This window comes from Arenivirga flava, assembly GCF_030161575.1.
Taxonomy (GTDB): domain Bacteria; phylum Actinomycetota; class Actinomycetes; order Actinomycetales; family Microbacteriaceae; genus Arenivirga; species Arenivirga flava.
In genome coordinates, this window is sequence record NZ_BSUL01000001.1 from 395,136 (window position 1) to 452,806 (window position 57,671).

At 72.9% G+C, this 57,671-nt stretch carries 47 protein-coding genes, 1 tRNA gene and 2 pseudogenes (1 of these 50 only partly in view); 28 read left to right on the top strand and 22 right to left on the bottom strand.

Annotated elements, in window-relative coordinates:
- From QQK26_RS01965 to QQK26_RS01980, 4 genes are all read right to left on the bottom strand, one after another.
- Positions 1-468, bottom strand: the 5' end (the start) of a protein-coding gene (locus QQK26_RS01965) for an NUDIX domain-containing protein (RefSeq protein ID WP_284229496.1). It extends 708 nt beyond the left edge of the window; the window shows 468 of its 1,176 coding nt (coding positions 1-468); it begins with the start codon at positions 466-468; the stop codon falls past the left edge of the window.
- Between the two features lie 9 nt (positions 469-477).
- On the bottom strand, positions 478-1,059 hold the full coding sequence (locus QQK26_RS01970; RefSeq protein ID WP_284229498.1) for a TetR/AcrR family transcriptional regulator: 582 nt from the start codon (positions 1,057-1,059) through the stop codon (positions 478-480).
- 112 nt (positions 1,060-1,171) lie between these two features.
- Entirely contained in the window at positions 1,172-1,756 is a 585-nt protein-coding gene (locus QQK26_RS01975; protein ID WP_284229499.1) for a TetR/AcrR family transcriptional regulator, read from the bottom strand.
- A 105-nt stretch (positions 1,757-1,861) separates the two neighbouring features.
- Complete coding sequence (locus QQK26_RS01980) at positions 1,862-2,605, bottom strand: SDR family oxidoreductase (protein ID WP_284229501.1); 744 nt, start codon at positions 2,603-2,605, stop codon at positions 1,862-1,864.
- 117 nt (positions 2,606-2,722) lie between these two features.
- Between QQK26_RS01980 and QQK26_RS01985 the strand changes: the two genes are divergently transcribed.
- A tRNA-Pro gene (locus QQK26_RS01985) sits at positions 2,723-2,796 on the top strand.
- A 232-nt stretch (positions 2,797-3,028) separates the two neighbouring features.
- On the opposite strand, the gene QQK26_RS01990 is transcribed toward QQK26_RS01985, so the two are convergent.
- The 5 genes from QQK26_RS01990 to QQK26_RS02010 form a co-directional block, all read right to left on the bottom strand.
- Positions 3,029-3,991, bottom strand: coding sequence for an IS481 family transposase (locus QQK26_RS01990; RefSeq protein WP_284229504.1), 963 nt, complete (start codon positions 3,989-3,991; stop codon positions 3,029-3,031).
- A gap of 286 nt (positions 3,992-4,277) precedes the next feature.
- Positions 4,278-4,664 carry a hypothetical protein gene (locus QQK26_RS01995; protein WP_284229506.1) on the bottom strand — a complete coding sequence of 129 codons (387 nt, stop codon included), beginning with the start codon at positions 4,662-4,664 and terminating at the stop codon, positions 4,278-4,280.
- Positions 4,665-5,135: 471 nt separating this feature from the next.
- The gene (locus QQK26_RS02000) at positions 5,136-5,384 is read right to left on the bottom strand and encodes a hypothetical protein (RefSeq protein WP_284229508.1); all 249 of its coding nucleotides are present in this window, start codon (positions 5,382-5,384) and stop codon (positions 5,136-5,138) included.
- Between the two features lie 198 nt (positions 5,385-5,582).
- Positions 5,583-5,732, bottom strand: coding sequence for a RidA family protein (locus QQK26_RS02005; RefSeq protein ID WP_284229510.1), 150 nt, complete (start codon positions 5,730-5,732; stop codon positions 5,583-5,585).
- 29 nt (positions 5,733-5,761) lie between these two features.
- Positions 5,762-5,989 carry a RidA family protein gene (locus QQK26_RS02010; protein WP_284229511.1) on the bottom strand — a complete coding sequence of 76 codons (228 nt, stop codon included), beginning with the start codon at positions 5,987-5,989 and terminating at the stop codon, positions 5,762-5,764.
- A gap of 112 nt (positions 5,990-6,101) precedes the next feature.
- Here QQK26_RS02010 and QQK26_RS02015 point away from each other — a divergent pair, with 112 nt between their 5' ends.
- Positions 6,102-6,740 (top strand): phosphotransferase, encoded by a 639-nt coding sequence (locus QQK26_RS02015; protein WP_284229513.1) that lies wholly within the window; start codon positions 6,102-6,104, stop codon positions 6,738-6,740.
- Positions 6,741-6,959: 219 nt separating this feature from the next.
- The gene (locus QQK26_RS02020; protein WP_284229515.1) at positions 6,960-7,190 is read left to right on the top strand and encodes a hypothetical protein; all 231 of its coding nucleotides are present in this window, start codon (positions 6,960-6,962) and stop codon (positions 7,188-7,190) included.
- On the opposite strand, the gene QQK26_RS02025 is transcribed toward QQK26_RS02020, so the two are convergent.
- Positions 7,184-8,500, bottom strand: coding sequence for a carboxylesterase family protein (locus tag QQK26_RS02025; RefSeq protein WP_284229517.1), 1,317 nt, complete (start codon positions 8,498-8,500; stop codon positions 7,184-7,186). The genes QQK26_RS02020 and QQK26_RS02025 overlap by 7 nt on opposite strands.
- 212 nt (positions 8,501-8,712) lie before the next feature.
- Between QQK26_RS02025 and QQK26_RS02030 the strand changes: the two genes are divergently transcribed.
- The 5 genes from QQK26_RS02030 (at position 8,713) to QQK26_RS02050 (ending at position 10,499) form a co-directional block, all read left to right on the top strand.
- Positions 8,713-9,093, top strand: a complete 381-nt coding sequence (locus QQK26_RS02030) for a hypothetical protein (protein WP_284229519.1) — start codon at positions 8,713-8,715, stop codon at positions 9,091-9,093.
- Positions 9,090-9,431 (top strand): hypothetical protein, encoded by a 342-nt coding sequence (locus tag QQK26_RS02035; RefSeq protein ID WP_284229521.1) that lies wholly within the window; start codon positions 9,090-9,092, stop codon positions 9,429-9,431. Before QQK26_RS02030 ends, QQK26_RS02035 begins: the two co-directional genes overlap by 4 nt.
- 167 nt (positions 9,432-9,598) lie before the next feature.
- Positions 9,599-9,901: a hypothetical protein gene (locus QQK26_RS02040; RefSeq protein ID WP_284229523.1), complete on the top strand. Its 303-nt coding sequence runs from the start codon at positions 9,599-9,601 to the stop codon at positions 9,899-9,901.
- Positions 9,898-10,266 (top strand): hypothetical protein, encoded by a 369-nt coding sequence (locus tag QQK26_RS02045; protein ID WP_284229526.1) that lies wholly within the window; start codon positions 9,898-9,900, stop codon positions 10,264-10,266. The genes QQK26_RS02040 and QQK26_RS02045 overlap by 4 nt, the downstream gene beginning before the upstream one ends.
- Positions 10,263-10,499: a hypothetical protein gene (locus QQK26_RS02050; RefSeq protein WP_284229528.1), complete on the top strand. Its 237-nt coding sequence runs from the start codon at positions 10,263-10,265 to the stop codon at positions 10,497-10,499. Before QQK26_RS02045 ends, QQK26_RS02050 begins: the two co-directional genes overlap by 4 nt.
- A 7-nt stretch (positions 10,500-10,506) precedes the next feature.
- Here the strand turns inward: QQK26_RS02050 and QQK26_RS02055 are convergent, their stop codons facing one another.
- The gene (locus QQK26_RS02055; RefSeq protein ID WP_284229534.1) at positions 10,507-10,977 is read right to left on the bottom strand and encodes a MarR family transcriptional regulator; all 471 of its coding nucleotides are present in this window, start codon (positions 10,975-10,977) and stop codon (positions 10,507-10,509) included.
- A gap of 191 nt (positions 10,978-11,168) precedes the next feature.
- On the opposite strand from QQK26_RS02055, the gene QQK26_RS02060 reads away from it, so the two are divergent.
- The 6 genes from QQK26_RS02060 to QQK26_RS02085 all read left to right on the top strand — a co-directional run bounded on the left by QQK26_RS02060 (position 11,169) and on the right by QQK26_RS02085 (position 16,425).
- Positions 11,169-12,563, top strand: a complete 1,395-nt coding sequence (locus tag QQK26_RS02060; RefSeq protein WP_284229536.1) for an alpha/beta hydrolase — start codon at positions 11,169-11,171, stop codon at positions 12,561-12,563.
- Positions 12,563-13,066, top strand: coding sequence for a hypothetical protein (locus QQK26_RS02065; RefSeq protein ID WP_284229538.1), 504 nt, complete (start codon positions 12,563-12,565; stop codon positions 13,064-13,066). Before QQK26_RS02060 ends, QQK26_RS02065 begins: the two co-directional genes overlap by 1 nt.
- A complete protein-coding gene (locus tag QQK26_RS02070; protein ID WP_284229540.1) occupies positions 13,027-14,106 on the top strand; it encodes a GMC oxidoreductase in 1,080 nt (359 codons plus the stop codon). Before QQK26_RS02065 ends, QQK26_RS02070 begins: the two co-directional genes overlap by 40 nt.
- A 66-nt stretch (positions 14,107-14,172) precedes the next feature.
- The gene (locus QQK26_RS02075) at positions 14,173-15,243 is read left to right on the top strand and encodes a DUF4190 domain-containing protein (protein ID WP_284229542.1); all 1,071 of its coding nucleotides are present in this window, start codon (positions 14,173-14,175) and stop codon (positions 15,241-15,243) included.
- A gap of 28 nt (positions 15,244-15,271) precedes the next feature.
- Complete coding sequence (locus QQK26_RS02080) at positions 15,272-15,568, top strand: DUF6412 domain-containing protein (RefSeq protein WP_284229543.1); 297 nt, start codon at positions 15,272-15,274, stop codon at positions 15,566-15,568.
- A gap of 101 nt (positions 15,569-15,669) precedes the next feature.
- Positions 15,670-16,425, top strand: coding sequence for a YidC/Oxa1 family membrane protein insertase (locus QQK26_RS02085; protein WP_284229545.1), 756 nt, complete (start codon positions 15,670-15,672; stop codon positions 16,423-16,425).
- Positions 16,426-16,465: 40 nt separating this feature from the next.
- Here the strand turns inward: QQK26_RS02085 and QQK26_RS02090 are convergent, their stop codons facing one another.
- On the bottom strand, positions 16,466-17,101 hold the full coding sequence (locus tag QQK26_RS02090) for a GNAT family N-acetyltransferase (protein ID WP_284229548.1): 636 nt from the start codon (positions 17,099-17,101) through the stop codon (positions 16,466-16,468).
- Between the two features lie 352 nt (positions 17,102-17,453).
- Between QQK26_RS02090 and QQK26_RS02095 the strand changes: the two genes are divergently transcribed.
- From QQK26_RS02095 to QQK26_RS02105, 3 genes are all read left to right on the top strand, one after another.
- The gene (locus tag QQK26_RS02095; RefSeq protein ID WP_284234406.1) at positions 17,454-17,747 is read left to right on the top strand and encodes a MarR family winged helix-turn-helix transcriptional regulator; all 294 of its coding nucleotides are present in this window, start codon (positions 17,454-17,456) and stop codon (positions 17,745-17,747) included.
- Between the two features lie 53 nt (positions 17,748-17,800).
- Entirely contained in the window at positions 17,801-18,541 is a 741-nt protein-coding gene (locus QQK26_RS02100; protein ID WP_284229550.1) for a ZIP family metal transporter, read from the top strand.
- Between the two features lie 107 nt (positions 18,542-18,648).
- Positions 18,649-19,593, top strand: coding sequence for an SDR family oxidoreductase (locus QQK26_RS02105; protein ID WP_284229551.1), 945 nt, complete (start codon positions 18,649-18,651; stop codon positions 19,591-19,593).
- A 15-nt stretch (positions 19,594-19,608) separates the two neighbouring features.
- Here QQK26_RS02105 and QQK26_RS02110 read toward each other — a convergent pair whose 3' ends face one another.
- Positions 19,609-20,082, bottom strand: a complete 474-nt coding sequence (locus tag QQK26_RS02110) for a hypothetical protein (protein WP_284229553.1) — start codon at positions 20,080-20,082, stop codon at positions 19,609-19,611.
- Between the two features lie 191 nt (positions 20,083-20,273).
- Between QQK26_RS02110 and QQK26_RS02115 the strand changes: the two genes are divergently transcribed.
- The 8 genes from QQK26_RS02115 (at position 20,274) to QQK26_RS02155 (ending at position 35,860) form a co-directional block, all read left to right on the top strand.
- On the top strand, positions 20,274-20,486 hold the full coding sequence (locus QQK26_RS02115; RefSeq protein ID WP_284229556.1) for a hypothetical protein: 213 nt from the start codon (positions 20,274-20,276) through the stop codon (positions 20,484-20,486).
- Positions 20,487-20,630: 144 nt separating this feature from the next.
- Positions 20,631-30,896, top strand: coding sequence for an amino acid adenylation domain-containing protein (locus QQK26_RS02125; protein ID WP_348520041.1), 10,266 nt, complete (start codon positions 20,631-20,633; stop codon positions 30,894-30,896).
- Between the two features lie 68 nt (positions 30,897-30,964).
- On the top strand, positions 30,965-31,174 hold the full coding sequence (locus QQK26_RS02130) for an MbtH family protein (protein ID WP_284229558.1): 210 nt from the start codon (positions 30,965-30,967) through the stop codon (positions 31,172-31,174).
- The gene (locus QQK26_RS02135) at positions 31,171-32,133 is read left to right on the top strand and encodes an ATP-binding cassette domain-containing protein (protein WP_284229585.1); all 963 of its coding nucleotides are present in this window, start codon (positions 31,171-31,173) and stop codon (positions 32,131-32,133) included. The genes QQK26_RS02130 and QQK26_RS02135 overlap by 4 nt, the downstream gene beginning before the upstream one ends.
- Positions 32,130-32,927 (top strand): ABC transporter permease, encoded by a 798-nt coding sequence (locus tag QQK26_RS02140; protein WP_284229588.1) that lies wholly within the window; start codon positions 32,130-32,132, stop codon positions 32,925-32,927. The genes QQK26_RS02135 and QQK26_RS02140 overlap by 4 nt, the downstream gene beginning before the upstream one ends.
- Entirely contained in the window at positions 32,924-33,640 is a 717-nt protein-coding gene (locus QQK26_RS02145; RefSeq protein WP_284229590.1) for a 4'-phosphopantetheinyl transferase family protein, read from the top strand. Before QQK26_RS02140 ends, QQK26_RS02145 begins: the two co-directional genes overlap by 4 nt.
- A 169-nt stretch (positions 33,641-33,809) precedes the next feature.
- Positions 33,810-35,459, top strand: coding sequence for an alpha-amylase family protein (locus QQK26_RS02150; protein WP_284229592.1), 1,650 nt, complete (start codon positions 33,810-33,812; stop codon positions 35,457-35,459).
- Positions 35,460-35,584: 125 nt separating this feature from the next.
- Positions 35,585-35,860, top strand: a complete 276-nt coding sequence (locus tag QQK26_RS02155) for an RNA polymerase sigma factor (protein WP_284229593.1) — start codon at positions 35,585-35,587, stop codon at positions 35,858-35,860.
- Between the two features lie 194 nt (positions 35,861-36,054).
- Here the strand turns inward: QQK26_RS02155 and lacZ are convergent, their stop codons facing one another.
- The 9 genes and pseudogenes from lacZ to QQK26_RS02200 all read right to left on the bottom strand — a co-directional run bounded on the left by lacZ (position 36,055) and on the right by QQK26_RS02200 (position 52,321).
- Complete coding sequence (gene lacZ / locus QQK26_RS02160) at positions 36,055-39,108, bottom strand: beta-galactosidase, LacZ type (RefSeq protein ID WP_284229594.1); 3,054 nt, start codon at positions 39,106-39,108, stop codon at positions 36,055-36,057.
- Positions 39,105-39,833: a carbohydrate ABC transporter permease gene (locus QQK26_RS02165; RefSeq protein ID WP_284229596.1), complete on the bottom strand. Its 729-nt coding sequence runs from the start codon at positions 39,831-39,833 to the stop codon at positions 39,105-39,107. The genes lacZ and QQK26_RS02165 overlap by 4 nt, the downstream gene beginning before the upstream one ends.
- A 72-nt stretch (positions 39,834-39,905) precedes the next feature.
- Complete coding sequence (locus QQK26_RS02170; protein WP_284229598.1) at positions 39,906-40,739, bottom strand: carbohydrate ABC transporter permease; 834 nt, start codon at positions 40,737-40,739, stop codon at positions 39,906-39,908.
- A gap of 211 nt (positions 40,740-40,950) precedes the next feature.
- The gene (locus QQK26_RS02175; RefSeq protein WP_284229601.1) at positions 40,951-42,258 is read right to left on the bottom strand and encodes an ABC transporter substrate-binding protein; all 1,308 of its coding nucleotides are present in this window, start codon (positions 42,256-42,258) and stop codon (positions 40,951-40,953) included.
- An 876-nt stretch (positions 42,259-43,134) separates the two neighbouring features.
- Positions 43,135-44,181: a LacI family DNA-binding transcriptional regulator gene (locus tag QQK26_RS02180; protein WP_284229603.1), complete on the bottom strand. Its 1,047-nt coding sequence runs from the start codon at positions 44,179-44,181 to the stop codon at positions 43,135-43,137.
- 703 nt (positions 44,182-44,884) lie between these two features.
- Entirely contained in the window at positions 44,885-48,235 is a 3,351-nt protein-coding gene (locus tag QQK26_RS02185; protein WP_284229605.1) for an ATP-binding protein, read from the bottom strand.
- Positions 48,232-48,926, bottom strand: a pseudogene (locus tag QQK26_RS02190) (DUF4194 domain-containing protein). The gene QQK26_RS02185 and the pseudogene QQK26_RS02190 overlap by 4 nt, the downstream one beginning before the upstream one ends.
- A complete protein-coding gene (locus QQK26_RS02195; protein ID WP_284229608.1) occupies positions 48,919-50,388 on the bottom strand; it encodes a DUF3375 domain-containing protein in 1,470 nt (489 codons plus the stop codon). Before QQK26_RS02195 ends, QQK26_RS02190 begins: the two are co-directional and overlap by 8 nt.
- A 95-nt stretch (positions 50,389-50,483) precedes the next feature.
- Positions 50,484-52,321: pseudogene (locus QQK26_RS02200) on the bottom strand (DEAD/DEAH box helicase).
- A gap of 165 nt (positions 52,322-52,486) precedes the next feature.
- Here QQK26_RS02200 and QQK26_RS02205 point away from each other — a divergent pair.
- From QQK26_RS02205 to QQK26_RS02215, 3 genes are all read left to right on the top strand, one after another.
- Positions 52,487-53,032, top strand: coding sequence for a PadR family transcriptional regulator (locus QQK26_RS02205; RefSeq protein WP_284229610.1), 546 nt, complete (start codon positions 52,487-52,489; stop codon positions 53,030-53,032).
- Positions 53,033-53,036: 4 nt separating this feature from the next.
- Positions 53,037-54,710, top strand: coding sequence for an ABC1 kinase family protein (locus QQK26_RS02210; protein WP_284229612.1), 1,674 nt, complete (start codon positions 53,037-53,039; stop codon positions 54,708-54,710).
- Between the two features lie 181 nt (positions 54,711-54,891).
- A complete protein-coding gene (locus QQK26_RS02215; RefSeq protein WP_284234410.1) occupies positions 54,892-57,498 on the top strand; it encodes a phosphoenolpyruvate carboxylase in 2,607 nt (868 codons plus the stop codon).
- The last annotated feature ends 173 nt before the right edge of the window (positions 57,499-57,671 follow it).

Genomic DNA, 57,671 nt, shown 5'->3' on the forward strand with positions numbered 1-57,671 from the left:
CGGCGCATCCGCATCCGCTTCTCCCGCCTCTCCGACGGGCGACGAGTGCGCCTCGGGCAGCACGTCGCGGGGGCGCTCCTCGGCGAGCAGCGGCAGCAGGTGCTCTGCGCTGAGCGGGGCGACGTGCAGGTCGCCCCAGTCGTGCGGGTCGACCCAGCGCAGCTCGGCGATCTCGGCGGCGACGGCGAAGGGGCCGCGCACGTCGGCGCGGAAGACCTCGGCCTCGAGGGCGTGGCCGGGCTCGTTGGCGGCGTCGGAGCGGACGAGGCCCACGTACTCGAGCTGCTCGGCGGGGATGACCGCGCCGAGCTCCTCGGCGAGCTCGCGGCTGAGGCAGTCCGCGGCGCTCTCGCCCGGTTCCGGCTTGCCGCCGGGCTGCATGAACGCCGAGGTGCCGTGCTTGCGCACCATCAGGGCGAGGCCGGCGTCGTCGGTGATGAGGGCTGCGGAGACGCGGATGACGGGCATCCGCTCAGCCTAGGCGGGCAGCTCCGCGCGCAGCGGCCACCACTCGGGCGCGAGCTCGGCGAAGGCGCGCAGGTAGGCGGCGCGGTCGCGCGGCGCCGGGGCGCGCAGCCAGACGTCCATGAGGCCGACGGAGCCGTCGGCGATGAACCGTGCCGCAGCGCTGCGCAGGAACTGGCCGTCCGGCATCGGCAGTGCACCGCGCTCGACGAGCAGCTCGATGCTGGCGCGGAAGTGGCGGCTGAGCGTGGAGTGCAGTGCGCTCTCGCCCTCGGCGCCGAGCGCGCGCACATAGACCTGGTCGTAGTGCTCGACGTGGTCGAGCACGGCGGTGGTCGCGCTGGCGATGGCCACGCCGATGGTGTCGCGGGTGGCGCCCTCGAGGTGGCGGGTGCGGATGGCGTCGAGCTGCTCGGTGACGATGAGGCGCAGCAGGTCGGGCGGCGACTCGGCGTGCTGGTAGAAGGTGGAGCGGTTCAGCTCGGCCAGCTGGGCGATCTCGCTGGCGCTGATCGCGGAGATCGGGCGTTCCGCCGCGAGCCGCAGCACGGCCCTGCCGAGGGCGTCGCGGCTGCGCCGCTGCCGTGCGTCCATGGTCCCTCCCGGGGCTCGTCGATGAGTCACCCTCATTGTGCGCCATCCGGTGGATATGCGCATCCGCCTCCCGGACGAACCGCTGGCCGGTGGTCGAGCGGATGCGGGCGGCTCAGGGCACCGGGAACCAGGCGGGCAGGTGCGTCTGCACGCGCTGGGCGTAGCCGAGCGCATCCGCTTCGTCGCTGAAGGCGTACGCCTCGATGGCGCCGACCATGCCGCCGCCGATGACGGCGGAGGCGGTCTCGACATCGACGTCGGCGGCGAGGCCGTGCTCGCGCAGCACCCCGATGGCGAGCTCGGCGCGCTCGACGAAGCCGGTGAGCATGCGGCGGCGGAACCCGAGCGACACGGAGGAGCCGAGCAGCGAGCGGAAGGCGGTGCGCTCGGCCTGCACGGCCTCCAGGATGCCGACGAGGGCCTCGCGGTAGCGCAGGGCGAGATCGGCGACCGAGTCGGAGGCGGGGATGTCGACGGCGCTGCGCTCGTCGATGGTGGTGGCGTAGAGGTCCGCGGCCACGTCGCCGACGCCGTCGTAGTGGCCGTAGAAGGTGGTGCGGTGCACGCCGGCCTCCCGGCAGAGCTCGGCGACGCCGACGCGGCTGAAGTCCTCGTCGGCGACGAGCTGGCGCAGCGCCTCGCGCAGCCGCTCGCGGGTGCGCACGGCGCGGGGGTCGTCGCTCGGGGTCGTGCTCACGGTGCTTCCTCGCTGCCTTCGGTGCCGGGCCGCATCACGGGCCCACCGCAGTATGGCGGCTGGCGGCGCCCGGGCCGGGCACCGCCATCCGCTCGTGTCGTGCGCCTACTCGACCGGCGCGGCCAGGCCCGCGGTCTCGCCGCCGTCGGCGACGAACTCGGCACCGGTGGAGAAGGAGGACTCGTCGCTGGCGAGGAAGAGGATGAGGTTGCTCAACTCGAGCGACTCGCCCATGCGCCCCAGCGCCACCCGCGACTGGTCGACGCCGAGCCCGTCGGTCATCGGCGTGCGGATGTTGCCCGGGTGCACCGAGTTGACGCGGATGTTGTACCGCCCCAGGTCGAGGGCCGCCTCCTTCGAGAGCCCGCGCACGCCGAACTTGGCGGCGGTGTAGCCGGGCAGCGCCGGCACGCCCTTGAGACCCGCCGTCGACGAGATGTTGATGACGGATGCGGCGCCGGACTCCTTCAGCGCCGGGATCGCGGCCTTCAAGCCATAGAAGACGCCGTTGAGGTTGATGTCGATGATCTGCCGCCACTGCTCGAGGGTGTAGTCCTCGATGAGCGCGAAGTTGGCGATGCCGGCGTTGTTGACGAGCACATCGAGGCGTCCGAAGGTGTCGACCGCGACCTGCACTGCGGTCTCCCACTGCCCGTAGTCGGTGACGTCGAGCCGCACGAAGGCCGCGTTCTCGGCGCCGAGCTCCTCGACGAGCGCCGCGCCCTCCGCCTCGAGCAGGTCGCCGATCACGACCTTGGCGCCCTCCTGCACCAGCAGTCGCGCGTGCTCCGCGCCCATGCCTCGTGCTGCTCCGCTGATCAGTGCGACCTTGCCGCTGACTCGTCCCATGCCGGACCTCCTCGTTGTGTCGGCCTAAATCTACACCTGTAGCCATTCGTGGTCATCGGAGACCGCGGAAAGGCGCTAAGCTTTCGGAGGCCCAACGAGCGATCGCGGGGCAAGTCACGGGCTGTGGCGCAGCTTGGTAGCGCACTTGACTGGGGGTCAAGGGGTCGCAGGTTCAAATCCTGTCAGCCCGACCGAGACAGCGAAGGCCGACCGTCACGAAGTGGCGGCCGGCCTTCGCTGTCTCTGTCGTTCGGCACCGAGAACCCGAACCCGCGAGCCAGTGGAAAATGCTTGTCAGCCCGACCGAAACGCCGAACGCGGCAGCTTTGATGAAACAACCCTCGTCGTTTGCGAGCTGCAGGACCAGGTGCACGCTCAGCACACAAGCTGATTGGCTCCACGCAAGTGCTCTGGCGCTGCGAGCTAGCTGTAGTTCCCAGTGAGGTTGTGAACGCGGTCGGCGGGCGTGAGCCCGCCGATCCCGGTGTGGGGCCGGTGGTGGTTGTAGTGGTGGATCCAGTCGACGTAGGTCGCTGAGCGGGCTTCGTCGGTGGAGTAGAGCCGTTCGTAGGCCCACTCGGTCGCGAGGGTGCGGTTGAAGCGCTCGACCTTCCCGTTCGTCTGTGGCCGATAGGGGCGGGTGCGTCGATGCTTGACGTCGCCGAGCGCCGTCGCGAAGACGCGGGAGCGGTAGCAAGAGCCGTTATCGGTCATCACCGCGCTGACGGTGAAGCCCGCGGTCTCGAAGAACGCCCGCGCCCGCAACCAGAACCCGGCCGCGGTCTCCTTGCGCTCGTCCGTGTGCTGCTCGGAGTAGACCAACCTCGAGTAGCTGTCGATCGCGTGATGCAGGAACGCGTAACCCCGGCCCCGCTTCTTGTTGTGCCGGTTCCCGACCGTGCGGCCGAGCATCCGGTGCCCGCCGCCGTCAGGGATGCGCCCGAGCTTCTTGATATCGATGTGGACCAGCTCGCCCGGCCGGGTCGCCTCCATCCGGACCGGGGCAGCCTTGCGAACGGGGAGCCCGGTGGCCTGATCGAGATGCACCAGGCGTGGCATCCGGTAGCGGGCCAGGACCCGCTCGACCGTGGAGCGCGGGATGCGCAAGTGGTAGCCGATGCGGTGCGGACCCCAACGGCGGGTGAACCTCAGCGCGACGATCCGCCGCTCCCGCCGCCGCGTCGTCCGCGATGGCGAACGATGCGGCGTTGAGGACCGGTCCGTCATCGCCTGCCCGGCCCGGAACCGGGCAGCCCAACGCGACGCGGTCGCGGGCGAGCACTGAAACCGCTCCGCAGCACGGCGCACCGACCAGCCCTCCTCGACGATCAACCGGGCAAGACGAGTCCTGCCCTCCGGGGTGAATGGCGCGTTAGCGTGGGTCACGAAGGCCTCCGTGGATGGTGATGTGTGTCGTAACTCACATCGTCCCGGAGGCCTTCGCTAACGCCCCCAACGTTCACAACCTCCCAAGGAAGTACAACTAGCCGTAGGGAAAAAGGGGGACAAGATGACGACACAGTTGACAGCTTCTGGCAGCCCGGCCAACATCCGACGGCTTGGAAGCGGCAGCGCTACTGCCGCGTGCGGTGGACGCGAAGCGAACCCGGCAACCCAGTAAGTCACGCAGCGCGGGTGCCCCTGAGGCCTGAACGCGTTTGACTCCGAAGTTCTACTTCGGCTTCTTTTTTATCTTTCGTGAGATGCGAGTCCGTTTGCGCTCACTCCGGAGGTGCGCCTCGACATAGTCAGTTACGGCAGGTTCCACATGTAGCTTCCAGTGCTCAACTACCTCGCGGTCGAAATAGTCTTCTGTCGTCTCGCCCTTCCGGGCTTGAATGGACTTTGTAGGGATGTCGGCGTCCATGAACGGTGATAACAGTTCTTCTTCGTCGATTGAGCGAGCTCTGTTGATGTGCTCGAGCATGGGATTGAGTACCCGGCGGACGAGGTACAGATACGTGCTGCCCGTCAGCTCAATCGTCCCAGATGTGGCGTTGAGAAGGGGGAGCTCTGCCCTGCCCTGTGTTATGAACTCGGGAACAGTTTCATGATCCACTGTCAGCTTCTTGAGATCACTAACGGCGCGGGTCGCCCAGCCGGCTCCCCCTCGAAGAGACAGTGCTGGCTAGTGAGGAAATTCCCACTCGTGACAAAAAACATCAGAGTGTCGGCATTCACAATATTCTTCTTGATCATGTCTGGCGGTGCATGAGCTGCCCCAACCTGATCAGTGGAGTTATCTTTGGATGTGTAGAAAACTTCGTTCGATCTGACGCCCCTTGAGATCAGAAGTTCGTACAGTTCACACAGTCAGACCGGTACTCCGAATACTTGTTCCAGGAGTGCAAAGCTCGCGCAGTAGATGCGAACGGCGCACGCGTCGCCGGGTCGAACGCTACGTTCGGTGGCGGCTTTCTGCTGCACTGGCCGGACGCCGAGCACGAACCCCTGTCCTGTATATCGGCGCGGGTGTGGATGGATGGACGAGAGCGAGACTAATGTGAGGCTCGATTCGGTGTGGCGCTGATCACGCCACTGTATGACCGCTGAGCAGCCTTTCGTCTGCAGCACTCCCCGCGGTGAACTCATTCAGCTCGCTGGCGTTCTCTCGAGGATCGCTAATCGCAGGAGGCGTGGCTTCAGCACGATCGTCGTCGTCGTCGTCGTCGCCGTGATCGGGGCGGTACGGGTGGTCGGCGTTGGCGCGATGATGACCGGTCCGCTGCACCTCGGCTAGCCTCGCGCTCCCGACTTGCCGCTGCGCCTCGAACATCATTACTGGTCGCGAAGAGGTCTCGTCTCGTGCTCACCGGCGACCGGCGTCGATGTCCCGTCGATGCGAGCCAACCAGGAGCTGGATGAGCTCATGGCGCAGTCGGTTGTCGAGCGTGAATCCTGCAGGCTCCATTGCGACGTCGCAACGGACGCGGCCAGCGCCGATGGGCCCGCCCCGAGGGCGGAACCGGGTCGCGAGTCAGTCGAGGACCGCGGTCGCTTCGATCTCGACGAGGAGCGGCGGCGTCCACAGCGAGTGCACCCCGATGACGGTGAGCGGAGGGAGGGGCGTGCGGAAGCCGTGCGCTTCCTGCGCCCGGGAGAGGCCGTCGAACAGTGCGGACGCCATCTCCTGCTCCCAGCGCACGACGTAGACGGTCAGCCGGGCGACGTCGTCCGGGGTGCCGCCAGCCCCCGCACACCAGCGGCGATGTTCGCCATCGCCGCCTCGACCTGACCCGCCAGATCGTCGGAGGCGGGCGCGCCGGCGGGGGTGACGCCGGCCTGGCCGGCGAGGAGCATGAACCTGGAGCCGCTGGCCACCGCCACCGGCGCGTAGTCGTCTTGCTCGAGGAGGCCTTCGGGGTGGCTGAGTCGTATGGTCATCTGCGCTTCCTCTCACCGGGGATCGGCACGTGCCTCCGCTCAGACAAGCCCATGTGCCTGGCATCGGGTCGAGATTCCCCGGAAACTCCGCGAGGACGGGGACCTTCGTCGCGTGGTCGACCATCGCGAGATCCTCATCGACGGAGACCTGGTGTGCAGGCCGCGAGCGGCGTGGACGGAGACCATCCATGCGCTGCTGCATCATCTCCGGGCTTCGGACCTGCCCGTGCCCGAGCCGGTGCGCGTGGACGAGGTCTACGAGTACGTGCGCCTCGTACCAGGGGACGCGGGCGCGGATGCCTGGAACCACCAGGTCACGACGGATGCGGTCGCCTCTGCAGGCGCCCTCCTCCGGCGCGTCCACGACGCCACGGCGACCTGGCGTCCGCCGCGCTGGGCGCTCTGGGCCGTACCCGCGGAGGGTGGCTCGATCATCTGTCACGGGGATCCGCAGCCGGCCAACTTCGCGTGGCGGGATGCGGCAGCGGTCGGGCTGTTCGACTGGGACGTCGCCCGCCCGGCGGAGCGCCTGAGCGATGTGGCCTACGCGCTCGAACGGCTCGCGCCGTTCGAGACCGACAGCGCCGAACTGCGACGCCGGGGCTTCGGCGACGACCTGGACCGTCGAGCGCGGATCGATGCCTTCCTCGACGGGTACGGATGGCAGGAGCCGATCGATGTGGTCGACGTGGTGATCGGTCGGCAGGAACGCGCTATCGACGAGGTGCGCTGGCTCGGCGAGCGAGGGTAAGAACCTCAGGCGACGTGGTTGCGGGCCGGCTGGCCCGATCGTTGGCGGTCGAAACTCGACGTCACCGACAGTCTGCGGGAGCAGCTGGATCCATCCTGATCGGTGCCGCACCAGTCGTGTTCCGTCGAACGGCGTCCGGGCGCGTCATCGGCCCGATCCGCGTCGCTGCTCGCTACGGTTCGAGCCATGGGGGAGCTGCGTCGACCGAAGGTGTGGGGTATGTCCCCGGAGCTCGCTGTCGGCGTCGGCCTGCTCCTGACCACCGTCAGCGTCGGGATCATCGCGTTCGCCGCCTTCGTCGCGCCGGCTCTCGGCACCGGCCGCTTCGGCTTCCTGCTCTTCATCGGCGCCGTCACCGGACTCGGCATCCTCATCGCCGGCATCGTGCAGTGGGTGCGGGAGACCCTGCTGAACCGGCGGCGTAACGATGACGCCTCCGCTGATCAGTAGAGCCTGAGCACCTCGCGCGCCACGGGCGTCGCGCGCGGCCCGTCGCCGCGGGCGAAGTCGGCCCAGACCGTGCGGATGGCGGTGCCGACGCGGCGGAGCTCGGCGAGGTCGGCGCCGCGGTAGGGGAGCAGGGTGATGGCGAGCTGCTCGGTGCCGAGGACGAAGGGCACCTCGATCGCGTGCGAGGAGCGGTAGCGGTTGCGGCGGGCCGACCAGGTGAAGCGGTAGCGCAGGGCGCGGCCGCCGGCGGCGCGGTAGGCGCGCACGAAGCGGCGGGCGGGGGCCTCGTAGACGAGCTGCGTCATGAGCGCGCTGAGCGCGGCGGCGAGCGGGCGTCCGATGAGGGGCAGGGCCGCGAGGCGTTCGAGCGCGGGCACCGCGGTGAGGAAGAGGTTGGTCTCCTGCGCCGTCGTGCCGATGAGCAGGGGGATGTCCGGCGCGACCGAAGCCCACCGGCGGCGTACCTCGCGCTCGGCGGGCAGGGGAGCGTGCCCGTACTGGATGCCGAACGGCATGAGCGAGGGCATGCCGAAGGTCGAGCCCGCGGTGAGCACGGCGGCCTGCGCCGCCACGACGTCGGCGATCGGGGTGTCGGCGGTGAGATCGCGGCTCGCGGCGAGCATGGCGGCGCTCATGCGGGCGCGGCCGCGGGTGACGCCGAGCGGGGCGCTCTGCACGATGGTGCGGGAGAAGAGCTGCCGGGCGCCCTCCGTCGCCATGAGATGGAGCACGGCGTCGCCGCCGGCGGACTGCCCGAACGCGGTGACCCGGCGCGGGTCGCCGCCGAAGGCCGCGATGTTGCGCTGCACCCACCGGAACGCCTCGAGCTGGTCGAGCAGACCGAGGTTGGCCATCCGCTCTCCGCCGCCGCCGAGGTAGCCGAGCAGGCCCAGCCGGTACGTGACGGTGACGACGACGACGCGCTGCTCCGCAGCGAGGACGGACGGATCGTAGACGGGCGCGTCACCGGCGCCGCTCACGTAGGAGCCGCCGTGGACCCAGACCATCACCGGCAGCAGCTCGCCGTCGGTTCGGTCGGCGGGTGCGGTGACGGAGAGGTGCTGGCAGTGCTCGCGCTGCGGCAGTCCGCCCGACTGCTCGCCGATGACCTCCTCGAGCACGGCCGGCGGCTGCGGGCTGGCGGGGGACGGATGGCGTGCGTCGAACGGTTCCGTCCACTCGGGCTCGGGCGTCGGCGCGGCGAAACGCTGCGCGCGGGCGTACGGGATGCCGGTGGCCCGGACGACCTCGCCGTGGCGGCGTCCGCGGACCGGGCCGACCGGGGGATGGAACAGGGTGGCGGCGTCCACGGGCTCTCCTCGCGCATCGATCGACGGGCCCAGGCTACGAGGGCCGCGCCGGACGCCGGCTATCCGCCCCGCGCGATCGGTCGATCGCTGACTTGTTAGAAGGTCTAACGAAGTGGGACGCTCCCCCCAATGGGTGACCTGCAGACCGACCGAGGGAGTATCCGCATCATGATCGCTCCGACCTTCTCCACCGTCCCTGCCGCGGTGACCCGATGACCCGGCGCAGCGAGCTGGGCTCCTCCGCCAGCGTGCCGACCTTCCTCACGCTCGGTGGCGAGGCGCTCGGACTCGCCGAGCAGGTGGTCGCCTTCGAGCAGCCCGCCGGGCAGGGTGAGCCCCGCGCGGTGGTCGAGTTGCGCGACGTGCACGGCAATCTGCTCGCTCGCAGCGTGTTGCCTATGCGCGGGGACGCGGAGGCCGCCGCCGACGAGCTGCTCCGGTCCGTGCAGCTCGAGCGCTGCTCGGAGTTCATCTTCGACCCGCTGAGCCGCGTGAAGATCCGGCGTTCCGTCGCCGCGGTCAGCCCGACCGTCGGCGGTCGGTCGTCGCGGTACGAGCAGGTGCGCGCCAGCGCGCCGGGCATGGCGGTGTGAGCGCTCCGCGCGAGCGGCGGATGAGCGACGGGCGCAGCGCGCGGGAGCGCGCGACGCTCGTGACGATGACCGTCGCCATGCTGGTCCTGGCCGCGCCCATCCTCATCGCCGGGGTCGGTGCCATCGTGGTGGGCGCCCTCGAGCACGAGGCTGGGGATTCGGCGATCCTCGAGCCCGTCGCCCTCGCGATCCGCCTGCTCGTGCCGGCGGGAATCGCCGCCCTGGTGCTCGGCGTCGCCGGGTATGCGCTCGGGGCCCGCATCACCGCCGTCGTGGCCGCGGTGACGGGCGCGGCCTACGTGGTCGGCGGCGGGATCCTGCTGCTCGGCGGGCTCTGAACGGATTCGACGCCCCTCTCGAGCGTTCGACGTGCGCCCCGGAAACCCGGAGCGGTCGACGGCGATGAGGTCCGCAGAAAAATCTTGATTTCCTAATTGCTAGCCAGGCTAGGGAAATGCCATAATGGTTCCAGTTGCGAAAGACCAGATCGCGGAAGGAACCCGACATGACCATCGCTCTCTACAGCCGGACCTCGTGGCGGGAGGTCGACACCGACTTCACCGTGGGTCAGACGGACGGCGAGTTCGCCGGCACGGTGGAGCGGGTCGACGGTCGCTTCCTCGCGACCACGAGCGTCGGCGTCAAGCTCGGCAGCTTCCGCTCCGCCGACGCCGCGCAGCGCGCCCTCGAGGACGCCGCGGAAGCCGGAGCCGGGCGGAGCGCGGTCGGCCGCTGGCAGCTGCCCGTCATCATCGCCAGCCTCGCCACCGTGTGCGCCACGGCCCTCACCGCGGTGGTGTCGCTGTGACCATCGAACGCACGTCCTACGTCAGCGGCGTCACCGGCCTCGCCGCCCTCCGCGTCGAGGACGCAGCCGCCGCGCACCGTGCGACCGCCAACGCCCGCGTCGGGCGCGACGGCGTCGCATCGATCATCGTCGAGGTGACCGACCGCCGCGGCAACCTGCTGGCGCGCGAGATCGTGGACTCGGATGCGAAGCGCGAGATCGCCGCCGATCGCATGCTGAGCGGCTCCCGCATCGAGCGCTGCGGTCCCTGGCGCGTCGACCCCGTGCACAAGAACCGTCGACTCGTCGCCGAGGTCGCCCTGCGGATGAGCGACAGCGTCGGTTCCCTCGGGCGCGAGCGACGCGCCGCCGCGACGAGCGCATGAGCGAGTTCGGCGTCGGCCAGCGGGTTCGCGAGGACCCGGTCGGTGCCGCCCTGCGCGCGGCGACGGCAGCGATCATCGCGCTGCGCACCGTGAACCGGCGCGCAGCTCGACGGCTCTCGACGACCTTCGATCAGATCGCCCAGCAGCACACGAGCGGACTGCTCGACGACACGGAGACCATCCGCGCCCTCGCCCGCATCGCGAGCGATGCCGGTCGCGAACAGCACGCCTGAGCGGCGCTCAGACGTCGCGGTACTGCTGTTCGCCGCGCTCGCGCATGCCGTCGAGCACGTGCACCAGAGTCCGCAGGTGCTCGCTCGGCACCTCGGCGACGAGCGCGCGGAACTCGTCATCGTGCTGCCGCAACTGCTCCGACACGAACGGCGCGGCCTCGCCCGCGACGAGCAGGAACGCGCGGCCGTCGGCCGGGTCGGCCGTGCGGCGGACCAGTTCCCGGCCGACCAGCTCGGTGACGATCGCCGAGGTGCCGGCGGGGCTGATGCGCAGCGCGGTCTGCACCGAGACCTGCCGAAGGGGCTCGCCCGCCGCATCCGCCCGCAGGATCATCGTGAGCGCGAGCATCGAGCTGTGACTGAGCCTGGCCACGAGGCCGGCGCGACGCCAGAGGTCCATGTCCGCCTCCCGGAACGCGAGGAACGCGGCGAGGGCGAGTTCTGCGTCCGGTGCAGCGTCGTCGTCGCCTGTGCTCACCCGGCGACCGTAACCGGCAGTTCGCGGGAGGCGCTGCGGCGTGCGGCTCGCATGGAGGCTCGACCGTTCCGCCACCGTTGCTGGGCGCGCCGTCGGCGCCCGCTGGGTGCGCCCCGCGTGGTCGCGGGCCGAGCGCTGCACACGGGGCGGAACGACCCCGGCCGCCCCGGCGATCCGCATAGCGTCGAGGCATGACCACGCATCCGGACCGTCGCAGCCGAGAAGACCTGCCCGTCCTCTTCTTCGTGCACGGCCTCGGGCTCGGTGCCGCCGCGGCCGGCCGCATCGCCGAGCTGCTGCGGGACACCGTGCGGGTGCAGGGCATCGACCTCCCCGGTTTCGGTGCGGCAGCGGATGCGACGCCGCTCGGTCTCGAGGACTCCGTCGCCTTCGTCGAGCGCCGCATCGGCGAGCACAGCGCCGCGCAGTGGGGCCTCGCGGGGCACAGCATGGGCGGCAAGATCGCGGCCCTCGTCGCCGCGCGGGCCCTGAGCGGCCAGTCGGGGCTCTTCGGCCTGCGCGGCCTCGTGCTGCTCGCCGCGTCGCCGTTGCGGCCCGAGCCGATGGACGAGGAGCGCCGCCGCGACATGCTCGCCTGGACCGACGGCCCGAGCATCGGCGACGAGCACGCCGAGACCTTCGTGGAGGCCAACGCCGCCGAGGGCTTCGCCGGGCCGGCGCGGGCGCTGGCCGTCTCGCTCGTCGCGGGCACCGCCTCCGAGGCGTGGCGGAGCTGGCTCGAGCGCGGCAGCCGTGAGGACTGGCAGGCCCGCGTGCCGGTGTCGCCCGTGCCGACCCTGATCCTGTCCGGAGCCGAGGACGGCGACGACCTCGGCGCTGCGGCCCAGGCCCGGTTGAACGCTCCGCAGTACGAGCACGCGCAGCAGGCGATCGTCGAGGGAGCGGGGCACCTGCTCATGCTCGAGCAGCCGACCGCCGTCGCCGAGCTCATCGCCGGGTTCTGGCGGGAGCGGGTCGAGAACGGCCCCTCCGTGCCCGCGGCGGTCGCGCGCACCATCGCCTCGCCCCGCACGAGCGCGCGGACCAGGGGCGTGCTCGCCCGACGCGCCCTCGCCGACCCGATCGCCTCCGATCCGCTCGCCCTCACCGCGGGGCAGCTGGCCACGCTGCGGACGCTCGCCGAGCACGTCGTGCCCCAGGACGGGCCGCGCATCGACCTCGCCGTGCGCGTCGACCGGCAGCTGAGCCGTGGCGAGGGGGACGGATGGCGCCCAGCCGACCTGCCCGACGACGCCGGGGCGTACCGGCTCGCGCTCGACGGGCTCCGCGGCTGGGCCGAGCTGCCCGAGGCGGAGCGCTCGGCCGCACTCGAGGGGATCGCCGACGGCTCGACCGCCGTCGACGGCCTCACCGGCGCGCAGCTGTCGTCGTGGTTCGAGGACGCGCGCGTCGACCTGGTGCGGCAGTGGCTGGCGCACCCGGCGACGATGGCGCGCATCGGCTTCGACGGCTTCGCCAACGGCGGCGACGGAGCCCGACTGCAGGGCTTCACCGAGCTGCGCGCCGGCAGCCGGGAGGCCTGGGAGCCGATCGCGGCGACCACGACGGAAGAGGAGACCCGCTGATGGATCTGCGCAGCATGCGGCACCACGATCGCAGCGAGGAGGTCGACGTGGTCGTCGTCGGCACCGGAGCGGGAGGGGCGCCGCTGATCGCCTCGCTCGCCGCTCGCGGACTGCGCGTTGTCGCGCTCGAGGCCGGTGCGAACAGCGAGCCCGGCGAGCACACCGCCGACGAGCTGGAGGGCTCGGACATCAACTGGATGGACGAACGACTGAGCGGCGGCGGCACCCCGACCGCGTTCGGGCCCAACAACAGCGGCCGCGGCGTCGGAGGGTCGACCCTGCACTGGGGCGCGTTCTCCCCCGCCCCGATGCCCGCGACCTGCGCCTGCGCAGCACCACGGGCGAGGGCGTCGACTGGCCCGTCGATCCGGCCGAGCTCACCGGCTACCTCGAGCGCGTCGAGGACTTCGTCGGCGTGGCCGGCCCGGCGCACTACCCGTGGGACCCGTCGCGGCGGTACCGGATGGCCCCGCCCGCGCGCAACGCCTCCTCCGACGCCATGATCGCCGGATGCGAGGCCGTCGGCATCACCGCGACGGATGCGCCCGTCGCGCTCAACACCGAGGATCGCCAGCAGCCGCACTTCGGCCTGCGCCAGGCCTGCGTGAACAGCGGCTCCTGCCACCAGGGCTGCCGCGCCGCCGCCAAGGTGAGCATGGACACCACCTACCTGCCCTTCGCGGTGGCGCACGGCGCCGAGATCCGCCCCGATGCGACCGTGACGGGCATCGAGCTCGACGCGCGCGGCCGCGTCGCCGCCGTCGTCTACGTGCAGGACGGCCGCGAGCTGCGCCAGCGTTGCGCCGCCCTGGTGCTCGCGGCCGGCGCGGTCGAGACGCCGAGGCTGCTGCTGCACACGGGCCTCGCCAACGGCAGCGGGCAGGTCGGCCGCAACTTCATGGCGCACCCCTCGGTGCAGGTGTGGGGTCGCTTCGACACCCCGATGCGCAGCCACCGCGGCTACCCGTCGTCGATCATCAGCGAGGACATGGTGCGGCCGGCCGGTGCCGACTTCGCGGGCGGCTACCTCATGCAGAACCTCGGGGTGATGCCCCTCACCTTCGCGACCACGCTCGTGCGTGGCGGCGGGCTGTGGGGGCCGGCGCTCACCGGTGCGATGGACGACTACGCCTACTACTCGGGCGCCGGCATCAACGGCGAATGCCTGCCCTCGGAGCGCAATCGGCTGACGCTGGCGGACGAGGCGGACGCGCTGGGCGTGCCCCGCGCCCGCATCGACTTCACCACCGGCTCGAACGAGGACGCCATCACGGCCCACGCCGTGCCGGTGCTGCGGAGCATCCTCGAGGCGGCCGGCGCGCGCAGCACGATGGTGCTCGACCGCACCGCGCACACGATCGGCACCTGCCGCATGGGCGACGACCCGGCGACCTCGGTCGTCGACCCGCACGGGCGCAGCTGGGACGTGCCCAACCTCTGGATCAGCGACAACTCGACCTTCCCCAGCTCGCTGACCGCGAACCCCGCGCTCACGATCATGGCGCTGTCGCTGCGGACGGCGGATGCGATGCTGGCGGCCTGAGCGCACGGCGCATCCGCTTTTCCCGCTACGGTGAGCTAACACATCCGTCTGGGAGAGGGTTGAGCGATGTCGTCACCGGTGGAACTGCTGTTCTCGATCCCGGCGGAGCCGGCCAAGGTGCACCTGGCGGCCGCCCTGCAGGAGCAGGGCTTCTCGGTCTCGCCGTCCGCATCCGGCGGCCTGCTGGTCAAGCGGGGCAGCCTGGGCACGACGCTGGTCGCCGGCGCGCTGGCCGGCAACGACATGCACGTGGAGTTCGGCATCGAGGTGACGCCGACGCCCGAGGGCACGCTCGCGCAGGTGCGCCGCTCGGCCGCCAGCGGATTCCTCAAGGGCGGGGCCATCGGCGCGGCCAAGACGAACGACGTGATCCAGACCGCCATGCACCAGGCCGGGGCGCGCCTCGCGCAGCAGGGCGTGCTGGTCGGTACGACGCCGTCCGCGGACCCGACGCAGCCGGCGCCGATGCCGTACCTGCCGCCGCCCGTCGACTACGCGGGCCGCACCAACGTCGTGGCGATCGTGGCGCTCGTGCTCGGCTTCCTGTTCCCGCTGGGCGGCATCATCGCCGGCGCGGTCGCGCTCGCGCAGGTGAAGCGTACCGGCGAGAAGGGGCGCGGCCTCGCCATCGGCGGCATCGTCGTCGGCTCGCTCGCCACGCTGCTGCTGATCGGCATCGTCGCCGTGGCGACGATCGTCGGCATCGCGACCTCGTCGCAGACCGCCCCGCCGGTCACCGCGCCGCAGAGCAGCTCGGTGCCGGAGGAGGGCGGCGACGAGGTGGACGTGTTCTCCGTGGCCGTGGGCGACTGCATCAACGACTTCGGCACCGGCGAGGTGAACTCCGTCGAGGCGCTCGACTGCGCCCTGCCCCACGACTACGAGGTGTACTCCGAGATCACGATCCCCGGCAACGAGTTCCCCGGCCAGGACGCGGTCACCGCCGCCGCCGACGACCAGTGCGTCGCCGCCTTCGACGCCTTCGTCGGGCTGGGCTACCAGGAGTCGCTGCTCGACTTCTCGTACCTGGCCCCCACCGCGGACTCCTGGCAGCTCAACGACGACCGCCTCATCACCTGCCTGATCTACGACCCCGCCGGGCAGACCTCGGGGTCGCTCGCCGGCGCCGCCCGCTGAGGCGGCGCGGGCGCGTAGGGTGGCCGTGATGTCCTCCCTGCGCGCGCTGCTGCTCCCGATCCTCGGGACGGCGCTCGTCGTGCTCGCGCTCGGCGCCTCCGCCGAGCCGGAGTCGCTCGCCGCCGCCGCCGGACTGCTCGTCGCCGCGGCCGCCGCGGCGGCGGTCGTCGCCGTCGTGCTCCAGCGGACCGCGCGGCCCCTGGGCATCGCGAGCCGGGCGGTCGCGCACCGCGGGCTGCGGCAGCCGGAGCCCGAGCCGGACCACCCCGACACCGCCGGCCGTCCGCGCCCCCGCGCGCCCGGCATCCTCCCCGCGGCCGCGTAGACCGCTCGTCTCCGAGCGGCCCGCGGCCCGGCGGCGCGCCGACGACCCTCGACGCGCCGTCGTGATCGATCGAACCCACATCATCGATCCCGGGAGTCACCGTGAACCTGTACGACCTCGCCCCCGTCGCCGCCCTGCTGGAGGGCGCATCCGTTCTGCTGACCGTTCTGACCGTGCTGCTCGACCCGCTCGCCGGCCCTGCCGCCGCCGCCCTCGTCGTGGTGCTGGCCACGCTCGGCGTACGCCTCGCCCTCACCCCGCTCACCCGATCGCAGGTGCGCGCCGAGCTGCACCGCGAGCGGCTCGCCCCGCAGCTGCGCGCCCTGCAACGGCGCTACGCGAAGCGTCCCGAGGTGCTGCAGCACAAGACCCTGGAGCTCTACCGCGAGCACGGCACCTCGCCGTTCGCGGGCATGCTGCCGGCCCTCGCGCAGAGCCCGGTGCTGCTCGTCGTCTACGGCGTGTTCACGCACCCGATCATCGGCGGCGAGCCGAACGCGCTGCTCGGGCAGTCGTTCGCCGGCGTCGAGCTGGGCGGCACGCTGCTCGGCGACCCGAGCGGATGGCTGCCGCATGCGCTGCTGCTCGTCGCGATCGCGGGCGTCGCCGCCCTGCACCGGCTCGTCGCGCTGCGGCGGATGGCGGACGCGGTCGCGTCGGGCGCGCCCGAGAGCGGACTGCAGCGCGCGCTGACCTGGATGCCGTTCGCCGTGATCGTCGTCGCGGCGATCGTGCCGCTGGCGGCGGCCCTGTACCTGACGGTGGGTACGGCGTTCACGCTGGGGGAGCGGCTGATGTGGCGGCGCGTGCTGCGCGGCCGGGGCGGGACGGTGATCGAGCCGGTCGCGGCGGGGTGAGGCGCCCGGCGGTCAGCGCTCCCCGGACCGTGCTCCTCGCTCAGCGCCCGGCTCGCCGCGGCGTGCGGAACATCCCCGTGAAGCGCCGGCCGCCCCGCCCGTCGATGCTGCCGCCCTGCACGAAGCCGAAGCGTTCGAAGAAGCGCTGCTGCCGCGGCGTGCGCGCCTCCAGGTAGGCGAACTGGCCGGTCGCGTCGAGGAGCGCGAGCTGGCGCTCCAGCAGGGCCGAGCCGGTGCCCGCCCCGCGCTCGTGCTCGGCGACCACGACGTTCTTGAGGTACCAGTGCGGCTCAACCGGCCGGTGGCGCTCGAGCTGGCGCTGCAGTCGCACGCCGCGCAGGCTGTCAAGGATGCCCAGCGCGCGCACGAAGTGGAACGCGAAGGGGATCTGCCCGAGCACGGCGGAATCGCGGCCCACGTCGAGCCGCTCCCAGAGCGCCGCACCGACGAGGGCGCCGTCGGCGTCGCAGGCGACGTCGACCTGCAGGCGCGCGATCGGCTGCGCCCTGAGGTAGGCCAGGAAGAAGCGGGCCCGGTGCGCCTCGGAGCGCCCGAGCCCGATGAACATCGCATCGGAGGCGGCGGCGCGCGCGAAGAGGTCGACGACAGCGCGCCGATCGCGTCGTGTGCCCTCGCGCACCGTCACCACCGCGGGCGCGGCTCCCTCGTCGATCATCGTGCTCCTCCGGTCGTGTCGGCTCAGTCTCCGATCGGATCGCTCGCCCCGGTGCGCATGCTCGGCTGGCGTCGAGGCGCAGCGCGGGGCATGATGGCCGCTCATCCGCAGGGCACCGGCTCCGGGCTGACACCCGGCTGAACGACAGGGTGACGCTCCTGTGCCCCGGTATCGTGTTCCTCATGAGTTCGCCGACAGCTGCCGCTGACGCCGTGCGAGCGCTGGCGGCCTTCCTCGAGTTCCGCGAGTCGGACATGGAGCTGTGGACGCGAGCGGGTGACAGTCTCGGTCTCTCCCGCACGGCCATGCTGGCCCTGGCGCGCATCATCCGGGCCGACGACGCCGGCACCCCCTGCGGCAGGTCGATCTCGGCCGGGCACTGCTCGCGAGCCCCGCGGGTATCTCGGCCACCATCGACACGCTCGAGGCCAAGGGACTGGTGCGGCGGGAGCGCTCCACCACCGACCGGCGAGCGGTCGCGCTCGTGCCCGGCGAGCACGCCGCCCCCACCGTCGAGGAGGTGCTCGGCGCGGATGCGCGCTTCGTCGAGCGGGCCACCGCGCTGACCCCGGAGGCCCTCGGCGGCTTCATCGAGCTGATGGACCACATGAACGGCGTCTCCGCCGGCAAGTACCGAGACGCCTGAACACCGCCTGCGGCGCTCGCCGCATGGCCTCGCCGCGCGAGGATGATCGGCCCGTGCCTCCGCTGCTCGTCGCCGCCCTCGCCGGACTCGCCTCCGGGCTCGCCCTCGTCGTGGGCGCCGCCGTCGCCTGGTTCGTCGCGGTGCCGCGCTGGCTCGTCGCCGCCATCACGGCCTTCGGCGCCGGTGTGCTCATCTCCGCGCTCGCCTTCGACCTCGTCGAGGAGGCGCGACGGACGGGCGGCTTCGCCTCCGCCATGGCCGGCTTCCTCGCCGGCGCCGTCGTCTACGTGCTCGCCGACAAGGCCCTCGACCGGCTCGGCGCCCGCAGCGCACGCAGCAGGGGCGGCTCCGGCGGATCGGGCACCGGCATCGGCATCGCGCTCGGAGCGCTGCTCGACGGCATCCCGGAGACCTCTGTGCAGGGGCTCGGGCTCGCGACCAGCGGCAGCCTGTCGGTCGCGGTCGTCGCGGCCGTGATCGTCTCGAACATCCCGGAGGGGCTCTCCAGCACGGCCGACATGCGACGGAACGGTCGCGGCGCCCGCTCCGTCTTCCTCATCTGGGGCGGCATCGCGGTGGCCTGCACCCTCTCGGCGGTGGCCGGTCTCGCGCTGCTCGGCCAGGCGCCGGACGCGGTGAGCAGCTTCGTGACCGCCATCGCCGCCGGTGCCATCCTGGCCATGCTCGCCGACACGATGCTCCCGGACGCGTACCGCGAGACGAAGGCCTGGACCGGACTCCTGGTCGTCCTCGGCTTCTTCGCCAGCTACGGCATCCACGAGCTCGGCGGGTAGTCGGGGCCGGATGCGCGCTGGGCGGAGCCTGCGCGCGGTCGCTGCATCGCGCATCCTCTCGCGCCGTGGTCGCAGGCTCGTCGGAGAACCGACGAGAGGATCACAGCATGACGCAGCAGCCCAGCACGCGAGCCACGGTGCCGGCGGCGGAGGGACGCCGTGACCAGTACTCGTTCGTCGATCCGCGCACGGCCTTCGCGGTGATCGAGCCGCCCGTGCAGCAGCAGGAGGAGCCCGGACTACAGTCGCGCATGGAGCCGGTGCCGGACCTCGGCGAGACCTCGTACCGCGGCACCGGGCGCCTGCAGGGCCGCCGTGCGCTCATCACCGGAGGGGACTCCGGCATCGGCGCCGCGACCGCCATCGCCTTCGCCCGCGAGGGGGCGGATGTGGCGCTGAGCTACCTGCCCGAGGAGCAGGACGATGCCGAGTACGTCGCCTCCTTCGTCGAGGCGGCGGGGCGCCGGGCGGTGCTGCTGCCGGTGGACCTCGGCGAGGAGGGAGCGCCCGCGGCCCTCGTGGCGCGGGCGGTCGAGGCGCTCGGCGGGCTCGACGCGGTCGTCAACGTCGCGGGCCGCCAGATCCAGCAGCCCGAGCTCGAGCAGCTCGGTGCCGAGCAGTTCGCCGCGACGTTCCGCGTCAACGTGTTCGCGACCTTCGAGATCGTCCAGGCCGCCCTGCCGCACCTGCCGGCGGGCTCGACGATCGTCAACACCGCATCCGCCGAGGCGTACCAGCCCGCGCCGGACCGCATCGACTACGCGGCCACGAAGGGGGCGATCAACAACCTCTCGAAGGGGCTCGCGCAGCAGCTCGTGGAACGGGGCATCCGCGTCAACGTGGTGGCGCCCGGTCCCACCTGGACGGTGCTGCAGCCGACCCAGGGCGTCGACCCCGAGGAGCTGCCGGAGTTCGGGGCGAGCGAGGCGCCGCTCGGCCGTGCCGCCCAGCCCGCCGAGATCGCCCCCGCCTACGTCTTCCTCACCTCGGCGGAGTCGGCGTTCGTCGTCGGTGCCACGCTGAACGTCAACGGCGGGATGCCGACGCCCTGAGCCGCGCGCGCCGGGTCAGGGCGTGAAGCGCAGGATGCGCACGCCCGCCGCGCGCAGTGAGGAGCGCGTCGCGTTGAGGCGGAGGCTCGTCCACCAGGAGACCTGCGCGTCCGCGCCGGCGAAGGCGTGCTCGACGAGGTAGAGCAGCTCGGGCGCGAGCTTGCGCACGAGCCGTTCGGAGACGACGCGCGCGGCGCCCGAGCGGATGATCGCGATGGCCACGGCACCGTCGGCGAGCGCGTCGCCGAGCTCCGCCACCGCCGCGACGGATCGGCGCAGCGCGGACTCGCCGCGCCGGACCGCGAAGGTCGTGATGACGAGCGAGGCCGGTTCGCCGTCGACGTCGTCGGTGCGGACGGCGAGGTCGTGCTCGCGCGCGGACTGCGCGATGCCGGCCAGCAGCTCGGGGGAGTCGCCGACGAGCTGGATCGTGCCGACGCGGTCGCGGGCGGCCCGGTCGATGCTCCTGCGATCCGCTCCCCGCTCCATGAGGACATCCTGCCCTGCCGGAGCGCGTCCCGGTGCCCGTGGAACGCGGTCGGCCCGGGCAGGACTCCCGCATCGAGTCGAGCCCTGCTCATCATGTGCGCAGCCTGACAGTCGCGAACCCCGCACGGGGGCCGCCGAACGACTCTCTGTGCCGACCGACGGCCGACATCGATCCGCAGGAGGAACGACCCATGCAGAAGAGCACCCGCACCCTGAGCGCCCTGACCGCTGCCGCCGCACTCACGATCGGGGGCATCGCGCTGGGCGGGTCCGCATCCGTCGCCGCCGACGTCCCCACCGCCACCTCGCACCAGGCCGCCCTCATCGAGGGGCCGCTCATCGCCGGACCGCTGCTCGACCTCGGCGGCATCCTCAACGCGCTGCAGATCGGCCAGTTCCAGTAGGCCGCACCGGCCGCACCGACCGATCAGCAGACCGGAGCCCCGCGAACCTCGCGGGGCTCCTCCTCCGAGGGGCCCATCAGTGACCGAGAACCCGGCCGACCACCAGTCCGAGCGCCTTCCGTTGACCGCCGCGCAGCGCGGCATCTGGTTCGCGCAGCAGCTCGACGCCGACAACCCGAACTACCAGATCGGCCAGTACCTCGATCTGCGCGGCGGCATCGAGCCGCGGCTCATGCGCATCGCCATGACCAAGGTCGTGGCCGACCTCGATGCGCTCAGCCTGCGCTTCGCCGACGACGACGGCGAGCCCTACGGCGTGCTGCGCCGCCCTGCCCCCGGCGACGACGTGCTGCACGTCGAGGACCTGCGCGGGCTGGGGGAGTCGGCCTTCGATGCCGCGCGGTCGCGGATGGACGCCGAGATGCTGCGACCGCGCGACCTGCGCGGCAAGGAGCTCTTCGGCGCGATCCTGTTCCTGCTCAGCGACGACCGTGCGCTGTTCTTCCAGCGCGTGCACCACATCCTGCTCGACGGCTACTCCGCCGTCATCGCGCTGCGCTACCTCTCCGAGGTCTACACGCGCCTGTCGAAGCGGGCCCCCTCGGGTCGCCTGCTCGACGCCATGGCCGGCCCGATCGCCCGGATCGCCGCGCGCGTGCCCTCCCCGCTGCCCTCGCTCGACGAGCTGCACGACGACATCGCCGAGTACGAGGCGTCGCCGCAGCGCGAGGCCGACCACGCCTTCTGGACGGAGGCGCTGGCCGACGAGGCCGCGGTGGAGGGGCTGGAGGGCGTCTCCGGCTCCGTCGCGACCACGGTCGTCCGGGTCGCCGTACCGCTGGACCGCGAGCGCACCGAGCGGCTCGCCGCACTGGGGCGCGACCTGCCCAAGACGGTGGTGGGCATCGTCGCCCTCTACCTCGCGAAGGTCACCGGCGAGCAGCGCGTCTCGCTCGGCCTGCCCGTGACGGCGCGTCGCGGCAAGGTCGCGAAGTCCACGCCGTCGATGCTCTCGAGCATCCTGCCGCTGCGCATCGACGTGGCCTCGGCCGCGACCATCGCCGACACCATCGCGCACGCCGGCGACGTGGTGCGCGGAGCGGTGACGCACCAGCGGTTCCGCGTCGAGGACGTCGATGGCGCGCCGCGGCACGCGGGCCCCTCCGTCAACCTGCTCCCCGTCATCGACGCCCTGCGCTTCGGCGACGCCAGCGGACAGGTGCAGGTGCTCTCGACGGGACCCGTGCACGACCTCTCGATCGTGCTCTCCGGACTCTCGAGCGACGCCGCGGACGCGCAGCTACAGCTGGAGGGCGATGCCGAGCTGCACTCCGAGGAGAGCCTCGGCGAGCACGCCGAGCGCCTGCTCGCCCTCCTCGACGACGCGCTGGCCGACCCGACCGGTCTCACCGTGGCCGGCGCCGGCATCGTCGGCGACGACGAGGCCGCGGCGCTGATCGAGCAGGGCGTGGGCACCCAGGCCGGCATCGAGCGGCAGACGGTGCTCGAGGCGTTCGCCGCGGTCGTGCGCGAGCGACCGGACGACACCGCGGTCGTCGGCGACGACGGCACCATGACCTTCGCGACGCTCGACGCCGACGCCACGCGACTGGCGCAGCACCTGGTGCGGGAGGGCGTGCGACCGGGCAGCCGCGTCGCCGTGCGCATCGAGCGCAGCGTGCTGCTGCCCATGCTCGTGCTCGCGGTGCTGCGGGCCGGCGGCGCCTACGTGCCGCTCGACCCCGAGTACCCGATCGGGCGCGTCGCGGGCATGATCGAGGACTCCGAGCCGGCCCTGCTGCTGACCAGCTCCGGCCAGCTCGAGCGCGACCGCGCCGCCGGCGCCGCGTGGACCGTCCCGACGCTCGCCGTCGACGCCGACACCTCCGCCTGGCGTCGCGGCGGCGAGAGCGTCCCCTGCCCGCGGTCGGCGACGACGACCTGGCCTACGTGGTCTTCACCTCCGGTTCGACCGGACGGCCGAAGGGCGTCGCCGTCAGCCGCATCGCGCTGCGCAACCTCTTCCAGCACCACCGGGCCGAGATGTTCGACCCCGCTGCCGAGCGGCTGGGGCGCCCGGCCCGGGTCGCCCACACCGCCGGGCTCTCCTTCGACGCGGCTTGGGACCCGCTGCTCTGGCTCTGCGCCGGCCACGAGCTGCACATGATCGGCGACGACGACCGCCGCGACCCGGAGCGTCTCGTCGCGCTGCTCGCCGAGCGCGGCATCGACGCGATCGAGACCACGCCCTCCTTCGCCGAGGCGCTCCTGGCGGCCGGCCTGCTCGAGGGTGAGCGGCACCCCACCGAGATCGCGCTCGGCGGCGAGGCCGTCGGGCCCGCGCTCTGGGACGCGTTGGCGGCCCGCGACGACGTGCACGCCGTCAACCTCTACGGCCCGACCGAGACCACGGTCGACAGCCTCACCGCCGTCATCGAGCCAGGAGAGCCCCACCTCGGCGGCTCCGTGCGCAACAGCCGCCACTACGTGCTCGACGCGAGCCTCTCGCCCGTGCCCGGCCGCGCGGTCGGCGAGCTCTACGTCGCCGGGCCGAACGTCGCCCGCGGCTACGTCGGGCAGCCCGGACGCAGCGCCGAGCGCTTCGTCGCCGATCCCTTCGCCGCCGACGGCTCGCGGATGTACCGCACCGGCGATGTCGTGCGCCGCCGCAAGGACGGTTCGCTGCGCTTCGTCGGCCGCATCGACGACCAGGTCAAGATCCGCGGCTACCGCGTGGAGCTCGACGAGGTGGAGGCGGCGATGCGGCGCCAGCGCGGCGTGACGCGCGCCGCGGCGATCGTGACCGGCGAGGGCGCATCCGCTCGCATCGTCGGCTACGTCACCGGCGACGGCGACCTCGACGGGCTGGGCGCCTCGGTCAAGGAGTCGATGCGCGCCTCGGTGCCCGACTACATGGTGCCGTCGACGATCATGGCGCTCGGCGACCTGCCCATGACGCCCAACGGCAAGCTCGACCGCCGGGCGCTGCCCGCGCCGGAGCGCTCGAGCGGCGACGTCGCGCAGCGTCCGCGCACCACCGCGCAGCGCATCGTCGCCGAGGCCTTCGCCGAGGTGCTCGATCTCGACGCGGTCGGCGTCGACGAGGACTTCTTCGCCGCCGGCGGGCACTCCCTGCTGGCCACCCGCCTCGCCTCCCGCCTGTCCGAGCGGATGGAGCGGACCGTCACCGTGCGCGACGTCTTCGAGCACCCGACCGTCGCGGCGCTCGCCGCGCGCGCCGCCGAGGCCGGCACCGCCGACCGGCCCTCGCGGCTGTCGCGAGCCACTCGACCCGACCCGCTGCCCGTCTCGCTCGCGCAGCGTCGGCTGTGGTTCCTGAACCGGTTGGAGCCCGACTCGGCCGCCTACAACATCCCCGTCGTGCTGCACCTCGAGGGTCGCGTCGACACGGCCGCGCTGCGCGCCGCCCTCGCCGACGTGGTGCGCCGCCACGAGCCGCTGCGCACCATCGTGCCGCTCGCCGGCGCGGAGCCCGAGCAGCGGATCCTCGACGAGGCCGACCCCGCGCTGCTCGTCGTCGACGTGCCCGCGACGCGGATGGATGACGTCGTGCGGCTGGAGGCCCTGCGGCCGTTCGACGTGACGACCGAGACGCCACTGCGCGCCGTCCTGCTGCGCGTCGCCGAGGACCGCCAGGTGCTCGTCATCACGATGCACCACATCGCCGCCGACGGCTGGTCCCTCGCGCCCTTCGCCCGCGACCTCTCCACCGCCTACGCCGCGCGGGTGGCCGGGGGCGAGCCGGCCTGGGCGCCGCTGCCCGTGGACTACGCCGACTTCGCGGTCTGGCAGCGCGAGTTCCTCGGCGACGCCGAGGACGACGGCAGCGAGCTCGCCCGCCAGCTCGCGCACTGGCGCCGCACGCTCGGCGGCGCGCCCGAGGAGATCGCACTGCCCCGCGACCGGGCGCGAGGCGCCGCCCTCGACCCGCAGCAGCAGGGCGTGGGCGAGGTCGCGCTCGAGCTCGACGCCGAGCGCCACGCCGCCGTGCGCGCGCTGGCCGCCGAGCACCGCACGAGCCTCTTCATCGTGCTCCACGCCGCCCTCGCCGTCATGCTGGAGCAGCACGGCGCGGGCGACGACCTGGTGATCGGCACTCCCGTCGCGGGCCGCTCCGACCCCCAGCTCGACGACCTCGTGGGCTTCTTCGTCAACACCGTGGCCCTGCGCACCTCGCTCGCGGGCGACCCGACCCTGGGCGAGCTGCTCGAGCGGGTCCGCGCGAGCAACACCGAGGCGTACGCGCACCAGGACGTGCCGTTCGACGCCGTCGTCGACGCGCTGCGGCCGCCGCGCGTGGCCGACCGCCATCCGCTCTTCCAGGTGCTCTTCACCCTGCAGAGCACCGAGCCCGCCGCGCTCGACCTGGGCGACGTGACCGTCACGGTGCCCGGCCAGGTGACGAGCGCCGGCGTCAAGACCGATCTGCTCGTCGACGTCACCACCCCCGACGGCGAGACCGGTGGCCTCGTGGCCACGCTCGGCTACGACCGCGCGCTCTTCGACCAGAGTACGATGGAGCGGATGCGGGACGCGCTGGGCCGCGTGCTCGCCGCGTTCGTCGAGCACCCGCACCGCCGGCTCTCCGCGGTGCCTGCGCTCGGCAAGCGCGCCCGCCGGCAGCTGGAGGAGCAGGCGACCGGGCGTCCGCTCGCCACCGGCGGCACCGTGCTCGACCGCCTCGCGGAGACGATCGCCCGCATCCCCGAGCAGCCCGCACTGGTGGACGGCGACGGCGTCACGACCTTCGCCGGGCTCGGCCGCCGCGTCGACGCGGTCGCCGCGGGCCTCGCCGCTGCCGGGGTCGGCCGCGGCGACCGGGTCGGCGTCGCCCTGCCCCGCACCGCGGACGCCGTGATCGTCGTGCTCGGCGCGCTGCGCGCCGGTGCCGTGGCGGTCGCGATCGACGTCGCCTACCCGGACGCCCGCATCGGGCGCATCGTCGAGGGCGCCGAGCCCGCGGTGCTCGTGACGGAGGAGACCGAGCGCGTCGCCGGCCTGACCGACGCCCGCGTGCTGACGGTCGCCGAGCTGCTCGCCCAGCGGGGGACGGTGCCGACCGCACCCGTCGCCGAGGACGTCGCCTACCTCGTCTACACCTCCGGCACCACGGGCGCGCCGAAGGGCGTGCAGGTGCCGCACGCGGCGCTCGTCGCGCTGCTCGCGCAGCACGAGGAGGCGCTGATCGGCCCGGTGCGCGAGCGCGTCGGCGCCGCGCGCGCCCCGCGCATGCTGCACCTGTCGGGGTTGGGCTTCGACGCGGCCTGGGACCCCATCCTCTGGCTCGTCGCCGGCACCACGCTCGAGATGGCCGACGACGCGACCCGCACCGACGCCGAGGCCGTCGTGCGCGCCATCGCCGAGCACGGCGTCGACGCGCTCGAGACCACCCCGTCGTACGTGCAGCAGCTCGTCGCGGTGGGGCTCATCGAGGCCGTCGCCGAGCGCGGCACCGCGCTGACGGTGGCCCTCGGCGGCGAGGCCGTGCCGAGCGGTCTGTGGGACCGCATCGCCGCGAGCGAGCACCTCGACGGCTGGAACCTGTACGGGCCGAGCGAGAGCACGGTCGACGCGGTCGTCGCACCCATCCGCCCCGGCGCCGTCACCATCGGCGCCCCCATCGCCAACGTCACCGCGCGCGTGCTCGACCGCTTCCTGCGCCCCGTGCCCGCCGGCGTCGAGGGCGAGCTGTACCTCTCCGGGCGCACGCTGGCGCACGGCTACCGCGGCCGCCCCGGCGAGACCGCCGGCCGCTTCGTGGCCGACCCGTACGGCGACGGCGAGCGGATGTACCGCACGGGCGACATCGTGCGCCGCCGCCCGAGCGGCGAGCTCGAGTTCCTGCGCCGCGACGACGACCAGGTCAAGCTGCGCGGCTACCGCATCGAACTGGGCGACGTCGCGAGCGCGCTCGAGCGCGTGGACGGCGTGCGCGGCGCGGTCGTGCGCGTCCTCGCCCCGGCCGGAGCCGACAGCGCCCGCCTGGTGGCCTGGGTCGCGGGCGAGGTGGACGAGCTGGCCGTTCGGCGCTCGGTCGCCGCCGAGCTGCCCGACTACATGGTGCCGCCGAGCATCGCCGTCGTCGACGAGATCCCCCTGACGCCCAACGGCAAGGCCGATCTCGCCGCGCTGCCCCAGCCGACCGCGTCGGCCGGGTCGCGGGAGCCCCGCACCGAGGACGAGCGGGCCGTCACCCGCGCGTTCGGCGCCGTGCTCGGTGTCGACGGCGTCGGCCTCGACGACGACTTCTTCGCGCTCGGCGGGCACTCGCTGCTCGCGGTCGGGCTCATGGGGCGCATCCGCGAGGAGCTCGGCCGAGCGCTGCCGCTGCGCAGCATCTTCGACGCGCCGACGCCGGCCGGCCTCCTGGCCGCCCTCGGCGGCGACCGTGCAGCGGATGGGGACGCGGGCGAGAGCGCATCCGTCCCCGCCCTGCGCGCCTGGACCGAGCGCCACCCGCGCGTGGAGGGCGAGGAGCTGCCGCTGTCGCCGAACCAGGCCCGGCTGTGGTTCCTCAACCGGCTGGACCCCGCATCCGCCGAGTACAACGTGGTGCTGCAGGCGGCCTTCGAGGGCGACCTCGACGCCGACGCGCTGGCCGGGGCGATCGACGACCTCGTCGCCCGGCACGAGGTGCTGCGCACCACCTACCCGGAGGTCGACGGGCGACCGGTGCAGCGCATCCACGCCCCGGTCCCCGGCGTGCTCGGCGGCGACGCCGTCGACCCGACGGTCGGCTTCGACCTCGTGCGCGACCTGCCGCTGCGCGCAGCGCTGCACGCCGACGGCGACGGCCGCTGGCGGATCACCCTGGTGCTCCACCACATCAGCACGGACGGGGCCTCGCTCGCGCCGCTCGTGCGTGACATCGCCACCGCCTACGCCGCCCGCACGGGTGGGACGGCGCGGGCGCAGCGGGCGCTGCCGGCGCAGGTCGCCGACCACGCCCGCCTGCAGCGCTCCCTCGAGCAAGCGGACGGCGGGCTGCACGACGCCTCGCTCGCCTCCTGGACCGAGCGCCTCGCCGGCATCCCCGACGAGCTCGAGCTGCCCGCCGACGGCCGCCGGCCCGAGACCGCGACCCGCAGCGCCCGCCAGCTGCGCTTCACGATCCCCGCCGAAGTCGCTTCGGCGCTGCAGGGCGCGGCCGCGCAGGCCCGGGCGAGCGGCTTCCACGCCTGGCTCGCGGGCCTCGCCGGGTATCTGCACCGCATCGGCGCGGGCGATGACGTCGTCATCGGCTCGCCGTCGGCCGGCCGCGCCGACCCCGATGTCGGCGAGCTGATCGGGTTCTTCGTGAACACGCTCCCGCTGCGACTCGACCTGGGCGATGCGCCCAGCCTCGTCACCGCCATCGAGCGCGCGCGGGCCGCCACCCTGCACGCGATCGAGCACGAGTCCGTGCCGTTCGAGCGCATCGTCGAGGCGATGGCGCCGGAGCGGCGGCTGGGGCGGCATCCGCTCTTCCAGACCATGCTCTCCGTCGAGGAGCAGTCCGGCGTCGCCCTCGAGCTGCCCGGCGTCACGACGGTGCCGCTGGAGTCGGAGAGCTCCGGGGCGGCCAAGGTCGACCTGTCGTTCACACTGCGACCGCAGCCCGACGGCTCGGTGGCGGGCGTGCTCGAGGTCGACGCCGCCATGTTCAGCGAGCGCGCCGCGCGGGGGCTCGTCGACCGGTGGATCGCGTTCCTCGCCGCGGCGACGGAGGCTCCGGATCGCGCGCTGCGAGACGCCGAGATGCTGCCGGGCGCGGGTCGCCTGGCCGGCTGGGCGGCGCGGGACGCCGCCCGCCCGACGGTGCTCGAGGCCTTCGCCGCCTCGGTCGCCGAGCACCCCGAGCGCACCGCCCTCGTGGCCGGCGACGACTCCCTCGACGGCGCCGCCCTCGCGGCGCGCGTGGACGCCCTCGCGGCGGGCATGATCGCCGCGGGCGTGGCCCCCGGCGAGGTGGTCGCGCTGCGGCTGCCGCGCTCGATCGACACCGTCGCCGCGCTGCTCGCCGTGTGGCGGGCCGGCGCGGTCGTCGCGCCGGTCGACCTGGAGCTGCCGCGCGAGCGGGTCGTCACGATGCTGCGCCGAGCGCAGGCGCGGCTCGTCGTGCACGCGGGCGACGCGGCCGAGCAGGAGGACGCCGTGGAGGAGGCGGGCCTGGCGGCGGAGCGTCTCGTCGCCGTCGACGCCCTGCTCGACGCCGGCGGCAGCGCACCCGCGGTCGCGACCCGCCTCGACGACCCCGCCTACCTCATCTTCACGTCGGGCACGACGGGCGAGCCGAAGGCCGTGCAGGTGCCGCACCGCGCGCTCGCGAGCCTGCTCGCCAGCCACCGGGCGACGCTGCTGCCGGACCCGGCCGAGCGCCGCATCCGCTTCGCCCACACGACCGGCGTCGGCTTCGACGCCGCGATGGACCCCGTCGTCTGGCTCGCCGCCGGGCACGAGGTGCACGTCGTCGCCGAGGAGGTGCGCCGCGACCCCGAGGCGCTGCTCGCCCTGTTCGAGCGCGCGGGCATCGACGCGTGGGAGACCACGCCCAGCTACGTCGCCGCCATGGCGGGGCAGACCGCGCTCGCGGCGCTGCTCGACGCCCGGCCCGCCGAGCGCCCGTTCGCGATGCTGCTCGGCGGCGAGGCACTCGACGCCGGCCTCTGGACCTGGCTGCGCGAGCGGCCCGCGGTCGACGCCTGGAACCTCTACGGGCCGACGGAGGTGGGCGTCGACTCGCTCGTCGCCCGCGTCGCCGACGTGCCGGCGCCGCAGCTCGGCGCGACGACCGTCGACACGCTCGGCTACGTGCTCGACGAGCGCCTGCGGCCGGTGCCGGCCGGCAGCGTCGGCGAGCTCTGGCTCGCCGGTGCGCAGCTGGCCCACGGCTACGCCGGGCGAGCGGATGCGACGGCCGAGCGCTTCGTCGCCGATCCCTTCGCCGCCGACGGCAGCCGGATGTACCGCACCGGCGACCTCGTCGTCGTGCGGGATGCGGATGCGGGCGAGCGCCCCGCCGTCGTCTCGCTCGGCCGCGGCGACGGTCAGGTGAAGATCCGAGGACACCGTGTGGAGCCGGGCGAGGTCGAGGCGCTGCTGCGCGCCGCCGACGGCGTCGCGCAGGCGGTCGTGCGCGCCGTCGAGACCGGCCGCGGCACCGCCCTCGGCGCCTGGATCGTGCCGGCGGGCGACGACGACGCGTTGCTCGAACGGCTGCTCGACGGGCTGCGCCGCCGCGTGCCGGACTACATGGTGCCGGCCGGCATCACCACGATCGACGCCGTGCCGTTCACACCGAACGGCAAGCTCGACGCCCGGGCGCTGCCCGAGCTGCGCACCGGCGGCGGCGAGGGTCGGGAGCCCGAGGGCGCTGCCGAGGCGGCTGTCGCGGCGGCCTTCGCGGAGCAGCTCGGCGTGGACGACGTGCGCGCCGACGACTCCTTCTTCGCGCTCGGCGGCCACTCCTTCGTGGCGCAGCCGACCGTGCAGGCCGTCAACGCCGCGCTGGGCGCCGATCTGCCCGTGCAGGCGCTCTTCCAGGCGCCCACCGTGGAGGGCCTCGCCGCGCTCGTGACGTCGGGCACCGCCGACGTCGCCGAGAGCCTGCGGGTGATTCTGCCGCTGCGCGAGCGGGGCGAGGGCGAGCCCGTGTTCGCCGTGCATCCCGCCAGCGGCATCTCGTGGAAGTTCAGCAGCTTCGTCTCGCGGCTCGACACGCGGCGGCCGATCCTGGGTCTGCAGATGCCGGGCATCGCGCCGGACGAGCCGGAGCCCGCCGTCGCCGAGTCGTTCGACGAGCTGCTCGACGCCTACGTGGCCGCCATCCGCTCGGTCCAGCCGCACGGGCCGTACCATCTGGCCGGCTACTCGTTCGGCGGACGCCTCGCCCACCATCTCGCCGCACGGCTGCAGGCGCAGGGCGACGAGGTCGCGCTGCTCGCGATCATCGACGCCTACCCGACCGAGGGATCGGCGCTCGACGGGGTCGCCGAGGCCGACGACATGTGGCGGGGCTTCCTCGACGCCAACGGCGTCACCGCACCCGAGGGGCCGCTCGACGTGCACGTGGTGCTCGGACTGCTCGGCGACGCCGGCAGCCCGCTGGCCGACGTGCCCACCGAGTCCGTGGAGCGGATGGTGCGGCGCTTCCTGCGGCTCGGCGAGCTGCTCGATGCGGCACCGATCCCGGTGGTGCAGGGGAGCCTGCACGTCTTCGCGGCGACGGAGGAGGTGCCCGTCGACCGGCCGGAGCCGGAGGCGTGGGCACCCCACGTCACCGGGTCCGTCACGGCGAGCACCGTGGCCGCGCGGCACCAGGACATGCTCGGCGAGCGCGCGATGGACGACATCGCGCCGGTGCTCGACGCCCTGCTGCGACCTGAGGGCGACTCGAGTTCGAACCGCTGAGCGGATGGCTTCGAAGCACTCTGCAGACGACACGACATCGATACCGACGTGAAATGCGAGGTCCGATCATGACCAACCCCTTCGACGACCAGGACGGCACCTTCCGCGTGCTCGTCAACGAGGCCGGCCAGCACTCGCTGTGGCCCGAGTTCGCCGACGTGCCCCGCGGCTGGGTCGCCGTGTTCGGCCCGGCGACCCGCGCCGAGAGCCTCGACTACGTCGCCGAGCACTGGCAGGACATCACGCCGGTGGTCGAGCGCGACCGCGTCGCTTCGTGATCTCCATCCGGGGCATCCGCAAGCGGTTCGGCGACCACCAGGCGCTTGACGGCGTCGAGCTCGAGGTGCCGGCCGGCACCGTGCAGGGGCTGCTCGGCCCGAACGGCGCCGGCAAGACCACCACCGTGCGCGTGCTCACGACCCTCCTCGTGCCCGACTCCGGCGAGGCCGTCGTGGCGGGCCACTCGGCGATCACCGACGGTCACGCGGTGCGCCGCAACCTCGGCGTCTCCGGGCAGTACGCGGCGGTCGACGAGAAGCTCACCGGCTTCGAGAACCTCACCATGGTGGGGGAGCTGTACGGCATGCGCCGACGCGAGGCCAAGGCCCGCGCGCGCGAACTGCTGCGCGACTTCCGCCTCGACGACGTGGCCGACGGCAAGCGCGCCGGCGCCTACTCCGGCGGCATGCGCCGACGCCTCGACCTCGCCGGCGCGATCGTCGCGCGCCCGCCCGTGGTCATCCTCGACGAGCCGACCACCGGTCTCGACCCGCGCGGCCGCCGCGACACCTGGGATGCGATCGAGTCCCTCGCCTCCGGCGGCACCACCGTGCTGCTCACGACCCAATACCTCGAGGAGGCGGACCAGCTGGCCGACTCCATCGCCGTCATCGACGCCGGGCGCATCATCGCCGAGGGCACGGCGTCGCAGCTCAAGGCGCAGGCCGGAGGAGGCCGCATCGACATCGTGCTCGGCGCCGACGCCGACCTCGACGACGCCCGCGTCGCCATCCGCTCGGTCGGGCACGACGTCCACATCGACGAGCGCTCGCGCCGGCTCACCAGCCCCGCCCATGACGGCGAGGATGCGCTGCTGGCCGTGCTGCAGGCGCTGCGCGGCGCCCGGGTGCCCGTCGCGGAGGCCGCCCTGCGCCAGCCCACGCTCGACGAGGTCTTCCTGCAGCTCACGGGCGCTCCCGCCGAGACGGAGCCCGCGCTCGAGGAGGTGCCCGCATGAGCCTCGTCGGAGCGCTCCGCGACGGCGGCATCGTCGCGCGCCGCAACATCACCGGCGTGCGCCGCACCCCGGGCGCCCTCGTCACCGGCGTGGCCCAGCCCATCATCTTCGTGCTCATCCTCGCCTTCGTCTTCGGCGGGGCGCTCGGTGGCGACGACTACCGGCAGTTCCTGATCGGCGGCATCCTCGCCCAGACGCTCACCTTCAACTCGTCGTTCACCGCCGTCTACCTGGCGAAGGACCTGCAGACCGGCCTCATCGACCGCTTCCGGGCGCTGCCGATGTCGCGGGTGGGCGTCATCCTCGGGCGCACGACCTCCGACCTGCTCACGAGCGTCATCTCCATCGTCGTGATCATCGCCTGCGGGCTGCTGATCGGCTGGCGGATCGACGCCGGCATCGGTCAGGTCGTCGTCACCTTCCTGCTGCTGCTGCTCTACGCCTTCGCGATCTCGTGGATCGGCGCCTTCATCGCCATGACTGCCCGCAGCGTGGAGGTGGCGCAGAGCCTCGGCCTGCTGTGGCTGTTCCCGGTGTGCTTCATCTCGGGCGCCTTCGTCTCGGCCGACATGCTGCCCGGGCCGCTGCGCGCGATCGCGGAGTGGAACCCCGTCACGGCGGTGGCCACGGCCGTGCGCCAAGGCTTTGGCAACGCGCCGCCCTCGGGCTTCGCGGCCGCCGGCGGCTGGCCCGCCGAGAACGCGCTGCTCTACGCGACGCTCTGCTGCGTCGCCATCATCGCGATCTTCGCTCCGATCGCCGTCGCGCAGTACCGCCGGATCAGCAAGCGGTGATCGACCTGCTGTCGGCCCCCGTCGACGCGGTGCTCGCGGCGGGGGAGCGGATGGCGGGCGGCGACGCCCGCAAGCTCGTCGCCCCCGCGGACCTCGCCGCCGCGGAGGAGCGCGTGCGCGAGGAGGACCGCAGGCGCACGCTCGCGGGCCGGCTCGCCCTGCGCCTGCTCGCTGGCCGACGGATCTGCGAGCGCCCGGCGGCGCTGACCGTCGACCGCTCCTGCGACCGGTGCGGCGCACCGCACGGCCGACCGCGCCTGGCGGGGCTCTCCGCCTCGACGTCGACCTCCGGTGATCGCGTGCTCGTCGCCGTCGGCCCGCCGGATGCGGAGCTCGGCGTCGACGTGCAGGTCGTGCCGGAGCGTCTCTGGGACGGATTCGACGAGTACGCGCTGCACCCGTCCGAGCGCCGCGCGGGCCTCGACGCGGCGGAGCGCATCCGCCTCTGGGCCGAGAAGGAGGCGGTGCTGAAGGCCGCGGGCCACGGTCTGCGCGCAGCCCCGAGCCGGCTGCGGCTCGGGGGCGGCGAACCGTGGCGCGCCGTCGCCGAGACCGCGATCCCGGGCACCGCGCACCTGCGCTGCACCGTCGTCGAGCGCACGGCGTCGTCCTGGGCGGTGCTCGCCTCGGCGCGCGAGCTGCCCCTGCGCCGGTGGAGCATCGACCCCGGTGGCGAGGGCCTCGTCGCGGAGCCGGTCGGCGCGCTCGCCTGAGAGACCTCGGGCAATCCGCTGCACCCGCGGACCATGCGAACGCACGGACGCCGTCCGCCCGAGACCATGGGTGGCGCACCGACACGCGACCCCCGACCGAGACGAGCCGCATGCCGACCTCAGGCCCCCGCACCCTTCACGAGCAGCCGAACGGACGGGGTGGTGCCGCGTGAGGATCTCGGACACGGGCGACCGCTGGTGGAAGACCGCGGTGTTCTACAACCTCGACGTGAAGACGTTCCTCGACTGGAACGGCGACGGCATCGGCGACTTCGAGGGGCTCGCGAACCGCCTCGACTACCTCGCCGACCTCGGGGTCACCTGCCTCTGGCTGGCGCCGTTCTACCCGTCGCCGCGTGAGGACAACGGCTACGACATCAGCGACTACTACGGCGTGCACCCGGACTACGGGCACCTCGGCGACTTCGTGGAGTTCGTGCGCACGGCCAAGGACCGCGGTATGCGCATCATCGTCGACCTGGTCGTCAACCACACCTCCGACCAGCACCCCTGGTTCACCGCGTCGCGGGAGGACCCGTCGGGGGAGTACGGCGAGTTCTACCGCTGGGCCGACGAGCGCCCCGACGACGCCACCGCGAACATGTTTCCCGACGTCGAGGACGGCGTCTGGTCCGAGGACGAGGTCTCCGGCCGCTTCTACCGGCACACCTTCTACCGGCAGCAGCCCGACCTGAACACCGACGCCGAGCGGGTGCGCGAGGAGATCGAGAAGGTGATGGGCTTCTGGCTGCAGGTCGGCGCCGACGGGTTCCGGGTCGACGCGGTGCCGTACCTGATCGAGAGCGAGCAGGGCCGCGAGCACGACTTCCTGCGCAGCCTGCGCGGTGCGCTCACCCGCCGTCGGGGCTCGGCCATGATGCTCGGCGAGGTCAATCTGCCCTACGACGAGCAGCTCGAGTTCTTCGGCGGCGAGGACGGCGACGAGTTGACCATGCAGTTCGACTTCGTCGGCAACCAGGCGCTGTGGCTCTCGATGGCCCGGCAGAACGCCGGTCCGCTCCGCGAGGCGCTGCTCGCCCGCCCCGAGCTCGCGACCGGCAACCAGTGGGGCAACTTCGTGCGCAACCACGACGAGCTGACGCTCGACCAGCTGACCGAGGCGGAGCGGTACGAGGTCTTCGACGCCTTCGCTCCCGAGGCGTCGCAGCGCATCCATGATCGGGGCATCGTGCGCCGCGCGCCCGGCATGCTCGAGAGCGACCCGCGCCGGCTGCGGATGCTCTACAGCCTCGCGTACTCGCTGCCCGGCGCCCCGGTGCTCTACTACGGCGAGGAGATCGGCCTCATCGAGAACGGCGCGATCCCGGGTCGCAGCGCGGTGCGCACGCCCATGCAGTGGACGGATGGGGAGCACGGAGGCTTCGCGCCCGCCGGCACGCCGGAGATCGTGGCGGAGCAGCCCGGCGAGGGCGCCGCGCCCGCGCAGATCAACGTCTCGGCCCAGCTGCGCGACGAGGACTCGCTGCTGGCGTTCCAGCGCCGCCTCATCGCCGCCTACCGGTCGTCGCCGGAGATCGGATGGGGTGAGCTGACCGTGCTCGACGCAGGCCACGACTGCGTGCTCGCGCACCGGCTGCGCCTGGACGGCGCCGACTTCCTCGCCGTGCACAACCTCGCGGCCCACGGTCGCAGTGTGGAGCTCGCGCTGGACGGCCTGGCCGACGAGACCGCGGTGGTCTCGCTGCTCGACCCCGCCAGTCGCTCGGAGCTCGACGGCGGCAACCTGTCGCTCGAGCTCGACGGGTACAGCGGGCTCTGGCTGCGACTCGTCCCGCAGGGTTCACGGCGATTGCACTGACCCTCGGCAGGGCGTGAGCCCTGCCGAGGCTGGACGACACCTGCCAGCGATGCGTCGGTCGCGAACCGATGCATTCGAATGGGCATGCACCGCCGAGGCGGGCGGTGCGGAACACGGAGCAGCACATGGCCGCGAGGCGAGCGTCGGAGGCGGAGCGGCAGCTCACGGCCCGGATGGCACGAGGGGATCGGGACGCGTTCGCGAGCGTCTTCGATGAGCACGTCGACGAACTGCGCTCGTTCGCGCGCGACCTGGGTCCGTCGCGGATCGACGCGGTGCTGCACGAGGCGTTCCTCGCGCTCTGGCGGCAGGCGCCGCGCCTCGACCCGTCCGTGCCCATCCGCGATCAGCTGCTCGCGCTCGTCCTGCTGCACGGCCGCCCGGAGCCCATCGCCGCCTGAGGCCGACCCCAGCGGTCGCGCCGCGGAGGGGGGACGGTTCCGGCGGCGCGACCCGGCCGCGAGGGGACTGCTCGGGTGCGGCCGACTGCCTCATCCCTGTGGCAGCAGCAGCACGTTACGCCCGTAACGCGCGAACCGGAACAGGCTGCGGCGAAGTCGCGGCGAGCTCGCGGCGCCTCGGCTGCCGAGGCGTCTCAGCCCCCGGCGACCCCCGTGAACGAGAACCGGAACTCGAGGCGTCCGCTGCGCGGCAGCCGGAACTCCGGCAGCGGACGGGCGCCCCACGAGTCGTCGCCCGCCACGCCGCGGCGCTGCAGCGCCGGGCGCAGGACCGTGCGCTGGATCGGCGGCAGCTCGTTGGGGTGCTGCGCATTCTCGATCTCGTACGGGGTCCACGGCAGGGCCGAGAACTCCATCCGCTGCTCCGCGTCGAAGCGCAGGCCGAAGCCGTGCGCATCCGTCACGGTCGCCCAGCGGACCCCGGTCCGGCTGCCCGACTCCTGCGGCCTGAGGTAGGGCGGCAGCGCCGTGCGCACGTCCTGCTCGAACACGTCGACGCGCGCGCCGAGCCGGCGGTCAACGGCCGTCTCGTCCGGCCCCTCGCCGTACCAGCGCAGCAGGTGCGCGTCGGCGCTCGTGGCGAGCTGCAGGCCGAACTCGGGCAGCTCGGGCAGCCCGGGCGGCAGGTCCATCGACACGGTCACCGCGACGCGGCCGTCACCGGTCACCCGGTAGTCGACGTCGCAGACCGCGCGCGGGCTCGTCGGCAGCTCGTAGCGGTAGCCGACCGTCACCGCCTCGTCGTCGTGTGACACCGACGCGGTGCGCAGCTGCGTGCCCACCGGCCGCGCGTAGCGGCTGGCGAGCAGCCACTGGCCGTCGTCGAAGGGGCCGCCCCAGCCGCGCTCGTTCGAGGTCGGCGCATGCCAGAAGCTGGGCTTCGGCATCGCCGTGAGCAGCTCGCGCCCGCCGAAGCGGTAGGAGAGCAGACCGCCGTGGAGGCGCGAAAACAGCGCGCCGAAGTGCTCGCCGTGCACGCCGACGTTGTGCGCGCCCTCGACGAGCCGGGGGCGCTGCCCGCGCCGCACCGGGCGGGGACGCGAGCCGCTCACCACACCCTGTCCGCGGGCGACGATGTGCCCCGCCTCGGCCCAGCGCGTGGCCTCGCGCAGCCGCAGCTCGACGTCGACCGTCACCTCGCCGGCGTCCCGCGGCACCGCGAAGGGCAGCGGATGCACGGCCGAGGTGCCGGGCGGCACGTGCGTCTCGAGCACGGCCGAGCGCAGCAGCTCGCCCTCCCGGCGCAGTGCGACGACCGTCTCGTAGGCGCTCGAGGCGGTGGTGAGGGAACGGTTCTCGATGCTCACCGCATCCGAGCCGACCTCGATGCGGAAGGGCTGGTAGAGGAAGGCGACCTCCTGCAGGGCCGGCTTCGGCGTGCGGTCGGCGAAGACGATGCCGTTGCCGCTGAAGTCGCCGTCGTGCGGCGCCTCGCCGAAGTCGCCGCCGTAGCCCAGGAAGGTGCGGCCGTGACGGTCGACCTGCTCGAGCGCCTGGTCGGCGAAGTCCCAGATGAAGCCGCCCTGGAAGAGCGGGTCGCGATCGGCGAGGTCGAGGTAGCGGTCGACCCCGCCGAAGGAGTTGCCCATCGAGTGCGCGTACTCGCACAGGATGAAGGGCTTGTCGCGGTGCTCGCGCAGGTACGCCTCGACCTCGGCGGCCGGGGTGTACATCTGGCTGACGACGTCCGTGGTCTCGGGGAAGCGCGGGTCCCAGTGCACGCCCTCGTAGTGCACCGGCCGGTCGTCGACGCCGCGGAACCAGTCGGCGAGGTCGCGCAGCAGCGAGCCGCCGTACGACTCGTTGCCGAGCGACCACATGACCACGCTCGGATGGTTCTTGTCGCGCTCGAACAGGCTCGCCGCGCGATCCTGCAGGGCCGCGCGCCAGCGCTCGTCGTCGCCGGGCAGCGCCTCCTCGACGGGCGCGTCCAGGTAGCGGATGCGATCCCACCGCCCGTGCGTCTCGAGATTCATCTCGTCGACGACGAGGAAGCCGTACTCGTCGGCGAGCTCGTAGAAGAAGGAGTTGTTCGGGTAGTGGCTGGTGCGGATCGCGTTGACGCCCGCGCGCTTGAGCAGCTGCAGGTCCTGCTCCGTCTGCTCGCGCGTCATGACCCGGCCGTTCAGCCCGAACTCGTGCCGGTTGACGCCGAGGAACACGATGCGCTGCCCGTTGAGCTGGAGCACGCCCTCCTCGATCGCGAAGCGGCGGATGCCCACCGGCTGCGCGATCACCTCGGTCTGCGCGCCGGACTCATCGAACGCGCGGATGGTGAGGGCGTACAGGTGCGGGTCCTCGGGACTCCACGGGCGCGGATCGGCGACGCGGATGCGGAAGCGACCCTGCGCATCCGCCGTCAGCTCGCCGACCCCCTCGAGCGCGACCGACGCGTGCCCTGCCCCGTAGAGCTGCAGGTCGACGACCACCTCGGCGCCGTCCTCGCCGAGGGTGGCGGTGACGCGCAGGTCCTCGACGTGCACGGCGGGACGGCGCAGCAGCACGACGTCGCGGAACAGGCCCGAGAAGCGGAACATGTCCTGGTCCTCGAGCCACGATCCGCTGCTGAAGGTGAAGACCTGCGCGGCCAGACGGTTGCCGCCCGGCTGCAGCGCCTCGGTGAGGTCGAACTCGCTCGGCGTGAAGCTGTCGGTGGCGTAGCCGAGGTACCGGCCGTTCAGCCACACCGCGAGCGCGCTCTCCGCGCCACGGAACTCCACGCTCATCCGCTCGCCCTCGTCCAGCGGCCGGTCGAGCTCGAAGGTCGTGACGTAGGAGGCGACGGGGTTGGCGAGCTGCGGCACCTGGCCGGGCTCGATCGACTCGTGCCCGTCCCAGGGGTACTGGATGTTGACGTACTGCGGGGTGCCGTGCCCGTGCAGCTGCAGGTGGCCCGGCACCGGGATGGTGCCCCATCCGCTCACGTCGAAGCCGGGCTGCTCGAAGCCGGGCACGACGGATGCGGGATTCGGCGCCACCTGCACCCGCCAGAGACCGTTCAGCGACTGCTCGAAGCCGCTGACCCCGGCGGCCCGCTCCGCGTCGTCGCGGAACCACCGGTGATCCGATCGTGCCGCACGGCGGTGCTGGGCGACGAAGCCGGGGTCGGGGACACGGGTCGCGTCGAACTCCGACTCGATCACGCCGGCCAGCTCCTGCTCGATCCGGCCAGCGGCTTCGATGCTCACTTGATCGCTCCGGTGATGCCCTCGGCGAAGGTGCGCTGCAGGATCAGGAAGATGACCATCGTGGGCAGCGACGCGAGCAGCACGGCGAGCATGAGCACCCCGTAGTCGGTCACGTAACCGGCGGCCAGGTTCGAGATGAGCATCGGCATCGTCTGGAAGGCGTTGTTGACGAGGATCACCTTCGGCCAGAGGAAGTTGTTCCAGGCCGTCATGAAGGTGATGACGGCGGCCGCGGCCATCGTCGAGCGCATCGAGGGCAGGTAGATCCTCGCGAAGATGCCCACCTCCGAGACGCCGTCGATGCGCGCGGCCTCGATGATCTCGTAGGGGAAGGAGCGCGAGGCCTGTCGGAACAGCAGGATGAGGAACGGCGTGGAGATCGCGGGGATGATGACCGCCGCCAGCGAGTTGACGAGGCCGACCTCGGCGAAGAGCCGGAACAGCGGCACCATCGTCGCCGCGAACGGGATCATGATCGCGAGGAGCAGGATCGCCATGACGAAGTCCTTGCCCCTCGAGTGGAAGATCTCGAAGGCGTAGCCCGCGATCGAGCACACGACGAGTGCGAGCACGGTCGTGCCGACCGCCACGGAGAACGAGTTCCACATGGCCGAGCCCAGGTCCTGCACGCCGATGAGCTTCGCGAAGTTCTCGAAGAGCTGGTCGCCGGGCAGCAGGCGGGAGTCGAGCACGTCGCGGCTCGAGTTGGTGGCCGAGACGGCCATGAAGTAGAGGGGAAGATCGAGAAGATCGCGAAGACCGAGAGGAAGACGTACCTGGGGGCTGCGCGGAGGGTCCTAATCACGCTTGTCACCGACCTTGAGCTGGATGAACGCGAGGATCGCGACGAGGATGAGGATCACGTACGACAGCGCGGACGCGTACCCGAAATTGGGGTTCTTGAGGAACGAGACCTCGAAGAGGTAGTGCGACATCGACATGGTCTGGTAGGCGGGACCGCCTCGCGTGAGCGCCCAGGACTCGTCGAAGAGCTGCAGGGTGCCGTTGGTCGACATGATCGCCGTGAGCAGGATCATCGGCTTCAGCTGCGGCACCGTGACGAACCAGAACGTCTTGAACGCGTTCGCGCCGTCGACCTTGGCCGCTTCGATCGTGGAGTGGTCGATGTTCTGCAGGGCCGCCAGGTAGAAGACCATGTTGTAGCCGGTCCAGCGCCAGAGCAGGCCGAGGATGATGACGAAGCGCGCGGTCGTGGGGTCGCCGAGCCAGTTGATCGGCGCGTCGATGAGGCTCAGGCCGAGCAGCAGGTCGTTCACGAAGCCGTCATTGGCGAAGATCGTGCGGAAGACGAGCGAGTAGGCCACGAGCGAGACGGCGCAGGGCAGGAAGATGGCGGTGCGCCAGAAGCTCTTGAACTTGAGGTTCTTGGAGTTGAGCACGCTCGCGAGCACGAGCGCGACGATGAGCATGATCGGCACCTGGATGAGCAGGTAGATGAACGTGTTCTGCAGCGTGAGCTTGAAGATCTCGTCCTCGAACAGGCGGGTGTAGTTGCTCCAGAGCGGTTCGGCGAAGGTGAAGTTCGCACCGCGTCCGGTCTGCAGCGACAGGATGAACGCCTGGGCCATCGGGATGAAGCTCATCACGAGGATGAGCAGCGCGGCGGGCATCAGGAACGCCCAGCCGGTGAGGCTGCGGCGGCGGGCTCCGGAGAGCCACGGGCGGTTCGAGGGGTGCGGTTGCCCCGCGGCGGGGCTGCCCGGCGAGCGGTGCGCTCGCGAGGCGGTGCTGTGGTCGTCACGTCGATCTCGCAATCAAGAGCAGTGGAGTGGGACGGGGAGCCGTGCCGGGGAGGGGTTCCCTCCCCGGCACGGCGGTGGATCACTCCATCGCGAACTCGACGTTGGCCTGGGCCTCGCCGAGCGCGGTCTTCAGGTCGGCGCCGCCGATGATCTGCGTGATCGCCGCGCTCACCGCGTCACGACCCTCGTAGTAGTACGCGCCCGTGTTGTTGCTGGGCACCTCCGCGCCGAAGCGCACGACGTCGGCGAAGATCGGCTGACCGCCGAAGAACTCGTTCGGCTCGGCGTAGACCGAGGACCCGCCGGCCGGGATCCAGTTCGCGACCGCGCCCGACGTCGGCAGGATCGTGTCGTAGAGCTCGGTCGAACCGGCGAAGGTCGTGGCGAGGAAGTCGGTGGCGAGGTCGACGTTGGCGTTCGAGCTCACGACCCACGACGAGCCGCCGTTCGCCGAGAACTGGGTGGCGCCGTCGATGCCTTCGGCGCGCGGCAGGTTGGTGGCCGCCCACTTGCCGGCCTGGTCCTCGGCGCCCTGGATCGAGCCGACGATCCAGATGCCGTTGATCGTGCCGGCGACGGAGCCGTTCACGAAGGTGCCCAGGTACTCGTCCCACGAGTTGACCTCGACGAAGACGCCGGAGTCGACGAGCCGCGTGTAGATGTCGATGGCCTCGTCGAGCGCCGGGTTGTCGTCGATCGTGGGGTTGCCCTCATCGTCGAACAGGCTGGCACCCGCGCTCTGCAGGATCATCATGACGGTGTCCGCGGCGCCGGCCTGACCGGAGAGCAGCGGCATGCCGGTCTTGGCCAGCACGTCCTCCGCCTGGGTGATGAACTGGTCCCAGGTGATGTCGGTGAAGTCGTCGATCGTGTAGCCGGCCTCCTCGAGCACGTCGGTGCGCAGAGCCTGGATGGCGGTGCCGTTGTCGAAGGGCACGCCGTAGTTCACTCCGTCGACGGTCGAGTACGCGGTGACGGCCTCGGGGAACTGGCTGAAGTCGACCGCGTCGGTGTCGATCTCGCTGAACAGGTCGGGGTAGTTGACGCCGTTCTTCTGGAAGGCGTTGTTCTGCATCAGGAAGATGTCGGGCAGCTCGCCGAACTGCTGCGACTGCGCCAGCGTGGTGAGCTTGGGCTCCAGGTCCTCCCACGGGGTCTCGACGATCTCGAGCTCGAAGTCGGGGTGATCCTCCTGGTAGACCTTCTCGGCCTCCTCGAGGGCGTTGATGTTGAAGGTCGGGTCCCAGGCCCACGCCGTGAGCGTGTTCTCGTCGCCGCCGGCGCCGCCACCGCCACCGCCGCCCCCGGCGGAGCAGGCGCCGAGCGCGAGGGTGAGGGGGAGCGCGACGGCCACGGCCATCGTGACCTTCTTGCTGAATGCGTGCATGGTCATCCTTTTCTGTGTGCACTGCTGCGTGGTGCTGCGCTGCGAGCTGCGTCGCTCGCGGCGCGACGGTCGCCCGGTCGGCTGGCCGGGCGGTGGGGTCGAGGGGTCGCCGATCGTCGCGGCGGCACGGCTCCGTCGCAGCGGATGCGGTGGTCGCCGTCGATGCGGCAGCGGCGTCGTGACGCCGGTCGTGCGGATCGCGCCGCGAGCGGCGCGCGTCGCCGCGCGGAGCGGCGGGAGGGGGATCAGCCGGTCGCGAGGACCTCGGGGGTGATCACCGGGGAGTGGTTCGCGGGCTGGTGCGGGGCTGCTCGCAGGGGAGCGGGCCGGGTTCCATACATGCAGGTCCTCCGTCGTTGCAGGATGCTGGTACAGCGCTGTACCAGCAGAAGATAACCCAGACCCGCGGTGAGGGCAAGGGGTTTTCCCAGCTTCATCGGATGCCGGTCGCGAGCCGCTGCACGGGCTGGTCGCGGGCGGCTTCGTGGGTTGGCCGCGGGCCGCTTCACGGGCTGATCGCGGGCCGCTTCGTGGGTCGGCTCGTGGTGCTTCGCGGGGCGCTTGCGGAAGCTCACGGGCACGCGCCTCGTCGCTCGACGGGCTGCTGTCGATCCGTCTCGCAGGCTGACCGTGGGCTGTTTCGTAGGCCGCTTCGTGGCCGGGTTTCGAGCTGCTTCGCGGAGCGTTCGGGGAGCCTCGCGGGCACGCGCCTCGTCGCTTCGCGGGCTGCTGTCGATCCGCTTCGCGGGCTCGCTTCGGGGCGGTTCGAGGGGACGTCTCACGCAGCTCCACGGGCTGGTCCCGTGCGCGTCGATGCTCTCATCCGCCGCGATGCCGGGCGCACCGCGACCGCGTGCCCGAGCTGGTGTCCCGGGCCTAGCGCGTGGTACCGCGCGCGACGAGCTGCGTTCGCGCGAACGCCTTGCCCACCGGCAGCGAGGGGTGCTCGACGCGGCGCAGCAGGTGCTCGAGCGCCGTGCGGGCGATCCAGGCGATGCGCGAGTCCATCGTCGTGAGCGGCGGGGTGAGGTAGGCGGACTCCTCGATGTTGTCGAAACCGATCACCTGCACGTCGTCGGGCACACGCAGACCCTCCTCCCGCAGCGCCGAGATCGCCCCGATCGCGAGGCCGTCGTTCAGGCAGACCATGCCGTCGAAGGGCACGCCCGAGGCGATCGCAGCGCGTGCGGCGCGCGACCCCGATCCGATGGTCCAATCGTGACCGGTGATGCCCACCAGCCGCGGATCGAGCGGTCGGTCGGCGGCTCGCAGCGCCTCCTGCACGCCGCGGAGGCGCAACTCGGCGTTCCCCTCGGATGCTTGCGCGATCGCGTGCTCGTCGAAGGCGTCGCGGGCGCCGACGACCGCGATCGAGGTGCTCCCTCGGGCGAGCAGGTACTCGGTGGCGGTGCGCGCGTCGGTCACGTCGTCGGTGGTCACCAGCTCGGCGCGACCGTAGGTGCTGCGCGTGCCCAGGCAGACGAGTGGGAAATCGACGTCGAAGTCGCGCTCCTCGAGCCGCTCGAACTCGGGCAGGGTGATCACCAGGCCGTCGGCGAGCTGCGGATCGTAGCGGCGCAGGAACGCACGGCAGCCGCCTGCGCCGTCGTCGGGGTACGTGAGGATCGTCGTCGTGAGGCCGAGCCCGCGCGCCGTCTCGACGAAGGCCTCGGCGAGCTCGGCGAGGTAGGCGGCCTTCAGCGTCGGCACCGCGAACGCGATCGTCCCGGTCCGGCCGGTCGTGAGGTTGCGGGCGGCCATGTTGGGCCGATAGCCCAGCTCGTCGATCACGGCGAGCACCCGCTCGCGCGTCCTGGTGGCCATGCGCCCGGTGCCGTTGACCGCGTTGGAGGCGGTCTTTGCCGACACGCCGGCCTGCAGCGCGACCTCCTCCAGGGTCACGATCCGGCGCTGTCGCGGCATGCCATTCCTCACTCGGTCCGGCCCGGGCCAGGGCCTGCTCCGACGTTAGCGCCTCGGCGCGCAGCCTCGCCGCGGCCTCGTGGCGCGGCGCGGCCGCCGCCGCCGCTCGTCGCCACGGCCCCCGCTCGTCGCCACGGCCCCCGCTGCCGCTGCCCCCGCTGCCGCTGCCCCCGCTGCCGCTCCCCGCCGCCGCTCCCCGCCGCTGCTCGCCGCCGCCGTGTCTCAGCACCGGAGCGACGACTCAGGGCTGTGGAGCGTGCTGACTTGTCGCTTCGAGGGTGAGTCGTCGAGAAGGTGCGTGCGGCGCGGCACTGCTCGGCCCCGCGCGGTTCTGCTCGGCGCCACGCGCTGTTTGTCGGTACCGCCACGCGTTGCCCGTTGGTGTCGCCACGCGCTGCGCGTCGGTGCCGCCACGCGCTGCCCGTCGGTGTCGCCGCCGGCCGCCGCCGCTGCGACTCAGCACCGGAGCGACGACTCAGGGCTGTGGAGCGTGCTGACTTGTCGCTTCGAGGGCGAGTCGCCGGGAGCGGGCACGCGGCGCCGGGCACGCGGCGCCGGGCGCGGCGCCGGGCCACAGCGCGCGGCGCGCCACGGCTCCGCGCGCCACGGCTCCGCGCGCCACGGCTCCGCGCGCCACGGCTCCGCGCGCCACGGCGCCACGGCGCCGCGCGGCGCGGCGGCGGCCGCACGCGAGCGGATGCGCTCAGGCGGGCAGCGCCACCTTCGCCTTCGCCCAGGACCGCCCCGCGGTGTCCTTGAGGATGTCGTACTCGGCGTCGACGTGCGGCTCGATCGCGCTGTACTTGTCGTTCGGCGCGCCGATGACGAGCTGGAAGCCGAGGCCCCGCCAGGCGCCGATCGCGCGCTGGGTGAAGTGCGCATCCGCTTTGATGAGCGCCTCGTCGAGGAACACCGGAGCGTAGCGCGGGCGCTCGGCGCCGGCGTCGCCGAGCTGGTAGCGCAGCGCGGCGCCCACGATGAAGGCGATGAGCTCCTGCGATTCGCCGCCGGACTTCTCGCCGATGTGGTCGTAGAGCGCGACGTGCGCGCCCGTCTCGGCGACGACGCGCTCGGCGCTGACCCGCACGTGGCCGCGAACATCGACGAGCTCGGCGTGGTCCGGCGCGCTGCGGCGCAGGCGGCCGATCAACCGGGTCATCCGCTGGTAGACGGCCTCGCGCTCCTGCTCGGTGCCGGCCTCCTCGATGGCGGCGCGGACCGCGCGCAGCTCGCGACGGAAGCGGCTGCGCGTCTCGGACTGGTTCTCGCGCAGCGTGATCTGCAGGCGGTGCCCGTCGTCGTAGAAGGGCAGGTCGCGCATGATGCGGTTGATCGGCTCGATGCGCTCGCGGATCTCGCGCAGTGACCGGGCGATCGCCGAGTCGAGATTCGTGAGGTCGTTGCCCGAGAGCGTGAGCAGGCTGTCACGCCACTCGGACTCCAACTCGTGCAGACCGCTGGTCTCGAGGTCGTCGAGGATGCGCTCGAAGTCGCCGAGGGCGGTGTCCGGATCGGGCAGCAGGTTGGGGTTCGGCCAGCGGTCGAGGAAGGTCGCCAAAATCGAGCGCAGCCCCTCGCGCTGCTCGACGAGGGTCTGCTGCGCCTCGAGCTGCTCCTCCGCGAGCCGCCGCGTGGCGGAGTCGAGCGCCGCGTCGAAGCGGCGCAGCCGGTCGGCGGCGCTGCGATCGTCGCGCATCGCGGGGGCGTCGAAGCGCTCCTCGAGGTAGGCGCGCTGCGCAGCGTCGAGCTCGCGCTCCGCCCGCTCGGCGGCGTCCACGGCCGCCTGGGCCTCGTCGACCTCGTCGATGACGTCCGACCAACGCTGCTCGATCCGGTCGAGCTCGCCCTTCGCGCTGCCGACCTGCTCGCGGAGCGCCCGCACCTTCGCGGCGAGCGCGGTCATCTGCGCCTTGAGCTCGGCGATGCGGGAATCGCCCGCCGTGAGCTCCTCGATGAGGGTGCTCCAGCGCAGCTGCTCGGCCTCGACGGCGGCCACGTCGACCTGCTCCCAGGTGAGCTCGCGCACCCGCTCGAAGGCGCTGCGACGGGCGTCGTGGGCGTCGAGCGCCGCGCCGGCACGCTCGGCGGACTCCACGGCGTCCGCGAACTCCGAACGCGCGCGGAACAGCTCGCGGTCGAGCTCCGCCAGGCGCCGCGCGTTCGAGAAGCCGAGCAGATTGCCGCGGCCGTGGCCGCCGTGCGCGCCGCGGGCGCCGTTGGAGACCTGGCCGGCGAGGGTGAGCGCCTTCGCGTGCTGCGACAGCTCCGCGGGGCGGTCGACGCAGACGAACGCGAACTGCCGCTCGAGCCGGTCGCGCAGCCAGCCGGCGAAGGGGCTGTCGGCGAGGTCGACCCGCCCGGGCAGGGTGCGCTCGTCGGCGGGACCGCCGAGCGGCACGTCGGTGCTCGCGCCCTCGTAGCTGAGCCGCTCGGCGGTGCGCACGCTGTCGATCGCGGCGCGGAAGGCCGGCAGCTGCGCCGAGTCGATGAGCAGCGTGCGGGCGAAGCCGCCGAGGGCGAGGTTGAAGGCCTCGCGCCACGGCTCGAACTCGGCGCGCACCTCGAGCAGTTCGCCCACGAACGGCAGGTCCTCGATGCGCAGCCCGGCCGCCTCGGCGAGGCGGCGACGCGACTCGTGCAGGGCGGAGGGGATGCTGTCGCGGCGCAGCTCCGCCTGCTGACGCTCCGCGGTGAGCCGCTCGACGACGCCGCGCAGCTCCTTGCGGGTGCTGCTGGCGACGGCGTAGGCCTCGCGCGCGGACTCCTTGCCGCCCGCATCCCGCAGCGCCGACGTCGCCTGCCGGGAGAGCTCGGCGAAGTCCTCCGTCGACCGGGCCTCGGCGCCCAGCGCGACGAGGGCGGCGTCGAGCCGCTCGCGCTCGCGGCGCGTCTCGATGTGCCGCCGCTCCAGGCCGCGCAGCTCGCGCTCGGCAGCGGCGACCTGGTCGCCGCCGGCCGAGCGCAGCACCTCGACGAGGCCCTCGCGCTCGGCGTCGGCGGCGTCGGCGAGCGCGTGCCGCTCGCGCAGCAGCTGCTCGGTGGCGCGTTTCGCGTCGCCGAGCTCCGTCTCGACCTCGCGCAGCAGTTCGAGCCTGCGCTGCGCCCGCCAGAGGGTCGCGAGCGAGTCCGGCGCGTCGAAGCGCCCCAGCGCGTCGATCAGGCGCATCCGCTCGGCGGACTCGATGATGCGCTCGCGGGAGGAGCGGATGGGGGCGAGGTGGCGCACCTGCTGGCGCGCGGTGACCATCCGTCCCCGTGTGCTCTCGAGGCCGTCGAAGTGCTCCACCACGGCCTCGGCGGTGGCGAGGGTCTCCGGCTCCTCGAGCACCATGCGCTTGTAGAGGTCGTCGACCGTCGTGATCTGCTGGCCGGCCTGGATGCGGGCGAGCAGGCTCATCGCCTTCGAGCCCGCTCCCGAGGCGCCGATGCCGAGCACCGTGTGCAGGCGCGCCGAGAACTCCCGGTCCGTGGCGACCGTGTCGAGGCCGGTGGCGCGCACCGCCGAGTCGGCGAGGTGTCGGGTGGCCGCCGACTCGAGGACGCTCAGGTCGAAGGCGCCGTGGAAGGTGCCGCGCACGCGCACGGTGTCTTCGATGATGCGCGCGCCGGCGGGGATGTACCAGGCGCGAACGGCGGTGAAGCGCGACCCGTCGTGGTCGGCCCAGGTCATCGCGATGGCGGTCCAGGTGTCCACCCCGTCGCCGCGGAGCACCCGCACCTTCGTGCCCTCGTCGGTGCGCGACTCGTCGAGCTTGCCGCGGCCGTAGGAGAGGATGTTGCGCTGCTCGGCGCCTCGGGCGCGCCCGCTGACGGCGCCGTTCGAGGCGCCGTTGAACGGCGTGGTGTGCGGCATCATGAGCGCGACGTACGCGTCCATGAGCGTGGACTTGCCCGAGCCGGAGCCGCCGCAGAGCAGCGTCGCGGTGGGCGCGAAGCGCACCCGGTGCGCGCCGTCGTAGCCGCCCCAGTTGACGAGCTGCAGGTCCTCGGCGACCCACTGCTGCCCGCGGGAGGCGGCCGGGATGAGGCCGAAGAGCGTATCGAGCATGGTCATGAGGCGGCCTCCTCGGCGTTCGTCTCGTCCGCGTTCGTCTCGTCGGAGCCGTCCTCACCGATCTCGACCGGTCGCTGCTCCTGCAGCCAGGCCACGAGCTCGCGCAGCCGCTCCGAGCTCAGCACGATCTCGACGACGGGGGTGATGCGGTAGCGCCCCTCCGACTCCTCCTCGATCACGCCGTCCTGGCGCAGCCGGGCGAGTGCCGAGCGGATGGCCTTCTGCCGCCGGGCGGTCGTGCCGTCGGCCTCGGCGAAGTAGCTGAGCACGGTCTGCTCGATCTCCTCCACGTCGACGCGGGCGGAGCCCTCGCCGCTCGTGGACTCGCGCTGGTACACGGTGCGCAGGTGCACGAGCACGAGGGTCTCGGCGCGCGAGTAGGCCTCGTCCTTGAGCAGGATCGGCACCTCGAGCTCGTCGGAGCGGATCTGCCGCTTGTAGGCGACCCCCGCTCGTGGTCGACGACGAGCTGCACGTACAGGTCGTGCAGCCGCGACTCGACGGTCGCCTGGTGCTCGAGCAGCACCGCCCAGTCCGCGGGGGAGGAGGCGGATGCGAGGAAGCGCCGCTGCAGCAGGCGCACGAGCACCCGTCGCACGCCCGGGTCGAGCACGCCGCGGTCGCCCGCGAAGAGGCGGTCGGGGTCCTCCTCCATCGCCACCGGCGTCAGGAAGGCATCGGGCTCAGTCATCGTCGTTCCTCGTCGTGCTCGCGGTCACCGCGCCGAAGGCGAAGCGCCGGGTCGTGCCGTCGGGGCGCAGCGCTTCGACGATCGAGATCTCGTCGTGCTCGGTCATGCCCTCGCGGTGGGCGATCTCCAGCAGGCCGACGAGGTCCACCGGTCGCCGCGTCGCATCGGAGGCCGACTCGAAGGCCTGCGCCAGGTCGAAGCGATCGCCGAGGCCCGCGACGTGCTCCTCGAGCTGGCGGTAATGCGGCCCGCCCCAGGCGCGGGTGTCCGCGTCGACGAGCTCGACCGAGCCGTCCGCCTGCGTCAGTGGCGCCGGCGAGCTCGGTGGGCGCAGGTCGCTCAGCGTCTCGCGCAGGTGCCCGACGCCGGCGGTGGGGAAGGCCCGCACGGGTTCGACGCGGTCGGTCGCGCGCGAGGTCTGCATCCAGCGGTGCAGCCCGGCCATCGCCCCGCGCAGCAGCTCGTCGACCTGGCGGTCGCGCGCCGGGTCGTGGGTGCGCACCTGCGCGGTGATCACGTGCGAGGCGCGGCGCTGGGCCGTGAGCACCTCCTGCACGCCGTGCTCGACGCGGCGGCCGATCGCGTCGAGGTCGTCCCGCTGGGCGGGGGACATCCGGTGCGTGAAGGGCTGGGTGAGCAGGTCGCGCAGCTGCTCGGCGAGCCGGTCGATGCTCTCGGGATCTCCGACGAGGCGCAGCGCGCCGTCGAAGGCGCGCCCCTCGGGCGTCGCGCGCATGATGTGCTGGCCGCGCTGCAGGTACTCGCGCAGGATCTCGCCGGTCGGGCGTACGTCCCGCCGCAGCTCGGCGACGACGTCGCGCTGCATCGCCTTGATCGACTCCGCCACACGGGCGAAGTCGGCGGGCAGCTCGCGGGCGAGGTGGATGACGTGCTCGGCCTCCTCGAGCAGCTGCTCCTCGTCGGGCTCGACGGCCTCGCCGGCGTCGAGCCGGGCGAGCTCGGCGTCGAGCTGCGCGCGCTGCGCGAGCAGCTGCCCACGGCGCCGCTCGGGGTCGGCCTCGGCGTCGCTCGCGAGCCGGTCGACCGAGTCGAGCAGGGTGCGCACCCGCGAGCGCGAGACCTTCGTCCCGCCCGTACCGGCCCGGCCGGCGATGTCGAGCGCACCGACGGCGTGCGCCGAGAGCCGGTACACCTCGGTGTCGCCCTCGAGCTGCGGCACCAGCCATCCGCCACGCACCCATCCGCGGCAGATGTCGCGGGCGCTGCCGGCGGGCAGCCGCTGGTCGTCGTCCTCCGATCCCGCGGCGCGCAGCTCGTCGAGCGCCTCGCCCAGCTCGGCGTGCGCGTCGGCGACCGCGACGGCCGGGCGGTCGGCCGTGAACATCACCGAGAGCATCGCCACGACGAACGGAGCGGTGCGGCCGTGCAGCAGGTCGAGGGTCGGGTCCTTGAACGCGGCCACGGCGCGCTGGAAGGCGGCCTCGGTGCGGGTGCTCGGCATGGGCTCTCGGCGGATCGGTGCGGTCGGATGGGGTGGGCGGGCTCGGCGACGCCCCCGCGACGCGGTGTCGCGAGGGCGCCGGCCGTGCCGTTCGATCAGTGGCGCGGCTTGCGGGCCGGTCGGTCGTCGCGCGGTCCGCGGTCGTCGCGGCCTCCGCGCGCACCCCGGTCGTCGCGGTCGCGGCGCTCCGGCCGCTCGCCGCGCGGGTCGCTCCACGGCGCGCGCTCGCTGCGGCGCGGGGCGCCGCTGTCGCGGCGGATCTCGATGAGCTGGCCGCTGATGCGGGTGTCGCGCAGACGGTCGAGCGCATCGGCGGGCAGGTCGGCCGGCAGCTCGACGAGCGAGAAGTTCGGCTTGATGTCGATGCGGCCGAAGTCCTCGCGGCGGAAGCCGCCCTCGTTCGCGAGCGCGCCCACGATCTGGCGCGGGTCGACGTGCTGGCGCTTGCCGACGGCCAGGCGGTACTGCACGAAGTCGCCACCGCCGCGCGGCCGGCGCTCGGGACGCTCACCGCGGTCGTCGCGTCGGGCGGCGCGCTCGTCGCGGTCGCGGCTGCCCCGCTCGAACCGCTCCTGGCGCTCGACCTCCGGGTCGAGCAGCAGCGGCGTCTCGCCCTGCGCGACGACGGCCAGCGCGGCGGCGACGTCGGCCTCGGGCACGTCGTGGTGCTCGACGTAGTGGGCGATGATGTCGCGGAAGGCGGCGATGCGGTCGGTGCTCTCGAGCGCCGTCGTGATCGCCTCGTCGAAGCGGCTCAGGCGCGTCGCGTTGACGTCCTCGACGCTCGGCAGCTGCATCTGGTCGAGCGTCTGGCGCGTGGCCTTCTCGATGTTGGCGAGGGTGCGGCGCTCGCGCGGGGTGACGAAGCTGATCGCGTCGCCGGTGCGGCCGGCACGGCCGGTGCGGCCGATGCGGTGCACGTACGACTCGGTGTCGATCGGCAGGTCGAAGTTGACCACGTGGGTGATGCGCTCGACGTCGAGGCCGCGGGCGGCGACGTCGGTGGCGACGAGGATGTCGAGCTTGCCGGCCTTGAGCTGGTTCACCGTCTTCTCGCGGTTGGCCTGGGCCACGTCGCCGCTGATCGCGGCGGCGGTGTAGCCGCGGGCCCGCAGCTTCTCGGCCAGGGTCTCGGTCTCGTTCTTCGTGCGGACGAAGATGATGAGCCCATCGAAGTTCTCGACCTCGAGGATGCGGGTGAGCGCATCGACCTTCTGCGAGTACGACACCACGAGGTAGCGCTGCGTGATGTTCGTGTTCGTCGAGGTCTTCGACTTGACCGTGATCTGCTCGGGATCGGTGAGGTACTGCTGCGAGATGCGGCGGATCTGGGCCGGCATCGTCGCGGAGAAGAGCGCGACCTGCTTGGTGTCGGGGGTGTCGGCGAGGATCGTCTCGACGTCCTCCGCGAAGCCCATCTTGAGCATCTCGTCGGCCTCGTCGAGCACGAGGAAGCGCAGCTCGGAGAGGTCGAGGGTGCCCTTCTCGAGGTGGTCCATGATGCGGCCGGGGGTGCCGACGACCACGTCCACGCCTCGGCGCAGCGCCGAGAGCTGGGTGCCGTAGCCCTGGCCGCCGTAGATGGGCAGCACGTGCACGTTCCTCTGGTGCGACGCGTAGCGCTCGAAGGCCTCGCAGACCTGCAGCGCGAGCTCGCGCGTGGGCGCGAGCACGAGCGCCTGCGGCGTCTGCTGCGAGCTGTCGAGCTGCGAGAGGATCGGCAGCGCGAAGGCCGCGGTCTTGCCGGTGCCGGTCTGCGCCATGCCGATGACGTCGCGGCCCTGCAGCAGCGGGGGATGGTGGCGGCCTGGATGGCCGACGGGGTCTCGTATCCGACGTCCTTGAGGGCGCGGAGGACCGCGGCGTCGAGCCCCAGATCGGTGAAGGTCGGCGACTCGGCGGTCGCCTCGGTGGTGGGCTCGTTCTCGGTCATCCGACCAGGGTATCCGCTCGGCCCGCGACGGCCGATTCGGCGGGGATCCCGGGCCCGTCCGTGAGGTCGCTGGAATGCAGCCGAGCGGATGCGCGGAGCCGTGTCGCCCATCCGCTCGGCGATATATCGTTCAAGGCGAACCGACGACACGACCGGGAGGTCAGGATGAGCAACGCGTTCCGCGCCGGGGGCTTCGGCTCCGGGCAGCACGCCGACCAGCTGATGCAGGCGTTCGAGCAGCTGCGCAGCCAGTTCGAGCAGAAGGTCGGCCGCCGCGCCGGCCGCGGCGACGTGCGCGCCGCCGTGCTCGCCCTGCTCGCCGAGGAGCCGAAGCACGGCTACCAGATCATCCGCGACATCGAGGAGCGCAGCGGCGGTGCCTGGAAGCCGAGCGCCGGCTCCGTCTACCCGACCCTGCAGCTGCTCACGGACGAGGGGCTCGTCAGCTCCGAGGAGTCCGGCGGCCGCAAGACCTACGCGCTCACCGCGGCCGGCCGCGAGGTCGCCGACGCCGAGGGCGCCACCGCCTGGAGCGGCGCGGAGGGCGCCGCCGGCACCCCGAGCCCCACCGCCCTGCCGAAGGCCGGCATCGAGCTCGCCCAGGCTGCCGCGCAGCTCGCCCGCACCGGCACGCCGGAGCAGGTGCAGGAGGGCACGGCCGTGCTCGACGAGGCGCGCCGCAGGCTGTACTCGATCCTCGCCCAGGGCTGAGGCGGTGACCCAGGCGCAGCCGCCCGAGCTGCACCGCGCCCGCTACCGCCGCATCCTGCGCTTCGCCTCCTGGCACCTCGCGATCACCTGGTGGTTCGAGATCGCGCTGCCGCGCCTCGGGCTCGCTCGCATCGCCGAGCGCACCAGGGCGCGGCGGATGCGGCGCTTCGCCCGCCGCTTCCACGTCCTCGCCGTCGATCTCGGCGGCCTGATGACCAAGGTCGGGCAGTTCATGTCATCGCGCCTCGACGTGCTGCCGCCCGAGATCACGGCGGAGCTCGAGGGGCTGCAGGACGAGGTGCCGGCGGTGCCCTTCGAGCGGATCGCCGCCGCGGCGGAGGCGGAGCTCGGCATGCCGCTGGAGCGCGCCTTCGCGAGCGTCGACCCGCATCCGATCGCCGCCGCCTCGCTGGGTCAGGCGCATCGCGCCCGGCTCGGCCCGCTCGACGCGATGGAGACCGGCCTCTCGGAGGTCGTGCTCAAGGTGCAGCGCCCCGGCATCGACGACATCGTCGCGGTCGATCTCGCGGCGCTGCGCAAGGTGGGCGGCTGGCTCAGCCGCGTGCGGCTCGTCAGCGACCGCGTGGACATGCCCTCGCTCGTCGAGGAGTTCGCGGTCACGAGCCTCGAGGAGATCGACTACCTGCACGAGGCGGCGAACTCGGAGCGCTTCGCGGCGCTGTTCGCCGACGATGCCCGCGTGTCGGTGCCCGCGGTGGTGTGGGAGCGGACCACGCGTCGCGTGCTGACGTTGCAGGACGTCACCGCGATCAAGATCACCGACGTCGACGGTCTGCGCGCCGCCGGGATCGACCCGGCCGAGGTCGCCCCCGTCTTCGCCGAGGTCATGTTCGACCAGCTCTTCACCCACGGCTTCTTCCACGCCGACCCGCACCCCGGCAACCTCTTCGTCACGCCGCGGGCGGAGGGATGGCGGCTCACGTTCATCGACTTCGGGATGATGGGCGAGGTGCCGGCCACCCTGCGCGGCGGACTGCGCAAGCTGCTCATCGCCGCCGCCTCGCGCGACGGCCGGGGGCTGGTCGACGCCATCCGCGACGTGGGGGTGCTGCTGCCGAGCGCCGACACCCGCGAGCTCGAGCGGGCGATGACGCACCTCTTCGGCCGCTTCGGCGGCATGGGCTTCGCCGAGCTGCGCGAGGTCGACCCGCGCGAGTTCCGCGCCTTCGCCGTCGAGTTCGGCGACGTGGTGCGGGCGCTGCCGTTCCAGCTGCCCGAGAACTTCCTGCTCGTGATCCGCGCGATGTCGCTCACCTCGGGCGTCTGCAGCGCGCTGGTGCCGAGCTTCAACCTCTGGGACTCGGTCGAGCCCTACGCCGCGCAGCTCATCGAGGACGAGCGCGGCAACGTCGTCGACGACCTCGGCCGCGAGGCCCTCGAGATCGCCGGGCTCGCCTGGCGCCTGCCACGACGAGCGGATGCGCTCATCACCCGCATCGAGGACGGGGACGTCGCGATCGAATCGCCCCGGCTCGAGCGCCGGGTCGCGCGGCTGGAGCGCACCGGCCGCCGCCTCGTCTCGGCGACGCTCTTCGGCGGTCTGCTCATCGGCGGCGCGATCCTGCGCGCCGACGATCCGGTGCTCGGCACCGTGCTGCTCGTCGCCTCGGTCGTGCCGCTGCTGCACGCCGTGCTCGCGGGACGACTGCCCGGCTGACCCCTCCTCGACCTCCCGTGACGCGGCCGGACCGCTCTCCCGGCGGCAGCGGCCGGGATGGGCCGCAGCCGTGTCCTCATCCGCTGCGCGCTGCCGGTACCGTAGGCGCGTGCCCGAAACGACTTCACTGAACACCGGATCGATCGCGCGGGTCACGGCGGGTCAGGAGATCCCCGAGCGGATGCGCGCCGACGTGCGCCTGCTCGGCGAGCTGCTGGGACGCGTGCTGCGCGAGAGCGGATCGCCCGGCCTCTTCGAGGACGTCGAGCGCCTGCGCACCGCCACCATCGACGCCTACACGGACGAGAGCGGCGAGGCTTTCGACCGCGCCGTCGCGATCGCCGACGCCCTGCCCTCGGCGCGCGCCGAGGAGGTCGCCCGCGCCTTCACCGTCTACTTCCACCTCGCGAACCTCGCCGAGGAGCACCAGCGCGTGCGCGTGCTCCGCGAGCGCGCCCGTACCGACGTCGACGCCACCCGCACCGACACCGTGCCCGGCGCCTACGCCCAGCTCGCCGCCGAGCTCGGCGAGGAGGCCGCGCGCGAGCACCTGCAGTCGCTGCGCTTCCACCCCGTCTTCACGGCGCATCCGACCGAGGCGCGCCGCCGCGCCATCTCGGACAGCATCCGCCGCCTCGCGGGCCTGCTCGACGAGCTCGACGGCGGGGGCTCCGGCGCCGCGGTCGAGGGCCCCGAGGGCGGCCGCATCCGCCGCAGCATGCTCGAGGAGGTCGACACGCTCTGGCGCACGGCCCCCCTGCGCTCCGAGAAGCCGACCCCGGTCGACGAGGTGCGCTCGGTCATGGCGGCCTTCGACGAGACCCTCTACACGGCGGTGCCGGAGGTGTACCGCCGCATCGAGGCGATCCTGCAGGGCGACCGGGCCGGTGCTGTGCGGCCCGTGGTGCGCCCCTTCGTGCGCGTCGGCACCTGGGTCGGCGGAGACCGCGACGGCAACCCCTTCGTCACCGCCAAGGTCACCCGCAAGGCCGCGGGCATCGCCAGCGAGCACGTGCTCATCGGCCTGGAGCGCTCGGCGCAGCGCATCGGCCGCTCGCTGACCCTGTACGTCGGCACGACCCCCGCATCCGCCGCCCTGCAGCAGCTCTTCCAGCGCATGGCCGACGCCGACGCCGCCGCAGCCGAGATCCTGGAGCGCTCGCCCGGCGAGCTGCACCGGGCCGCCGTGCTGCTCATCGGCCGCCGCATCGGCGCGACCCGCTCCCGCGACGCCGACCTCGCCTACCGCGAGCCGGCCGAGCTGCTCGCCGACCTGCGCACCGTGCAGGACTCGCTGGCCGCGGCCGGCGCCCACCGGCAGGCCTTCGGCGCCCTGCAGGAGCTGCTCTGGCAGGTGGAGACCTTCGGCTTCCACCTGGCCGAGCTCGAGGTGCGCCAGCACTCCGCCGTGCACGCGAAGGTGCTCGCGGAGATCGACGCGGGCGGCGCGCTCGGCGAGCAGGCCGAGGAGGTGCTCGAGACCGTGCGCACGATCGCGCACATCCAGCACCGCTTCGGACCCGCGGCGGCGGGCCGCTACATCGTCTCGTTCACGCAGTCCGCCGAGGACCTCGCCAACGTGCACCGCCTCGCGCGGGCGGCGGTGGGTCCCGAGGGCACCCCGCCCGTGCTGGACGTGGTGCCGCTGTTCGAGACCTTCGCCGACCTGCAGGCGGCGCCCGCGATCCTCGCAGAGATCGTCGAGCACCCCGAGTTCGCCGCGCGCCTGGAGGCCACCGGCCGCAAGCTCGAGGTCATGCTCGGCTACTCCGACTCGTCGAAGGACGTCGGCCCGGTCGCGGCGACCCTGGCCCTCTACGAGGCGCAGCAGAGGATCGCCGACTGGGCTCGTGAGTCCGGCATCGAGCTGACGCTGTTCCACGGGCGCGGCGGCGCGCTCGGCCGCGGCGGCGGCCCCGCCAACTCGGCCATCCTCGGCCAGCCCCCGCACTCGGTCGACGGCCGTTTCAAGCTCACCGAGCAGGGCGAGGTCATCTTCGCCCGCTACGGCGACTCCGACATCGCCATGCGCCACATGGACCAGGTCGCCGCGGCCGTGCTGCTGGCGTCGGCCCCCTCGATCGAGCAGCGCAACGAGGGCGCCGCGACCCGCTACGCCGAGGTCGCCGCGACGATGGACGCCGCCTCGCGCGAGCGCTTCTTCGCGCTCGTGAAGGCCGAGGGCTTCGCGCCCTGGTTCGCCACCGTCACCCCGATGGAGGAGATCGGCCAGCTCGCGCTCGGCTCGCGCCCGGCCCGCCGCGGCCTCTCGGTGTCGTCGCTCGAGGACCTGCGGGCGATCCCGTGGGTCTTCTCCTGGACCCAGGCGCGCATCAACCTCACCGGCTGGTTCGGCCTCGGCACGGCGCTCGAGGCGGTCGGCGACCTGCCGCTGCTGCAGCAGGCCTACCGCGACTGGCCGCTGCTGCACACCATGATCGACAACGTCGCCATGAGCCTCGCGAAGGCCGACGAGCGCATCGCACGCCACTACCTGGCGCTCGGCGACCGCGACGACCTCGCGCAGCTCGTGCTCGACGAGATGGCGCTCACCCGCGACTGGGTGGTGCGCATCGCCGGCGGCGGCGAGGTGCTCTCGAACAAGCCCGTGCTGCAGCGCGCCGTCAAGATGCGCAGCCCGTACGTCGACGCGCTCTCGCTGCTGCAGCTGCGCGCCCTGCGCGCGCTCCGCGACGCGCCCGAGGGCGCCGAGGTCGACCCCGACCTGCAGCGTCTGCTGCTGCTCAGCGTCTCGGGCGTCGCGGCCGGTCTCCAGAACACGGGCTGAGCGCATCCGCTCGTCCCGCGGGGCGCGTCGACCACGGTCGGCGCGCCCCGCGTCGTGTCGGCTGCTGCCGCCGACGGCCCCGAACAGCCTCGCGCTCCGGCACGCCGGGCCGCACGCCGTCCGCGCCGAGCCGTGCCCCCTGCGGGGGCGTTGCCACCCGGACGGGGACCCCT

Bases quoted from the DNA above. Each gene is read 5' to 3' on its own strand.
- QQK26_RS01970 (WP_284229498.1), bottom strand. From the start codon at position 1,059: ATGGACGCACGGCAGCGGCGCAGCCGCGACGCCCTCGGCAGGGCCGTG.
- QQK26_RS01980 (WP_284229501.1), bottom strand. From the start codon at position 2,605: ATGGGACGAGTCAGCGGCAAGGTCGCACTGATCAGCGGAGCAGCACGA.
- QQK26_RS02000 (WP_284229508.1), bottom strand. From the start codon at position 5,384: ATGATGTTCGAGGCGCAGCGGCAAGTCGGGAGCGCGAGGCTAGCCGAG.
- QQK26_RS02005 (WP_284229510.1), bottom strand. From the start codon at position 5,732: ATGGCGTCCGCACTGTTCGACGGCCTCTCCCGGGCGCAGGAAGCGCAC.
- QQK26_RS02010 (WP_284229511.1), bottom strand. From the start codon at position 5,989: ATGACCATACGACTCAGCCACCCCGAAGGCCTCCTCGAGCAAGACGAC.
- QQK26_RS02020 (WP_284229515.1), top strand. From the start codon at position 6,960: ATGTCCCCGGAGCTCGCTGTCGGCGTCGGCCTGCTCCTGACCACCGTC.
- QQK26_RS02030 (WP_284229519.1), top strand. From the start codon at position 8,713: ATGACCCGGCGCAGCGAGCTGGGCTCCTCCGCCAGCGTGCCGACCTTC.
- QQK26_RS02040 (WP_284229523.1), top strand. From the start codon at position 9,599: ATGACCATCGCTCTCTACAGCCGGACCTCGTGGCGGGAGGTCGACACC.
- QQK26_RS02050 (WP_284229528.1), top strand. From the start codon at position 10,263: ATGAGCGAGTTCGGCGTCGGCCAGCGGGTTCGCGAGGACCCGGTCGGT.
- QQK26_RS02060 (WP_284229536.1), top strand. From the start codon at position 11,169: ATGACCACGCATCCGGACCGTCGCAGCCGAGAAGACCTGCCCGTCCTC.
- QQK26_RS02065 (WP_284229538.1), top strand. From the start codon at position 12,563: ATGGATCTGCGCAGCATGCGGCACCACGATCGCAGCGAGGAGGTCGAC.
- QQK26_RS02070 (WP_284229540.1), top strand. From the start codon at position 13,027: ATGGCCCCGCCCGCGCGCAACGCCTCCTCCGACGCCATGATCGCCGGA.
- QQK26_RS02075 (WP_284229542.1), top strand. From the start codon at position 14,173: ATGTCGTCACCGGTGGAACTGCTGTTCTCGATCCCGGCGGAGCCGGCC.
- QQK26_RS02080 (WP_284229543.1), top strand. From the start codon at position 15,272: ATGTCCTCCCTGCGCGCGCTGCTGCTCCCGATCCTCGGGACGGCGCTC.
- QQK26_RS02090 (WP_284229548.1), bottom strand. From the start codon at position 17,101: ATGATCGACGAGGGAGCCGCGCCCGCGGTGGTGACGGTGCGCGAGGGC.
- QQK26_RS02105 (WP_284229551.1), top strand. From the start codon at position 18,649: ATGACGCAGCAGCCCAGCACGCGAGCCACGGTGCCGGCGGCGGAGGGA.
- QQK26_RS02110 (WP_284229553.1), bottom strand. From the start codon at position 20,082: ATGGAGCGGGGAGCGGATCGCAGGAGCATCGACCGGGCCGCCCGCGAC.
- QQK26_RS02115 (WP_284229556.1), top strand. From the start codon at position 20,274: ATGCAGAAGAGCACCCGCACCCTGAGCGCCCTGACCGCTGCCGCCGCA.
- QQK26_RS02130 (WP_284229558.1), top strand. From the start codon at position 30,965: ATGACCAACCCCTTCGACGACCAGGACGGCACCTTCCGCGTGCTCGTC.
- QQK26_RS02140 (WP_284229588.1), top strand. From the start codon at position 32,130: ATGAGCCTCGTCGGAGCGCTCCGCGACGGCGGCATCGTCGCGCGCCGC.
- QQK26_RS02155 (WP_284229593.1), top strand. From the start codon at position 35,585: ATGGCCGCGAGGCGAGCGTCGGAGGCGGAGCGGCAGCTCACGGCCCGG.
- QQK26_RS02165 (WP_284229596.1), bottom strand. From the start codon at position 39,833: ATGGCCGTCTCGGCCACCAACTCGAGCCGCGACGTGCTCGACTCCCGC.
- QQK26_RS02170 (WP_284229598.1), bottom strand. From the start codon at position 40,739: ATGCCCGCCGCGCTGCTCATCCTCGTGATGAGCTTCATCCCGATGGCC.
- QQK26_RS02175 (WP_284229601.1), bottom strand. From the start codon at position 42,258: ATGCACGCATTCAGCAAGAAGGTCACGATGGCCGTGGCCGTCGCGCTC.
- QQK26_RS02180 (WP_284229603.1), bottom strand. From the start codon at position 44,181: ATGCCGCGACAGCGCCGGATCGTGACCCTGGAGGAGGTCGCGCTGCAG.
- QQK26_RS02185 (WP_284229605.1), bottom strand. From the start codon at position 48,235: ATGACCATGCTCGATACGCTCTTCGGCCTCATCCCGGCCGCCTCCCGC.
- QQK26_RS02195 (WP_284229608.1), bottom strand. From the start codon at position 50,388: ATGCCGAGCACCCGCACCGAGGCCGCCTTCCAGCGCGCCGTGGCCGCG.
- QQK26_RS02205 (WP_284229610.1), top strand. From the start codon at position 52,487: ATGAGCAACGCGTTCCGCGCCGGGGGCTTCGGCTCCGGGCAGCACGCC.
- QQK26_RS02215 (WP_284234410.1), top strand. From the start codon at position 54,892: ATGCGCGCCGACGTGCGCCTGCTCGGCGAGCTGCTGGGACGCGTGCTG.